The organism is Dendronalium sp. ChiSLP03b, assembly GCF_034531165.2.
Lineage (GTDB): Bacteria > Cyanobacteriota > Cyanobacteriia > Cyanobacteriales > Nostocaceae > Dendronalium > Dendronalium minutum.
Genome location: NZ_JAVRBR020000066.1, coordinates 115,343 through 173,013, shown reverse-complemented (window position 1 = coordinate 173,013; position 57,671 = coordinate 115,343). Strand labels below are relative to the sequence as shown.

The 57,671-nt window shown below is 40.5% G+C and carries 45 protein-coding genes (1 of these 45 cut by a window edge); 24 read left to right on the top strand and 21 right to left on the bottom strand.

Annotated features, from left to right (window positions below; all coding sequences use genetic code 11):
* On the bottom strand, window positions 1-1,279 hold the 5' portion of the coding sequence (locus RMY31_RS17400) for an NAD(P)/FAD-dependent oxidoreductase (protein ID WP_322656682.1). It extends 47 nt beyond the left edge of the window; only the first 1,279 of its 1,326 coding nucleotides appear in the window; its start codon is at window positions 1,277-1,279; its stop codon lies off the left edge, out of view.
* A gap of 456 nt (window positions 1,280-1,735) precedes the next feature.
* Here RMY31_RS17400 and RMY31_RS17395 point away from each other — a divergent pair, with 456 nt between their 5' ends.
* The gene (locus tag RMY31_RS17395) at window positions 1,736-6,205 is read left to right on the top strand and encodes a DUF4347 domain-containing protein (protein ID WP_409878036.1); all 4,470 of its coding nucleotides are present in this window, start codon (window positions 1,736-1,738) and stop codon (window positions 6,203-6,205) included.
* 104 nt (window positions 6,206-6,309) lie between these two features.
* Here the strand turns inward: RMY31_RS17395 and priA are convergent, their stop codons facing one another.
* Window positions 6,310-8,934 (bottom strand): primosomal protein N', encoded by a 2,625-nt coding sequence (gene priA / locus RMY31_RS17390; protein WP_322656680.1) that lies wholly within the window; start codon window positions 8,932-8,934, stop codon window positions 6,310-6,312.
* A 776-nt stretch (window positions 8,935-9,710) separates the two neighbouring features.
* Here priA and RMY31_RS17385 point away from each other — a divergent pair.
* The 7 genes from RMY31_RS17385 to RMY31_RS17355 all read left to right on the top strand — a co-directional run bounded on the left by RMY31_RS17385 (window position 9,711) and on the right by RMY31_RS17355 (window position 18,695).
* On the top strand, window positions 9,711-10,880 hold the full coding sequence (locus tag RMY31_RS17385) for an RpoD/SigA family RNA polymerase sigma factor (protein ID WP_322656679.1): 1,170 nt from the start codon (window positions 9,711-9,713) through the stop codon (window positions 10,878-10,880).
* A gap of 292 nt (window positions 10,881-11,172) precedes the next feature.
* A complete protein-coding gene (locus RMY31_RS17380; protein WP_322656678.1) occupies window positions 11,173-11,667 on the top strand; it encodes a GNAT family N-acetyltransferase in 495 nt (164 codons plus the stop codon).
* A 413-nt stretch (window positions 11,668-12,080) separates the two neighbouring features.
* Window positions 12,081-12,413 carry a cytochrome c6 PetJ gene (gene petJ / locus RMY31_RS17375; RefSeq protein ID WP_322656677.1) on the top strand — a complete coding sequence of 111 codons (333 nt, stop codon included), beginning with the start codon at window positions 12,081-12,083 and terminating at the stop codon, window positions 12,411-12,413.
* A 282-nt stretch (window positions 12,414-12,695) separates the two neighbouring features.
* Entirely contained in the window at window positions 12,696-13,616 is a 921-nt protein-coding gene (locus RMY31_RS17370; RefSeq protein WP_322656676.1) for a tetratricopeptide repeat protein, read from the top strand.
* A 243-nt stretch (window positions 13,617-13,859) separates the two neighbouring features.
* The gene (locus RMY31_RS17365) at window positions 13,860-15,788 is read left to right on the top strand and encodes an ATP-binding protein (RefSeq protein WP_322656675.1); all 1,929 of its coding nucleotides are present in this window, start codon (window positions 13,860-13,862) and stop codon (window positions 15,786-15,788) included.
* 241 nt (window positions 15,789-16,029) lie between these two features.
* Window positions 16,030-18,138 carry a TonB-dependent receptor gene (locus tag RMY31_RS17360; protein WP_322656674.1) on the top strand — a complete coding sequence of 703 codons (2,109 nt, stop codon included), beginning with the start codon at window positions 16,030-16,032 and terminating at the stop codon, window positions 18,136-18,138.
* Window positions 18,139-18,398: 260 nt separating this feature from the next.
* A complete protein-coding gene (locus RMY31_RS17355) occupies window positions 18,399-18,695 on the top strand; it encodes a hypothetical protein (protein WP_322656759.1) in 297 nt (98 codons plus the stop codon).
* Window positions 18,696-18,822: 127 nt separating this feature from the next.
* On the opposite strand, the gene truB is transcribed toward RMY31_RS17355, so the two are convergent.
* Window positions 18,823-19,701, bottom strand: a complete 879-nt coding sequence (gene truB, locus RMY31_RS17350; protein WP_409878035.1) for a tRNA pseudouridine(55) synthase TruB — start codon at window positions 19,699-19,701, stop codon at window positions 18,823-18,825.
* A 680-nt stretch (window positions 19,702-20,381) separates the two neighbouring features.
* Between truB and RMY31_RS17345 the strand changes: the two genes are divergently transcribed.
* The 3 genes from RMY31_RS17345 (at window position 20,382) to RMY31_RS17335 (ending at window position 29,707) form a co-directional block, all read left to right on the top strand.
* Complete coding sequence (locus RMY31_RS17345) at window positions 20,382-21,638, top strand: hypothetical protein (RefSeq protein ID WP_322656673.1); 1,257 nt, start codon at window positions 20,382-20,384, stop codon at window positions 21,636-21,638.
* A 176-nt stretch (window positions 21,639-21,814) separates the two neighbouring features.
* Window positions 21,815-24,124 carry an NAD(P)-binding protein gene (locus tag RMY31_RS17340; RefSeq protein WP_322656672.1) on the top strand — a complete coding sequence of 770 codons (2,310 nt, stop codon included), beginning with the start codon at window positions 21,815-21,817 and terminating at the stop codon, window positions 24,122-24,124.
* A gap of 219 nt (window positions 24,125-24,343) precedes the next feature.
* Window positions 24,344-29,707: an AAA family ATPase gene (locus RMY31_RS17335; protein ID WP_322656670.1), complete on the top strand. Its 5,364-nt coding sequence runs from the start codon at window positions 24,344-24,346 to the stop codon at window positions 29,705-29,707.
* A 168-nt stretch (window positions 29,708-29,875) separates the two neighbouring features.
* Here the strand turns inward: RMY31_RS17335 and cysK are convergent, their stop codons facing one another.
* On the bottom strand, window positions 29,876-30,835 hold the full coding sequence (cysK, locus tag RMY31_RS17330) for a cysteine synthase A (RefSeq protein WP_322656668.1): 960 nt from the start codon (window positions 30,833-30,835) through the stop codon (window positions 29,876-29,878).
* 972 nt (window positions 30,836-31,807) lie between these two features.
* Here cysK and RMY31_RS17325 point away from each other — a divergent pair.
* The 10 genes from RMY31_RS17325 to RMY31_RS17280 all read left to right on the top strand — a co-directional run bounded on the left by RMY31_RS17325 (window position 31,808) and on the right by RMY31_RS17280 (window position 39,776).
* The gene (locus tag RMY31_RS17325) at window positions 31,808-32,236 is read left to right on the top strand and encodes a hypothetical protein (RefSeq protein WP_322656667.1); all 429 of its coding nucleotides are present in this window, start codon (window positions 31,808-31,810) and stop codon (window positions 32,234-32,236) included.
* Between the two features lie 40 nt (window positions 32,237-32,276).
* Window positions 32,277-32,558 (top strand): hypothetical protein, encoded by a 282-nt coding sequence (locus tag RMY31_RS17320; protein WP_214432232.1) that lies wholly within the window; start codon window positions 32,277-32,279, stop codon window positions 32,556-32,558.
* 2 nt (window positions 32,559-32,560) lie between these two features.
* Entirely contained in the window at window positions 32,561-32,872 is a 312-nt protein-coding gene (locus RMY31_RS17315) for a hypothetical protein (protein WP_322656666.1), read from the top strand.
* A 438-nt stretch (window positions 32,873-33,310) separates the two neighbouring features.
* Entirely contained in the window at window positions 33,311-33,673 is a 363-nt protein-coding gene (locus tag RMY31_RS17310; protein ID WP_322656665.1) for a hypothetical protein, read from the top strand.
* Window positions 33,674-33,793: 120 nt separating this feature from the next.
* The gene (locus RMY31_RS17305) at window positions 33,794-34,822 is read left to right on the top strand and encodes an LLM class flavin-dependent oxidoreductase (protein ID WP_322656664.1); all 1,029 of its coding nucleotides are present in this window, start codon (window positions 33,794-33,796) and stop codon (window positions 34,820-34,822) included.
* Window positions 34,791-35,162: a hypothetical protein gene (locus RMY31_RS17300; RefSeq protein WP_322656663.1), complete on the top strand. Its 372-nt coding sequence runs from the start codon at window positions 34,791-34,793 to the stop codon at window positions 35,160-35,162. Before RMY31_RS17305 ends, RMY31_RS17300 begins: the two co-directional genes overlap by 32 nt.
* A 325-nt stretch (window positions 35,163-35,487) precedes the next feature.
* A complete protein-coding gene (locus tag RMY31_RS17295) occupies window positions 35,488-37,938 on the top strand; it encodes a hypothetical protein (RefSeq protein ID WP_322656661.1) in 2,451 nt (816 codons plus the stop codon).
* Window positions 37,939-37,942: 4 nt separating this feature from the next.
* A complete protein-coding gene (locus tag RMY31_RS17290) occupies window positions 37,943-38,188 on the top strand; it encodes a hypothetical protein (protein ID WP_409878034.1) in 246 nt (81 codons plus the stop codon).
* Window positions 38,189-38,352: 164 nt separating this feature from the next.
* The gene (locus RMY31_RS17285) at window positions 38,353-38,925 is read left to right on the top strand and encodes a hypothetical protein (RefSeq protein ID WP_409878032.1); all 573 of its coding nucleotides are present in this window, start codon (window positions 38,353-38,355) and stop codon (window positions 38,923-38,925) included.
* 116 nt (window positions 38,926-39,041) lie between these two features.
* Window positions 39,042-39,776 (top strand): TIR domain-containing protein, encoded by a 735-nt coding sequence (locus RMY31_RS17280; protein ID WP_322656659.1) that lies wholly within the window; start codon window positions 39,042-39,044, stop codon window positions 39,774-39,776.
* A gap of 265 nt (window positions 39,777-40,041) precedes the next feature.
* Here the strand turns inward: RMY31_RS17280 and RMY31_RS17275 are convergent, their stop codons facing one another.
* Entirely contained in the window at window positions 40,042-40,719 is a 678-nt protein-coding gene (locus RMY31_RS17275) for a Coq4 family protein (protein ID WP_322656658.1), read from the bottom strand.
* A 498-nt stretch (window positions 40,720-41,217) separates the two neighbouring features.
* On the opposite strand from RMY31_RS17275, the gene lepB reads away from it, so the two are divergent.
* Window positions 41,218-41,790 carry a signal peptidase I gene (gene lepB, locus RMY31_RS17270; protein ID WP_322656657.1) on the top strand — a complete coding sequence of 191 codons (573 nt, stop codon included), beginning with the start codon at window positions 41,218-41,220 and terminating at the stop codon, window positions 41,788-41,790.
* A 30-nt stretch (window positions 41,791-41,820) separates the two neighbouring features.
* Here the strand turns inward: lepB and RMY31_RS17265 are convergent, their stop codons facing one another.
* Window positions 41,821-42,528 (bottom strand): M15 family metallopeptidase, encoded by a 708-nt coding sequence (locus RMY31_RS17265; RefSeq protein ID WP_322656757.1) that lies wholly within the window; start codon window positions 42,526-42,528, stop codon window positions 41,821-41,823.
* A gap of 134 nt (window positions 42,529-42,662) precedes the next feature.
* Window positions 42,663-43,994 (bottom strand): hypothetical protein, encoded by a 1,332-nt coding sequence (locus RMY31_RS17260; protein WP_322656656.1) that lies wholly within the window; start codon window positions 43,992-43,994, stop codon window positions 42,663-42,665.
* Window positions 43,995-44,542: 548 nt separating this feature from the next.
* On the opposite strand from RMY31_RS17260, the gene RMY31_RS17255 reads away from it, so the two are divergent.
* Complete coding sequence (locus tag RMY31_RS17255; RefSeq protein WP_322656655.1) at window positions 44,543-45,163, top strand: CP12 domain-containing protein; 621 nt, start codon at window positions 44,543-44,545, stop codon at window positions 45,161-45,163.
* Between the two features lie 98 nt (window positions 45,164-45,261).
* Here the strand turns inward: RMY31_RS17255 and RMY31_RS17250 are convergent, their stop codons facing one another.
* From RMY31_RS17250 to typA, 13 genes are all read right to left on the bottom strand, one after another.
* Window positions 45,262-46,377 carry an LptF/LptG family permease gene (locus RMY31_RS17250; RefSeq protein ID WP_322656756.1) on the bottom strand — a complete coding sequence of 372 codons (1,116 nt, stop codon included), beginning with the start codon at window positions 46,375-46,377 and terminating at the stop codon, window positions 45,262-45,264.
* 210 nt (window positions 46,378-46,587) lie between these two features.
* Window positions 46,588-47,316, bottom strand: coding sequence for an LPS export ABC transporter ATP-binding protein (gene lptB, locus RMY31_RS17245; RefSeq protein ID WP_322656654.1), 729 nt, complete (start codon window positions 47,314-47,316; stop codon window positions 46,588-46,590).
* A 28-nt stretch (window positions 47,317-47,344) separates the two neighbouring features.
* On the bottom strand, window positions 47,345-47,842 hold the full coding sequence (locus RMY31_RS17240; protein ID WP_322656653.1) for an LptA/OstA family protein: 498 nt from the start codon (window positions 47,840-47,842) through the stop codon (window positions 47,345-47,347).
* A gap of 300 nt (window positions 47,843-48,142) precedes the next feature.
* The gene (locus RMY31_RS17235) at window positions 48,143-48,538 is read right to left on the bottom strand and encodes a DUF309 domain-containing protein (protein WP_322656652.1); all 396 of its coding nucleotides are present in this window, start codon (window positions 48,536-48,538) and stop codon (window positions 48,143-48,145) included.
* Window positions 48,535-48,900: a ferredoxin thioredoxin reductase catalytic beta subunit gene (locus RMY31_RS17230; protein WP_322656651.1), complete on the bottom strand. Its 366-nt coding sequence runs from the start codon at window positions 48,898-48,900 to the stop codon at window positions 48,535-48,537. The genes RMY31_RS17235 and RMY31_RS17230 overlap by 4 nt, the downstream gene beginning before the upstream one ends.
* Before the next feature lie 218 nt (window positions 48,901-49,118).
* The gene (locus RMY31_RS17225; RefSeq protein WP_322656650.1) at window positions 49,119-50,306 is read right to left on the bottom strand and encodes a DUF58 domain-containing protein; all 1,188 of its coding nucleotides are present in this window, start codon (window positions 50,304-50,306) and stop codon (window positions 49,119-49,121) included.
* 320 nt (window positions 50,307-50,626) lie between these two features.
* Window positions 50,627-50,872: a hypothetical protein gene (locus tag RMY31_RS17220; RefSeq protein ID WP_322656649.1), complete on the bottom strand. Its 246-nt coding sequence runs from the start codon at window positions 50,870-50,872 to the stop codon at window positions 50,627-50,629.
* Window positions 50,856-51,131, bottom strand: a complete 276-nt coding sequence (locus tag RMY31_RS17215; protein ID WP_322656648.1) for a BrnT family toxin — start codon at window positions 51,129-51,131, stop codon at window positions 50,856-50,858. The genes RMY31_RS17220 and RMY31_RS17215 overlap by 17 nt, the downstream gene beginning before the upstream one ends.
* A gap of 43 nt (window positions 51,132-51,174) precedes the next feature.
* On the bottom strand, window positions 51,175-51,417 hold the full coding sequence (locus RMY31_RS17210) for a YgiT-type zinc finger protein (protein WP_322656647.1): 243 nt from the start codon (window positions 51,415-51,417) through the stop codon (window positions 51,175-51,177).
* Between the two features lie 4 nt (window positions 51,418-51,421).
* Window positions 51,422-51,754, bottom strand: a complete 333-nt coding sequence (locus RMY31_RS17205) for a DUF4258 domain-containing protein (protein WP_322656646.1) — start codon at window positions 51,752-51,754, stop codon at window positions 51,422-51,424.
* Between the two features lie 117 nt (window positions 51,755-51,871).
* Window positions 51,872-53,041, bottom strand: coding sequence for a GUN4 domain-containing protein (locus RMY31_RS17200; RefSeq protein WP_322656645.1), 1,170 nt, complete (start codon window positions 53,039-53,041; stop codon window positions 51,872-51,874).
* A 48-nt stretch (window positions 53,042-53,089) separates the two neighbouring features.
* Entirely contained in the window at window positions 53,090-53,473 is a 384-nt protein-coding gene (locus RMY31_RS17195) for a hypothetical protein (RefSeq protein ID WP_322656644.1), read from the bottom strand.
* A 195-nt stretch (window positions 53,474-53,668) separates the two neighbouring features.
* Complete coding sequence (gene typA / locus RMY31_RS17190; protein ID WP_322656643.1) at window positions 53,669-55,459, bottom strand: translational GTPase TypA; 1,791 nt, start codon at window positions 55,457-55,459, stop codon at window positions 53,669-53,671.
* Between the two features lie 230 nt (window positions 55,460-55,689).
* Here typA and RMY31_RS17185 point away from each other — a divergent pair, with 230 nt between their 5' ends.
* Window positions 55,690-56,259, top strand: a complete 570-nt coding sequence (locus RMY31_RS17185; RefSeq protein WP_322656755.1) for an HD domain-containing protein — start codon at window positions 55,690-55,692, stop codon at window positions 56,257-56,259.
* A gap of 96 nt (window positions 56,260-56,355) precedes the next feature.
* On the opposite strand, the gene RMY31_RS17180 is transcribed toward RMY31_RS17185, so the two are convergent.
* The gene (locus RMY31_RS17180) at window positions 56,356-57,372 is read right to left on the bottom strand and encodes a ribose-phosphate pyrophosphokinase (RefSeq protein ID WP_322656642.1); all 1,017 of its coding nucleotides are present in this window, start codon (window positions 57,370-57,372) and stop codon (window positions 56,356-56,358) included.
* Between the last annotated feature and the right edge of the window lie 299 nt (window positions 57,373-57,671).

The window sequence follows — 57,671 nt, the reverse complement described above, 5'->3', positions numbered from 1 at the left end:
CCCAACCTTTGTATGAGTTCAAAATTTCTGAATAGGGAACTGTAGTTTCAAATATCAAATCGATTAGTGAAGGTGGGAAAAATTTGGGAAATAGTCGGTGCAAAGTTTTGGCAAGGAACTCTCTTAAAATAAACTCAACAAATAATTTGGTAGATGAGGGAAAAGCATAGTCTCCTAGTTCTACTAAGGCGTAACCATCTGGCTGACGGCGAACAGTAAATTGTTCGAGAGCATCAGCTAAATCGTCGTTATACTCGTTTAAAAGATTGTCAAAAACAACAACATCTTCAAGTGCGGCATTGCAACCTTGACCAATCGAGGACGATACAGCATGAGCAGCATCTCCCATAAGCAGCACGCTGTCACTTTGATGATAACGGTTACAGCGAATTGTTAAAATTCTAGATATTGGTCTATTTAAAAAAGCTTCTGCTTCCTCTTCAGTCATCACCTGACCAATTACAGGGAAATGATCTTGAAAGAATTTAAGTACTTCTTTTGCACTAGAAAGACCAGCCACCTGATTTTTTTCACGGGGAAAGTTGATTGCTCCACTCATTGTTCCATCTACTTGATTTAGTGCCACCATGAGTGTGCCGTCATCTAGTCTCCAAGTGTGAATATTGTCTGATTTCAGATGAATATTTGAGTTATTGGCATTATCCAGAAAAATTGATTTGTAATCAGTAGGGTAGTATTTAGCTTCACACTCAAAAAGTTTTGTGGAAAAAAAACCTTCTCTGACTACAGAACGAGAACCGTCCGCACCAACTAACAGATCATAATCAATAGTGAATTCTTTTTTAGTGGGAATTTCTATAGATGACTCTGCCAAAACACTTTGAAATGTAACATTCTTAGCTACAAAATCTACAGCAGTGCATGGGCAGTCGAAATGGATTTGTAATCGGTTATTGTCGTACTTTTGGCTCAATTGTTTTAATAGCACAATTACTAAGTTAGTGCGGTCAAGAGTAACTAAAGGTTTTTTTCTAGGCGTAAATCTTGTCTTGCCATTTGTTTGGTGAAAAACCGTTCCAGTCATCTCCACACTTACTGCCTTGATTGGTTCCTCTAAACCTTCAATTTGTCTCAAGGCGCTCATTCCCCTTTCGTTAAGAGAGATAGGATAGGTTCTGGATTTGGAGAATGAGATAGTCTGGGGATCGCTGCGACGTTCATAAATGTCGATTTGATATCGATCGCCACGACGCAACAAATAATGAGCAAGCAGAAGTCCGCTAGGCCCAGCACCAACAATAACTACTTTTTTAATCATTTCTTCTACCTAAAGACTCTGACAGTCTGTGATTCCGCAACTCATGATTACACAATCTTTCAAACATTTACATCAATCGTCAGGTTGACAGATATAAGAAAGGAGCGATCGCTGACAACTTCAAACAAGTTTATTTTATTTCTTCGAGTTCCTGAAATCTTTTAGTAAATCTCGGATTTTTTTACGAGAAAACACTGATTTTTATAGTTGTTTTAAGTACTAATTAAAATTTTCAGTATATTTAAGTTATTCCAGTAATACTACAGTAGAAATTCTTGTGTTTTTTGCATAAATTTGTACCGAGTAATCATAGTATTTTTTCTGCTTTACCTCAATAAAAAGAGGTTATAAATTACCAATTCAATTTAGGTACGAAAGCGTATGTCTAAGCATTCGCTTTCCATTTAGTGCTGTGAGATTGAAATCATTAGTTTCGAGTTGCCAACAATAATCATCGTGCAACAACGAAAACACAAAACTTCTAAAATCCAAACAAATTTTGAACAGGAATTACAAATGCCAAATCTCAATATTATTTTTATCGATCGAGCAGTTGTAGGCTACGAAAGTTTGATTGCTGGCATACAACCTGGCACTAGTGTAGTAATACTTGACTCCACCAGAGATGGAGTAGAACAAATCACTCAAGCTTTGCAGGGTGGTGAATACCAATCAGTTCAAATTATCTCCCACGGCAGCGAAGGTAGTTTGCAAATAGGAGCAACCCAACTCAATGCCAACAATTTAAACTCCTACACTAATCAGTTGCAACAGTGGAGAAATTATTTAACAGATAATGCCGATATTCTGCTTTACGCTTGCAATGTGGCAGCTTTTGATCGAGCTTTTGTACAGCGTCTAAGCCAAATTACTGGCGCAGATGTGGCAGCTTCTGATGACATCACAGGTAATGCCGAGTTGGGGGGTGACTGGGATTTAGAAGTGAAGATTGGCGAGATTGAGTCAGATTTAGCCTTAACACCAGAGGTAACGAAGACTTACCGCTCAATTTTACCCTCTTTATTTGCACCTGCTACTAACGTTAGCGTAGTAGGCAATCTCCGTTCCGTGGCAGTGGGTGACTTCAACAATGACGGGTACTCTGACTTTGCCGTAACTAACTATGACATCGGCAAAGTTTCAGTATTTTTGGCCAAAAGCACTGGTGGTTTTGGGACTGCTACCAACTTTGACGTAAAAAACAGTCCCTTTTTCGTGACAGTGGGAGACTTGAACAATGACGGCAAATCTGACTTAGTGGTGGCTAACTATGACTCCAACAACGTTTCAGTGCTTTTGGGCAATGGCAGTGGTAGTTTTGGATCTGCCACTCAGTTTAACGTGGGAACCAATCCCACCTCTGTGGCAATAGCAGACTTCAACAATGACGGTAAATCTGACTTAGTAGTGGCTAACTATGGCTCCAACAATATTTCAGTACTGTTGGGCAATGGCATTGGTGGTTTTGGAACTGCCACTCCGTTTAACGTGGGAAGCGCTCCCATTTATGTAACAGTGGCAGACTTCAACAATGACGGCAAATCTGACTTAGTGTTGGTGAATCCAGACTCCAGCAACGTTTCAGTGCTGTTGGGCAATGGCAATGGTGGTTTTGGGGCTGCCACCAATTTTAGCGTCGGAAGCGCTCCCAATTCTGCGGTGGTGGGGGACTTCAACAAAGACGGCAAATCTGATTTAGCCGTAGTGAATACAGAATCTAAAAACGTTTCAATACTGTTAGGCAATGGCAGTGGTGGTTTTGGAACTGCCACTAACTTTGAGGTGGGAAGCAGTCCCATTTCTGCGACACTGGGGGACTTCAACAGAGACGGCAACTCCGACTTAGCGGTGGCTAATTTTGAATCCAACAACGTTTCAGTGCTTTTGGGCAATGGCAGCGGTGGTTTTGGAACTGCTACTAACTTTAACGTGGGAACCAATCCTACTTCCGTGGCAATGGGAGACTTCGACAAAGACAGCAACTTTGACTTAGCGGTGGCTAACTATGAATCCAAAGACGTTTCAGTGCTACTCAATGCTAGTAATTTAGACCCTGTGTTACCAAAAGTCAGCTTTGGTAAAGCTGCCTATTATACCGCAGAAGGTAGTACTGGTAATAAGATATCTATTTCTGTTACCTTAGATAGCACTCCCGATACTGACGTCACAATCCCCATTGTCATCAATGGCAGTAGCACTGCTACTAATGGCAGCGATTACACTATTTCCTCTACAAGCCTTACTTTTCTTGCTGGGGCAACAGGCTCAAATTTAACCCAACAAATCACTTTCACCATTAAATCAGATACTAATGAATTTGAGAATAACGAAACAGTTGTACTCAACTTCGGCACATTAACGGGGGTTACTGAAGGAGCAAATACTAAAACTACTCTGAATATTGCTGATTACGTCAGTGGTAAACCGATATTCATCAATGAAATTCTGTTCGATCCCCCAAGTACAGATACTTCAAAAGAATACATCGAACTGCGTGGCACTCCCGATACAGCTATAGCACCTGGAACTTATTTAGTTGGGATTGAGGGTGACTATAGTACTAACCCTGGTGCTGTTCAAGATATTTTTGATTTATCTGGTAAGCAGTTTGGTAGTAATGGATTGCTGGTTCTTCTGCAAAAAGGTAGTACTTATACAGCCAACCCTGGTGCCAATGTAATAACTAATACTGGAACTGGAGCGGGATGGGGAAGCGGAACCTTAAGTTCACTCAATCATACAGGTGCAGCCGACATCGAAAATGGGTCTGTTAGCTTTTTCTTGATTCAAACTGCCACTGCACCCACCCTGAGCAGTGATATTGACTTAAATAACGATGGCACTGCTGATGGTGCTGTCTACTCAAGTTGGAATTTGCTGGATTCAGTTGCGGTTTTAGATGGGGGAGCTACAGACAAAGCTTATAGCAATATTGTATTCAGAAAAGATTCTGCCGGTTTAGTTCCAATGAATGCCACAGTTGTTGACACTTCATTTATTGCTGGATATGTAGGACGCTCGGGTAACACTACAGGTTCAGCAGCCTCAGATTGGGTAGCGAGTTTACCTAGTGGAACAGCACCGAATTTGATATTAGGTACTGATACGGACACATCACTGGCAGACTTGGCTGGTCAACCTTTAAATCACATTGGGAATACTAACTTTGCTCCTGTTAATGTCAATTACGCTATTTCAACTAATACCCCAACTGTGACTGAAGGTAATAGTGGTACGCAACCTGTCAGTTTCACCGTTACTCGCAGTGGCGATACTAGCGTTGCGACCAGCGTAAATTATGTTTTGGATGGCACGGCGATTTTTAACAGTGATTACAATACTCTTAAAATTGAAGGCGTAACAAGTGGTGTATCTGGATCTATAGTTTTTGCCCCTGGGGAAATAACAAAGAATATTACATTAAATGTTGTAGGCGATAAGGTCACCGAACTTGATGAAACCATTAATCTGAATCTGAGTTACCCTAAGCAAACAGTTGCGATCGCTCCTGGTACAATCACCATAAATAATGATGATAACCCACCTACTATCTCCTTTGTACCAATAAGTATCAATGGCAAGGAAGACAGCGGGAATCTTGTTTTTGCCGTCAAACTCTCTAACGCCAGTAGCCAAACAATCACAGTCGATTACACCACAAGTAATGATACTGCGATCGCAGGCGATGATTACACCCCAGTCACAGGTACCCTCACTTTCAACCCTGGAGATCTCACTCAAACAATCACCGTACCGATTCTTGACGATTTAGCAGCTGAATCTAGCGAGCGCTTTTTTGTCAATCTTAGTAATTCCAATGTCATCATTACTAATAACCAAGCTATTGGTACGATTACTGACGACGATCCCACTATTTCCATTGCAGCAATAAGTGGCAGCGAAAATAGCGGCAATATGGTTTTTAGCGTCAAACTCTCTAAAGCCAGTACCCAAACAATCAAAGTCAATTACAACACAACTGATGATACTGCGATCGCAGGCGTTGATTACACTCCAGTCTCAGGTACTCTCACTTTCGACCCTGGAGTTACCACTCAAACAATTACCGTGCCGATTCTCGATGATATATTTGTTGAATCCGGCGAGCAGTTTTTTGTCAATCTTAGCAATCCCAATGTTACCTTTACTGATAACCAAGCTATTGGTACGATTACTGACAACGATACAACGCGTATCATTATATCCCCCGCAACTGGATTAGTAACTACCGAAAATGGTGGCACCGCTAACTTCAGCATCCAACTCACTAACCAACCCACTGCTGATGTCACCATAAATTTGAGTAGTTCCAAGTCGAGTGAAGGTACTATTTCAGCTTCTAGTGTTACCTTTACCCCAGCTAACTGGAATACAGCGCAAATCATCACAGTTACAGGCGTTAATGATGGCATTGCAGATGACAATATTGCCTACAAAATCATTACTAGCAATGCAGTGAGTAGTGATACCAAATATAGTAATTTCAACGTTAACGATGTTGAGGTCGTTAACATTAAAAGTGGCAACCAAATTAATAGCATTATCACAGGTTCAGCCAATAATGATAACCCATTGTCGGGAACTAATTCAGACGATTTGATTTTTGGCTTTGCTGGTAATGACACGATTGTTGGCGGACTTGGAAACGATCAGCTTTACGGTGGTGTAGGTAGTGATAATCTCACAGGGGGTGCAGGTAATGATATATTTGTGCTTGCCAAAAGTGAAGGTAAAGATACTATCAATGACTTCAACATCAGTGAAGATTTGATTGCTCTATCAGGTGGTTTGACTTATTCAGGTTTGTCTATTACTCAAAGTATGAATGATACCTTGATTAGTATTACTGCTAACAGCGAAAGTCTTGCTCTGTTAACCGGAATTCAGGCATCAACTTTAAATGCTAGCCATTTCGTAACTTACTAGTAAAGTACGGCATCAATAGCGTAAACACACCCGGTTGATTAGCTCAACCGGGTTTCTCATTCTTCTACTCCAAGAAAACTATCAAACTTATCAAAACAATAAAATTACATAATATTTAATGGGTCTACGTCTATTGTCAAACTAACAGATGGGGGACAAAGCGATGTCTCACGACAAGCCGCTATGCGTCTACGCACTTCTTCCCAATCAGGTAATTGTGGCAGTGCATCAGGGGCAAACTTCAGTAAAATTTGCCAGCGATAACGGTTAGCCACCCGCACAATACTAGCTGGCGCAGGGCCTAATATCTCAAATCCTTCGTTTGTACTCAAAGCTGTGGCAATTGTTTGCGCTGTATTCTGCACTTGAATGGGATCGAGACTACTCAAGCGCAACAAAATTAACCGTCCGTATGGCGGGTAATTGAGTGCTTGCCGTTGTTCTAATTCAGTTTGAGAGAAAGATTGATAATCGTGACCTTGCACCGCTTCAATTACCGAATGCTCTGGGGTGTAAGTTTGTACAATAACTCTACCCGGATCGTCGCCTCTGCCAGCACGTCCAGCTACTTGAGTCAAAGTTTGAAATGCTCGTTCGCTGGCACGATAATCTGATAGATGCAATAGTCCATCAGCAGCGACAACGCCGACAAGTGTAACTTGGGGTAAATCCAAACCTTTAGTGAGCATTTGCGTACCTACTAATAATTCAGCTTCGCCGTTGGCAAACTGAGTGAGTAAAGTGCGGTGTGCGCCTTTGTTGCGGGTGGTATCGCTATCAAAGCGGATGAAACGCAACTGCGGGAACTGCCGTGCTAATTCCTGTGCGACTCGCTGAGTGCCGCTACCAAAGAATTTCAGGTAAGGAGAACTGCATTCAGGACAGTATTGCGGATGCGATCGCCCATAGTTACAGTAATGACAGCGCAATAATTGCGGCGCTCCTTCTTCAGTATGGTGATACGATAGCGACACATCACAGTGAGGACATTCCAATACATATCCACAACTGCGGCAAGAGACAAAGGTACTGTGTCCCCGCCGATGGATAAATAAAATCCCCTGTTGTCGTCTTTCTTGCAGCTGTTGTAAAGCTGCTTGTAGCGACTTACTAAATATAGAACGATTTCCCTCCTGCAACTCCTGCCGCATATCCACCACTTCCACCGGTGGTAAAGGGCGCGAGTTGATGCGTTCGGGAAGGGAGAGATAGTGAGCAGGGGAGGCAGGGGGAGATAAAACTTCTGACTTCCGACTTCCGACTTCCGACTTCCGACTTCTGCCTCCTGCCTCCTGCATCTTCACGCTCACCCAACTCTCCAATGAAGGCGTAGCGGAACCTAACACCAGGGGACAACTTTCTAATTCTGCTCGCCATTGGGCGACGGTGCGGGCATGATAGGTGGGAATCGGCGAATCTTGCTTAAAGCTGCTGTCATGTTCTTCATCTAATATTATTAAGCCCAAGTTGGGTAATGGGGCGAAAATGGCGCTGCGAGTCCCAATGACAACTTGAGGTTCTCCTGTAAGCATTTGTCGCCAAGTGTCGTAACGTTCGCCTTCGGAAAGGGCGCTGTGATAAACGCTGACTTTATTACCAAATCGGGCGCGGAAACGGTCTGTTAATTGGGGTGTAAGTCCAATTTCTGGCACTAAGACTAAGGCAGATTTGCCTTCCTTGAGTAAAGGCGCGATCGCTTGCAGATATACTTCTGTCTTCCCGGAACCTGTGATCCCATGCAACAAAACTTGAGCAAATCCATCTAATGCTTGTATACTTGCTAAGGCGTTAGCTTGCGCTGCATTTAGAGACTTTGGATAGTCTTGAGCTAATGCTGGACTCTGTTCGGTTCGTAATACTTCTCTCTCCTCGATAACAATGTAGCCCTTTTCGGCCATCGTCTTCAGGATAGAGGAACTGGCGTTACAAATTTGCAATAATTCTTTTTGCCACACCTCACCACCACGTCGTCGCAAGACTTCCAAAATTTCTCTTTGGCGAATAGTTAAATCTGGGTCAATCGTGCCGATTAAGGTCACTGCTTTTTGTAGTTTTGGCTGAGTTGCTCGCGGCGGTTCTAAGTAGCTTTCTACTAAACCCAATCGCAACAACTCCCTGACTCCTCGATAGGCAGATTTGACTTTTTGTTGCAGGTAGGCAAAACTGTAGTCTCCTGCCGATTGGGCTTGCAAAAGTCCCAATATTTGCTGTGCAGTTGGACTGACAAAAGGTAAGGAAGATAGAAGTTGAGGAGGAGAGAATTTATCTTTTTGTGTTTTTGTTTCTTGGTCTTGTACTCTGCGCGACAAACGAATGCGACGCTGCGATCGCCCTAGCAATCCTGGTGGTAATGCTACCCGGATTACTTGAATTAAAGGTGTATAGTAATATGCGGCAACTCGATTTAATAATTCCCAATAAGCGCTCTTGAAAAAACCTTTGCTGACGATATCTTCCACTTCCCGAATTTTTTCTGGCGGTAGATCGACATTTAGTTCTGACAACAAACGAATGGCGATCGCTCCTAACTGCTGCGCGCCAAATGGCACACTTAAAATATCTCCAGGTTTTATTTCTAGGTGTATCGGTAATCTGTATGTAAATAATCCTGAGTTGCCTGGGCAGTCCACCAGCACTTCTACCCAGCGATTTACATTTTCATTAGACTGATAAGATTCCCCTGGCTCAGCAACCATAAAATTTGGTAAATTTATGCCATTAATATACATAGTTTCTAAATTTTATGATGGATGTTTCTCGTCTCTTGATTTTGCTTGCACAAATCTAACTTTTTTCTTTATGAGATGTAAACTGTATTTAACAATACTTTTATTCTTCATAATACTTGATAATTTTCCTGTTATGTAATCTACTAGACAAATTTCAATTACCTAGACGTGCAATAAATATTTGAAGTCCGCGATAAAACATAAAACTTTCTCCTCGGCTATTTCTGAAATAGTGTGTCTATCTACTAACTATGGCATAGCCTTTTTCCGCCTATCGATAGATATTCAATGCTTTGTGTATATGAGATGCTTTTATACAAACAAAATATTTCAGAAATTAAATTGCTCAATTAGTATCATTTAGGAAAAGTTAGGAGAAACATAGAACCCCAAAAATAAAATCGCGATCGCTGCAACAACTCCCAACATATAAAGCTTAGAAAATTTATAAAAGTACATGATTTTTTAAGATTTAGGGGAGATTTACCTGAGTTCTTTATATTTGTTAAAGTTGAGCAAGATTGAAGGGGTTTGACAGATTTAGGTATTAATAAAAAAATAAGGAAAATATCTGTTGGAACCTGAGAAGATAGTTTTTGGGTGCAAAGACCAGTATTTGTTAGAGGTTCTATCTAGCAGAACCAAAAAATGACAGCTAGAAACTGATTTTTACTTCTGCGAAGCAATTAGCAGAAATCTATAGTTTGCAGCGGAAAGGGTGCATTTGTTTCTTAGGGAAAACTACCAAGCTTAAGCAAGTAGCTGTCACTAAAATTATGTACCAAACAAAGCAACAATCCCTAAAGGAAACTATGAACATTGCTGAATTGGGAACAATGGAAATACTGGAGAATACTGCCGAAAATGAAGAACAATTACTCGATATTCTAGAACCAGTAATAGAGGAAGAACCCCCAATTGTAGAAAATCTGGAATCAGAGGAACGCGATGGGGATGAAATGGCAGCAGCCAGACCTTCTGGATACAATAAAACTGAGCATGATGATGCTGTAGGCGCGTTTTTTAAAGAAATGGCGCGTTATCCGTTGCTAAAACCCGATGAGGAAGTGGAATTAGCGCGGCGAGTGCGGTTTTTAGAAGAAGTCAGAGACACACAAGCTGCTTTGCAGTCACAACTGGGACAGCAACCCACCAAGCTACAAGTAGCTTCCCAGCTAGACATGACAGAGAAACAACTAGAAAGTCGCTTATATCAAGGTCGAGTAGCGAAACGCAAAATGATTCGCTCGAACTTGAGATTGGTAGTATCAATTGCCAAGCGATATCTCAATCGCGGAGTACCTTTTCTGGATTTAATTCAGGAAGGAGCAATGGGTTTAAACCGTGCCACAGAAAAATTCGATCCCGATAAAGGATACAAGTTTTCTACCTACGCCTACTGGTGGATTAGACAAGCAATTACCAGAGCGATCGCTAATGATGCACGGACAATTCGCTTACCAATTCACATTGTAGAAAAACTTAACAAACTCAAAAAAGCACAGCGAGAACTCAAACAAAAACTCTGTCGTAATCCCTCCGAAGCGGAAATGGCAGAAGCTTTGGAAATTAATGTCCAACAACTGCGCCAACTGCAACAACTACGGCGGCAAGCACTGTCCCTCAATCACCGTGTCGGTAAAGAAGAAGACACAGAACTGATGGATTTGCTAGAAGATGAAGATAACCTATCTCCAGAAGCAAAAATGAACGAAAACATGATGCGTCAGGAGATTTGGGAAGTCTTAGGCGACGTACTAACTCCAAGAGAGAAAGACGTGATTTCTCTACGTTATGGCTTGACTACTAGCGAACCTTGTACTTTGGAAGAAGTCGGCAACATGTTCAATTTGTCACGCGAACGAGTGAGACAAATTCAAAGCAAAGCTATGCGGAAATTGCGCCGTCCTCATATAGCCAAACGTTTAAAGGGTTGGTTGATTTAAAAGTCACAACTGCTGAATTATTTGGCTTGAGATAAGAGCAACCCACGAGTTGGTTGGCTCCCTTAATAAATTAGGGGGCTAGTATTTGTATAATCTTTAATCCTAACCACCAGCAAGCCACCATCTGGGTATTAAGTAGAAAGCAGTCCTAATGATAATAAAAAAATTTCACTATCAGGCATGAAAATTGGGCTTTTCTCTACACTCATACACCCATTCAAGTCAGTCATTAGTCAAAAACTTTACACAATTGGCTATAGACTATGGACTATAGACTTTCGACGATGTACTAATGACTTCAAGTAGCGATTTGATTTTACGTTTTGCTGAACCAGCTGATAGCAATGTACTGTTTGAATTAATTAAGGGGCTTGCAGAGTACGAAAAATTATCTCATGCCGTAACCGGAAATGTTCTAGCACTCAAGGAACATTTATTTGGCTCCTCTAAGTACATCGAAGCAATATTAGCAGAATATGCAGGGCAAGCTGTTGGTTTTGCCCTCTTCTTCCACAACTATTCCACATTTCTGACCAAGCCAGGAATTTATCTAGAAGATGTGTTTGTTTTACCAGAATATCGACGAAAAGGTATTGGAAAAGCTCTGCTCAAAAAAGTAGCCCAGATAGCTGTAGAGAGGAATTGTGGGCGGTTAGAATGGACTGTGTTGGATTGGAATGAACCAGCCCAAGCATTCTACCGCAGCATGGGAGCATCCATATTAGATGATTGGCGAATCTGTCGCGTTATGGAAGAGGCGCTCACCCAATTAGTGGCTAAAAAATGAAGAATGTAGATGCGTAGCGGTAATGAAGTCGCAGTCTTGGCGGTTCCCGTCGATTGCGTTAGCGACGTTAGGAGCGTCACTCCCGAACCCGTTTGACGAAGTCGTTCTCATTCGCGCAGCGTCTCCCCTTGGGAGAAGAGTAGGGCTTGCCGCAGGCTAGGATGAAGTCTGGAATTAAACAGAAAATATTTTGCAGTTAGTTAGTATTTTAGTGCTAAAGCGCTCACTAATAACTTTAATTTATTTGATGTCTACTACTTATAAAGTGGTAAAACATTCATCCTCAATTTTTTATTCTTTATTCATCTTTAGGGTGAAGTTTGACAGATTGTCTTTTGACTATGGCTGTGGCTCAACGCAAAATTATAGTGGCTATTCTACCGAATATGCCTTTATTGCAGAGGGAACACTAAATGAAAAAGATTCTTTCGGTATTACTGATGGGCATCGCAATTTTTACATTTGCCTTCAGTAGTCCGGCTTTAGCAGATACCGCCAACGGAGCCAAACTCTTTAGTGCTAATTGTGCTTCTTGTCATGCAGGTGGTAAAAATTTGGTTCAAGCTCAGAAGACTTTGAAGAAGGATGCTTTGGAAAAGTACGGCATAAACACAGCAGAGGCAATTATTGCCCAAGTGACAAATGGTAAAAATGCCATGCCTGCCTTCAAAGGTCGTCTAAAACCGAACCAGATTGAAGATATCGCTGCCTACGTGCTTGAACAAGCAGACAAAAATTGGAAGTAAGGCAACTCTAAGTCATAAATTATCCTGCTTGAAATTGTTGATAGTTAACAGTCAAATATCAACTATCAGCAATCATAATTAATAATTAGCGGGGCTTTTTGTCCCGCTAATTTTATATCTGTCGAAATTGTCAAATACGGTGCATATACCAAGATTTTGGATTTTAGGTCGCACCTTTGGTGCGCTGGAAACGCAACTTAGATTTTGGATTTTTGATTAAGAGTCTTTACTTCGAGGCGATTTTGGGAATCCTAAACAACATTACCTATCCCCTTTGGTATTATGGCTGATTTGTGGCAATTTTTTCTAAGTGTATTTATTGCTTTGCTGTTTATTTTAACTCCAAGCGCACAGGCATCATCTCTAGTCATTACCCAAACTACATCAAGAGATTTCTTATATTTGGGTGTAGAGCAGATGCAGCGCGGTAATTATCAACAAGCAATAGAGAATTTTAACCAAGCGATTGAAATCCAAAGAGATTTCACTGGAGCTTATAGCGATCGCTGTCTTGCTTACCTGCAATTACAAGATTACCCTCAAGCGATCGCAGATTGTACTCAAGCGATAAATCTTACACCAAATAACGTTGAAGCATATCTGAGCCGGGGAATCGCACACTATAGACAAAGGAATTATCTAGCAGCTATTGCCGATAATAATCAAGCGATCGCACTTAAACCCTTTGATTTTCGAGCATACTATAACCTAGGGGTAGCCCATGCAGGGCTGGGTAATTATTTAGAGGCGATCGTTGACTATAATCGAGCATTAACTCAAATTTCCCAAACACCCAATTTAGTTCTGACAGATATTTACAACGACCGAGGCTTAGCTCATTTAAAGTTGCACAACTTAGAAACAGCAATGCTCGATTTTAATCGGGCAATTCGTTTCAATTCTCAAGATTACAGAGCTTATTTTAACCGAGCTTGTGCTTACGGTAGAAACGGTGATGATTTTGGTGCAGTGCGCGATTTTTCAGAAGTCATCAAGCTGAACTCCAAGAATGCCCTAGCTTATCTCAACCGGGGATTAGCTCAATACCGCTTAGGCTATTATCAAAGTGCGATCGCTGATTTACACAAAGCATCTGAATACTTTGGAAACCAAGGTCAGCAGCTTGCCTACGAAAAAACTTTAGATTTACTTAAAAGTGTGCAACAACAACTACAGTTTGTCACTGAAATCGCTCTTCTCTAATACCTTGTATCCTCTACAATACTCAGTTAAAAGTAAACTGTTATCATCATATAACGTTTGCCATATCGAGTTGTTACTCCTTATGGCTTTTACTACTATAGACAGATTCAAATCACTGAAAATATTTGCTAAAAATTCTCCCGGTATCAGATAGGTGTTGAGCGAGCATATTGTTTAGTCAGTTTGGAGAATCATTCTTGAGCTAGCTAAAGCTAGCCTAACTGCATTCAAGGAGAAGCGAAATTGAAAAGAACACGCCAACGCCTCGCACCCTATACCCTGGCATTTTTGACTGTTACTATCTCATTACTACTATCGGTGCTGCTACGACCACTGCTGACACCAACCATGTTTATGCTATTTTTTACCGCTGTAGCGGTTAGTGCCTGGTATGGTGGCATGGAAGCAGGGTTATTAGCTACAGCTTTATCTACTGTCGCGCTCGACTACTTTTTTATAGAACCACTGTTCACGTTTTATGTTTATCGCATAGACAGTATCGTGCATTTATGCGTGTTTCTGCTGGTGGTAATTCTCATGAGTTGGTTTAATAGGCAATTACGCAGTATTAAACAGCGCTTGGATACAAAAGAGCAACAGCTACAGGTAAGCGAAGCCAAGTTTAAACGGTTGGTAGATTCCAACATCATTGGGGTAATTGTAGCTAATGTCAACGGTGAGATTGTTAAAGCGAATGATGCCTTTCTCAAATTAGTGGGTTATACACAAGAAGAACTGCTGAAAAGGCAAGTGCGATGGCAAAACATAACATCACCAGAATATCTTGAGGTAAATGAGCAATCTATTGCAGAACTGAGAAACACAGGGGTATTTCAGCCTTTGGAAACAGAATACATCCACAAAAATGGTAGCTGTGTCTCCGTTCTGATGGGTGGTGCTTTGTTGCAGGAATCTGAAGATAGTCAAGAAGAAATAATTTCATTTTGTCTAGACTTAACCGAACGCAAGCAGGCAAAAAAAGAACGGGAAAAATTACTAACTTGCGAACAAGCTGCACGCGCTGAGGCAGAAGCTGCAAACCGGATGAAGGACGAATTTTTAGCCACACTCTCCCACGAACTCCGCACTCCCTTAAACGCAATGCTAGGTTGGACGCAGTTACTCAAGCGTCGCAAGTTTGATGAGACTACCAATACTCAGGCGCTAGAAATCATCGATCGCAATACTCAGTCCCTGGCACAACTGATCGAAGATGTCCTAGATGTCTCACAGATTATTAGGGGTAAACTCTGCTTAAATACTTATCCGGTAAACTTTGCCCAAGTTGTATCAGCAGCAATTGATACTGTGCGTCTAGCCGCTGAGGCTAGGGAAATTCGCATCGAATGCAGATTTTCTCCTTTAGTAGGAGTAGTTATGGGTGATGCCAACCGCTTACAACAGGTTGTCTGGAATTTACTCACTAATGCTATCAAGTTCACACCTAACGGAGGTAGAGTAACTGTGCAATTGGAGCAGATTAATTCCAACATCCAATTGCAGGTGAGTGATACAGGAAGGGGAATTGCGCCTGAATTTCTACCCTACGTGTTTGAGCGCTTTCGTCAAGGCGATAATTCAATTACGCGATCGCATAAAGGACTCGGATTAGGATTAGCACTTGTCCGCCACTTAGTAGAATTACACGGCGGTACAGTCTGTGCCGCAAGTCCAGGAATCGAACAAGGGGCAACTTTCATTGTGAATCTGCCGCTCAAAGTTACTGCTGTAGATACCAATCAGCTTTCACCTTTGATTGGTGATGAAGATTGCGATCGATGCCTGCCAACACTTAATGGCTTGCGAGTACTTGTCGTTGATGATGAGCCGGATGCCCTCCAGTTGCTAACTACAATTCTGGGACAGTATGGCGCACAAGTCATGGCGGTTGCATCTGCACTTGAAGCACTTGTTGCTTTGCAACAATTCCATCCTGATGTACTCGTGAGCGATATTGGTATGCCACAAGAAGATGGCTACATGCTGATTCGTAAACTCAGAGCGCTTTCCCAAGAGGAAGGAGGGCGGATTCCAGCAATCGCACTGACAGCTTATGCTAAAGCAGAAGACCGCACGCAAGCTCTAATGGCAGGCTTTCAGCTTCATGTCCCCAAGCCAGTCAATCCCACCGAGTTAGTAACTGTAGTTGCTAACCTAACTGGATGTACCTAATACATACACCAGTTTGCAACTGAGTGAACTACAGAATATGGCACTTCCAGCTAGATATTGAGCGTGTTTTACTTCTGAATTCTGAATTCTGCTGTAATTTTGGGAATTTGAGAGATACTCTCGTTACTTCATTTATCGGTTAGCACTTGGTAGAAATATGACAGCATGTCTTTTGACATTATTTTGTTGTTACAGCAACAATATCGCTTAGTGACTGTTTTTACTAAGTGTGAGAGAATCCGTGAAAAGGTATTTTTTGTTGCTGTCAGTTGCTTTACCAAGTTTACTAATATTGTTGCCTGCCTTTGCTGCCGATACTGAGATTGAGCAGAAAAATCCTGACAAATTACCCAAAGCAAGTTCAGATATTCCTACTTTGAGTGAAAGCCTGCAACCTATCACTAGTGCTGAATTATTAACTCAAGAATCTGTACCGATTGAAGTTGACCCAGCAGGAACTCAACCAGATGCACAGCCGGAAACAGAGCCAACTTCCACTGATGATGCTGATATTAATATAGAAGCGATCGGAGACAAAGATCCCGTACCAGATTCTACTCCGATTTATGTAATTGAAAAAGAAGAAATTCAAAAACAGGGTGCTAGCAGCATAGCTGATGTTTTAAAAAAAATGCCTGGTTTTGCTATCAATGACGTAGGTCATGGTGCAGATATTCACACAGGTACATACTATCGAGGAGCCTCAATTAATCAGTCTGTATTTCTGATTAATGGTAGACAAATTAACACCAATATCAACACTTATCATGGTGGAACCGACTTAAATAGTATTCCCGTAGAGTCCATTGAACGAGTGGAATTATATAGTGGTGTCTCCTCTGCTTTATATGGTTCCTCAGCTTTTGGGGGGGTAGTCAATATCATCACTAAAGAAGGTTATGGGCAACCTAAATTAACTGGGAGCTTGGAATTCGGCTCATTGAGCTTAAATAATCAACAAGTTAGCTATGGTGGTTCATCTGGTTCTGTCAAATACAATTTCAGCTTTGAAAGGTACTTTACAGATAACCGTTACCGTGTTCCAGTAGGTGCAGCCAATCGTGATTCCCAAGGATTTTTATCGAATGCAGATACAGCAACAAGTACTTACTTTGGTAGCATTGGCTTAGATTTAGATGATAAAAACTCTTTGAATTTAGATATTAGTAAACTTAGCAGTCGTAGAGGCTTAATTTATTTCGGTTTCCCTCTCCAGCAAGACAGACTAGACCACGATGGCCTCAACGTTGGCTTGTCTTGGAAAACTCGATTGGGTAATGGCGAAAACTCGAATCTGACAACCTCAATTGGTTATAACCAAGATTACTTTAGTACCTATGGCCCTTCAGGCGGGTTTTCCCGTACAGGTGTTTTAGATACACAACAATTTACAGCTAGGATAGACCATGACTGGCAATTGAGCCAGAATAATAAATTGCGCTGGGGAATAGATTTAAAAAACACTGACTTAAATGGTGACGTTTTAAGTACTAATCCAAGTAGAATCGCTAATAACGAAACTGAAAACAGAAGTGTTTTTAATACAGCATTATTTGCCGTTAATACATGGAATATTAGTAACAATTTTCAGTTAGATTTAGGGTTAAGACAGAGCTTTGATGGGCAGTTTGGTAATTATCTCAACCCTAGTGTTGGTTTACGTTATGCCGTGACTCCAAAAGTTGCTGTGCGGGGAAGTTGGGCAGGAGGACAGCGCAATCCTGGGTTGGATCAGTTATACGTTTATGATACGGTTCATGGTTGGGAACCAAACCCCGATTTAGACCCAGAAACTGGCTCCTCTTGGACTGCGGGAGTGGATGTCAAGTTTTCAGATAATTTGACTGGGCAGTTTACATATTTTGGCAGCAGTATAGACAATCGTCTGGGAGTCATAGCAGGAAAGTGGGCAAACATTGGATTAGTAGATACTAATGGTTTAGAGGCGGCATTACAACTAAAAGTTGCTTCTGGCTGGTCAACTTTTCTCAACTACACATATACAGATGCCCAAATCCAAACAGGTTCAGAGAAAGGTTTGCAGTTGGGTTTAATTCCCTACTCTTTACTCCAAGCAGGTGTAGGCTATCAAAATTCAGGTTGGCAGGCTAATTTGTATGTTACTTATAACAGTGGCGCTCGCAGATCGATTTTTAACAGAACTGGTGATAAGCCTACAGATTTTGCACCGTCTTTCTTTAATTTAGATTTCAGCGGTCGCATACCTATCACTAGCACTTTAGGACTGACAGTTTACTTAGAAAATTTACTAGATGAACAGTACGAGCGAGTTAATCGTATCTATAGTCCTGGGTTTACTTTCCGTCTGGGTTTAACTTCAAGTTTGTAGGTAGAAGTCAGGAGGCAGAGAGAGGGACAGAGGAGAGAATTCTTAAATAATTTCTCTGTGTCCTCCGAAGTTTGCTCAACTGGACGACAGTCGCTACAACAGGGAGGCAGTCCGTTGGGGAGGCAGCGCGGTGGACGGGTTCCCCGGCATAAAGCGACTGCCGTCGGCTTTGCCGACTTGAAGGAACTGCCGTGGGAACCCTTACGGTTGAAGCTCGTGACGCTCGATGACTAATACGACAATCAATTACAATGGCTGATATGAGAGCCAAAATTGAAAATCAAGTGCTTTTTTTGCACCACGAGGACTTGCCAGAGTTTAAGAAAGGTGGTTCTGTGGTCAGGAATTCTTATTTTTGGGCGCTGCGCTCAATTGCTGGTCGAGCTTCGCGTTATCGTGATTGGGAATATGAACCAGAGGTTTGGCTAGCGCTTTCGCGGATGTTGTTGGCGTTTGCTGAGTCTGGATATTTGGGTTATCGAGAAACCATGCTGGAGTTTCCCCAATCTCAAGGGGAAATTCCCAATGTGCTGCGAGATGTGTCTACTTGGGAATAACAGGCTGATAGCGAATTGAAATGCAATCAATACCCCTTGCTAATTGATGCAAAACTGTACCGATTAAACCCACAGTTCCCTGAGTTTTTTGAAAAGTTGGGGATCTGATTTTTGGGTACGAATAAAATTAGGAAATTGGTTCAAATACCATTTGGGGAATTAATATTTCGTCTTGTAATTTTCCAATACCCAAAAAGTGAGTATCTTCATAAACTCGCACTATACCATAAACATCAAAATTGAGAGGAATTCGCTGACCTTGACACCATTTTTGAGCAGATGTTGTTGGTAATTGAATAGATGGTAAATGTTGCAAAGCTACATCTGGGGTGGTGGGTTGAAATGTCTCAACTTGCAGTTGTGTTTCTAATTCGTTCAAGGTGAGACTATTTGCTAAGTAGAAGCCGCTGCTTTGTGTACGTGTTAACGCAGCCAGAGTACCGCCAGTTTGTAATACCGCACCTAAATCACGAGCGATCGCTCTAATATATGTACCACCACCACAGGCGATCGCAACATCCAATTCCGGAAAATCCCCTTCTCTCCAGTCCAAAATTTCTATGTGAAAAACTTCTACAGTCCGTACTGGAACTTCCACTGTTTGGCCTTGGCGTGCTAAGTCATACAGGCGTTTTCCCTCGACTTGAATTGCACTGTAAATTGGTGGAATTTGCTCAATCTTGCCTTCAAATTGTGAAAGTGCAGTTTTCACCTCTGCCAAATTCAATCCAGTACAAGGTTGAGAAGTGATAATTTCACCTTGTAAGTCATCTGTTGTAGTACGCACACCCAACCGAACAGTAGCTTTGTAAGCTTTTTCCCCTGGTAGATATTGTAATAACCTTGTGGCTTTACCAAGTGCGATCGGTAACACTCCAGTAGCAGCAGGATCTAAGGTTCCCGCATGTCCTACACGTTTGAGGTGTAACAGTTTTCGCACTCGTGCTACACAGTCGTGAGAAGTCCAGCCAAATGGTTTGTTTAAGTTTAAAAAACCTTGAAACAAAATAAAACTTATCCTTACAGACTTTAATTTTTCTGAAATACTTGTTTGACGCTCAAAAAAGGTATTTTCAGCTTTAAGTATGAATCTTCAGCATATTTTGATTTTTAGTAATATGCTTACTCTTATTATCTCCCTTTCAGCCATTCTAAATTAGGGAACTCCAACAAATAAATTATCCTGCTTCAAGTTGCTGACAGTTCACAGTCATCCATCATCAATCAATAGCTGATTTCAGGAAAACTTTGGGATCTACTGATTTTCCACTTTGCCAACCGCTACATAGGCTGTTGGAAAACTACAAATGATTGTTGGTGAAGACAAATCGAAACTCCTTTGGCAGAATAGTACAACAACTGCAATGTATCAAATATTCTCGTTAACCTGACTGTAGGAGCAACCAAAACATTCATTTGGATTGTTGAACGCCAAAGTTTGACTCAGAATTCTCACAAGCTATATGAGTAGATTCTTTATCAACCTTGTTCTGACTGAGTTTACGCTATTCAGGTGAGGTACTAAAAAATCATAGACTCTATACTACAGATTATAACGAGTATAATCGCATCAAAGCTTACAGGTTTTGATATGTAGCATTGTCAGAAATCTAAGTATAAACTCGCATAATCGACTGCCTATATCCTGAGAAATATAGAAGCAGCTGACAAATTACCCAAAAGCATATGAACATTAATAGCCCCTTTCAAGCAATACAGACTAGTTTTCATACAGCTCTAGGTGCTGCTAGCGCATTTACCGCTGTATTGCAAAATCCGCAAAAAAATTTAACAGACTACCTCACTCAAATTCAGCAAAAACCAGATCGACTGCTGCAAGATTTGGCGGTGACAGGTAAAAACATGGAGCAAGACATCGCTAGCTTTGTAAATACCTACTTTTGTGGAGGCGGTACTCCCCAATCATCGTACCCTCAATATGTTGAACGGGCAGATGGACAAGCTTTTAATCAACCCTATTTAATCAAAGGGACAAAAATGTATGGCTTTATCGTTGAAGGTTCAATGGCTAAGCTGCAAGAGATATGTGATAAATATCTCAACAATCCTACCAAGGGGGAAATTGAATATCGCCCAGCTACAAACTATGTCGTCTTGACTTTCAACACTATAGATTCGCTAAGTTCCATTGAACCACCCGATCGCGACAAAGGGAAAGTTGATGAGGAGGAAGCAGTTTTTTGGATGTTGACAGTGGTCGGGAAAAAAGTCGGCCCCTTCTTTGTAGCAGAACGTCTCGCCTGGTTCTTGCCCTACCTGTATGTTAATAATTCTCCTGTGTTAGTTTCAGGACGCGAAGTGTTCGGTTTCATGAAAGAACTTGGCACGCTTCGGATTCCCAAAATAAATCAAGAACCAGATTTATTTACCGCAGACACGTTGGTATTTAAAGAATTTAATCCTGAAGTCAAAGCTAAAGACGATCGCCTACTAGAAGTCCGTCGCATCGAACAAGGAGAGCAACATCCAGCCATTAAAACTTGGGACAGTTTTAATGAAGCGATTGAAGCGATCGCTGGCTTACTTTTTGACAACCCTGGTGAAATTGTGATTCCTGGTTTGGAATTGCCCTTAAATTTACTGGATTACCTGATTCACAAAGACTTGCCTTTTGTTAGCCTGAAGCAACTGCGCGATGTGGAAGATAGCAGACGAGCATGTTACCAAGCGCTGCTCGAATCTACAATGCAGCTACAAACCTTTTATAGCGGAAAGCTCTTAGGCTTCAATGATTTCGGCGATCGCTATGAGTTAACAATCAATAATTACGCTAGCCAACCCCTTGTTCAAGATATGGGCTTGCATAAAGGATATTTACCAGGAAGCGAATCAACACGCATTCCTGTGAAGTTGGCTTTCTTGCTTCATTTCGACTTCGTTCTCAACAATGGCACTACTGTTTGGCAAGCACCACAGAAATGAGAGATGAGGGAGCAGGGGAGACAAGGAGGACGGGGAGACAAGAGAGACAAGGGAGAGCAGGTGAGGCTGGGGGAGATATAACTACTAACTTCTGCCCTCTGCCTCCTGACAATTGACCATTGTACAGACGCGATTAATCGCGTCTCTAATGACCCACTGACAAAGGACAAATCACCGTGTCTGAACCATTTAAGCCACAAAAGATCGCGATTTTGGGTGGAGGAATAGCATCCTTAACCACAGCCTATGAATTAACCAGCCAGCCAGGGTGGGAAAATCTCTACGAGATTACTATTTATCAAACAGGTTGGCGGTTGGGAGGCAAGTGTGCAACTGGACGTAACGTTAAGCCTTACGATCGCGATCGCGAGCCTGATTACCGCATTGAAGAACATGGGCTGCACATTTTTTTTGGATTTTACGAAAATGCCTTTCGTCTGCTCAAGCAATGCTATGACGAATCGGGAGGCAACGGCCCTTTCAGCACTATAGAAGATGCATTTAAACCCCACAGTCTGATTGTCCTAGAAGAATATATCAATCAGCAGTGGGTCAATTTAGCCTTCGACTTTCCGACAAATCCCCTAGTTCCGTGGCAAGGCGGTGGAATTTCTTCTCTGTGGGATCACATCTATACAACTATTAAATTTGTTCTTCAGATATATACACAAGTCTGTTACGACCAGTACAGTAAAACTTCAAGTTGGCAAGAAACAGCCTCTCAACAGATAGCACTCGGCAAAGAGATGCTCGAATTTCTCTTAGATGGATGCATCGTGCAGTTTCCCGAACAATTGTTTCAGTTGTTACTTAAAGAGCCTAGCCGTTGGGCAACATGGATAGGAAACACCAACCAGCAGATTGCCAAAGCCCTAGAAGGTCTCGATCTGACTGATGAAGGAGTCTTCTTGAATTTTGCCTGTAACCTAATTCAATTACTTCCTCAGAATACTAAAACTCACAGGCGCGAACACCATCAAATCATTCTCAAGCTGATAGATAGATTTACAGAACGCTTGAACTATCAACGAGAAACGAAAATTGAGAAAAACAATTACACTCTTTGGCGCTTGACACTGATTGACCTGGCACTAGCAAACATTCGGGGTCTATTTGTAGATGGGGTAGTTGATTATAACTCCTTGGATATTTTAGATGAGCATGAATATAAAGACTGGCTACGGAAACATGGTGCGAGAGAATCAAGCGTTAATTCAGCGTTTATTCGAGTTTTGTACGATCTCGTTTATGGATTTCCAGAAGGCAACACTAATAAACCGCAACTAGCAGCCGGAACCGCCATCCGTATTCTCACGACCATTCTTTTCCACTACAACGGTGCGATTATGTGGAAAATGCAAGCAGGAATGGGCGAAACCGTTATCACTCCCCTCTATGAAGTCTTGAAGCGTCGAGGTGTGAAATTTGAATTTTTCCATGTCGTCAAGCAGTTGCATCTAGACGAAGAGCAGAAGTCCATAGCCAGCATCACAGTAGGTCGCCAAGTTACTTTAAAAAATCCCCAGCAGGAATACGAACCGCTGATCGATGTCAAAAACCTGCTTTGTTGGCCCAATCAGCCTCTCTACGAGCAGATTGTGGACGAAGAAGCTCAAAAGCTCCAAGATAAGGAAATTGATTTAGAGTCACATTGGACACCTTGGCAGAATGTCGAAGAAATTACTCTCAGTGCCAAAAATGGCGATTTTGATATTGTAGTTCTCGGCATTCCTGTAGCTGCTTTACCTTCTATCTGTGATGAACTGATTCATGCTAAGAAAAATCCGGTTCACCAAAAATGGCAGAACATGGTGACTAAAGTCAAGACAGTTACCACTCAAGGCGGACAGATATGGCTCAAACCAACTTTGCCACAATTAGGATGGAAACTGTCCGCTCCGGTGCTAGGTGCTTATGTTGAACCTCTTGATGTCTATGCAGACATGAGCGAGTTACTTCAACGAGAAAACTGGCCTTCTGAGCAACATCCCTATAATGTTGCCTATTTCACTGGAGTAATTGCAGATCCAGGGATTCCTCCTAGCAGTGAGTATAATTTTCCAACACAACAACAGAAAAAAATAGAGGAACAAGCAATTACTTTCCTCAAAAATCACATAGGACATATTTGGCCTGATGCTACTCTCCCAAACAATCCTCAAGGCTTGAACTGGGATTTACTTGTAGATTTCAAAAACCGTCAAGGGGTCGAAAGGTTTGATGCTCAATACTGGCGAGTTAACATCGATCCTTCAGAACGCTATGTGCTTTCTGTGCCTGGAAGTACTAAGTATCGTCTCAAAACAGATGAATCTGGGTTTTATAATCTTTATCTAATAGGTGACTGGATTAATAATGGTTACAATTCTGGATGTGTCGAAGCAACGGTGATGTCAGCGATGCAAGCCACGCGAGCAATTTTACAGCAAAGGTTTGACATTAAATATACAAAGGAAATTATTGGTGAATGGGATTGTTGGCTTTAATTGTACTTAAATCATAAGGGTGTAATTTTGACATTCCGAACAGAATTAAGCAGTAATCGGGTTGCCAAAATCTAGACTAGCTGTAAACAATAGCTATAAAATCAATACATTTTCTAAGTTAGTCTTAAGACTGACTTAGAAAATATATTTATAATGCTAAGGCTTACAGGGTAAGCCTTTCAAAAACTGCAAAAACTGTTCGGAATATTCCTATAAGCCATGCTTGACTTATCTAACTACCAAATACTAGAGTTAATTTATGATGATACAAAGACTGCTGTTTATCGGGCAAGTAGAAATCATGACGGTCAGTTAGTAGTCATTAAATTATTAACAATAGAATATCCCGAACTAAAAGATATTGCAGCGTTAAAACATGAATATGAATTAATCAAAAACTTAGATATTTCAGGAGTTATTAAAGCTTACTCCATAGAAAAATATAACAATAGTTTTGCTTTAATTTTAGAAAACTTTAACGGTATACCTCTCTGCAATATTATCAAAAATCAGAAGATTGAATTAAATGATTTTCTCAAAATAAGTATTCAGATTACCCAAGCCTTGAGCGAACTACATCAACATCAAATTATTCATAAAGATATTAAACCACAAAATATTCTTGTTAACTGGGTAACACATCAAGTTAAAATTATTGATTTTTCTATTTCATCTCTGCTTTCTAAAGAAAAACCCAAACTTAGTAATCCCGATCTACTTGAGGGAACTTTAGCTTACATATCCCCAGAGCAAACAGGCAGGATGAATCGGTCAATTGATTATCGTACGGATTTCTATTCTTTGGGTATCACCTTTTATGAAATGCTCACAGGTAGGCTACCTTTTAATGTTACAGACCCAATGGAATTAGTGCATTGTCATATTGCCAGACAGCCAGTAGCAGTAGAGCGATTAATGCCAGAAATTCCCCAAATGATTTCTACAATCATCATCAGGTTACTCAGCAAGACTGCTGAAGAAAGATATCAAAGTGCTTTTGGACTCAAAGCCGATTTAGAAAATTGTCTTAATCAGCTAGAGAAAACTGCTCAAATATCTAACTTTCAAATTGGTCAATACGATGAATCAAGTCAACTGCAAATTCCAGAGAAACTCTATGGACGAGAAGTAGAAATAGAGACATTAATGACTGCTTTTGAACAAGTCAATCAAGGTAAAAAAGAGTTAATACTAGTTGCTGGTTATTCGGGAATTGGTAAGTCTGCCTTAGTGAGTGAAATTCATAAGCCTGTTATCGAGAAGAGAGGCTATTTTATTACAGGTAAATTTGAGCAGTTCAAACGTAATATTCCTTATGCTTCTCTAATTCAAGCTTTTCAAGAATTGATACAGCAATTGCTGACAGAAAGTGAGGTACAGCTAGCTGCTTGGAGAGAAAAGATATTACTAGCTTTGGTTCCTAATGCTCAAATTATTATTGATGTAATTCCGGAAGTAGAACTGATTATTGGTGAACAACCAGAAGTACCACAATTAGGAACAACAGAATCTCAAAATCGCTTCAATTTAGTTTTTCAAAAATTCATAGGTGTATTTGCCCAACAAGAACATCCCTTAGTTCTTTTCTTAGATGATTTACAATGGGCAGATTTGGCTTCTCTCAAATTGATTCAGCTATTAACTACAGATCCCGATAGCCAATATCTATTCATGATTGGAGCCTATCGAGACAATGAGGTAGATACTACTCATCCATTAATGCTGATTTTGCACGAGATTGAACAGACTAATTTCATTGTCACAAAAATCATTTGCCAAGCTTTAAAAATTACTGATGTATATCAATTAATTACTGATACTCTTAAATGCGATCTAGAAACAGCTAAACCCCTAGCAGAATTAATATTCAATAAAACTGGTGGTAATCCTTTCTTCTTAACTCAGCTACTCAAGTATATTTATCAGGAAAGTCTACTTAGCTTTGACTTTAATATTGGTCGTTGGCAGTGGGAAATTGAGCAAATTCAGGAGGTAGGAATTACCGATAATGTTGTCGAACTAATGATTGGGAAGATCCAAAAATTACAGGAGAGTACTCAGAATATTTTAAAGTTAGCTGCCTGTATTGGTAATCGGTTTAATTTAGAGATACTTTCTGTTATTAACGAAAAATCTCGAAAAGATACAGCAGATGAACTATGGCAAGCACTAGTAGCTGGTTTAATTCTACCTCTAGATAATACTTACAAACTGCCACAGCTTTTAGAACAAGTTGATGATTTGATCGTTGATTACAAATTTTTACACGATCGCGTCCAACAAGCTGCCTACGCGTTGATTCCTGAAGAGCAAAAAAAAGAAGTTCACCTAACAATTGGTCGATTGCTTTTAAAAAGTATCGAACAAGATTCTCTAGACGAAAATATATTTGATATTGTCAATCAACTTAATATTGGTGCTGAGTTAATTGTTTCTCAGAAAGAAAAATATAACCTAGCTCAATTAAATCTAATGGCTGGATGCAAAGCTAAGGATTCGGCTGCTTATGAATCTGCTGTCAAGTTTTTTAAGCTAGGTTTAGAAATGCTGGCGGATGGTAGCTGGGAAGAAGATTATCAGTTGACTCTTGCTCTCCATGTAGAAACGGTAGAAGCAGAATATTTAAACACGAATTTTGAACAAGCAGAAGCACTTTTTGAGAGTGTTATACAAAATAGTAGAACTATTCTCGACACAGTCAAAGTATATGAAAAGAAGATTCAGTTTTATGTTTCTCAAAATAAAATGCGAGAAGCATTAGATATGGATTTGCAGGTTCTGGAAATGCTGGGAGTATCTTTATCTCAAACCCCACCAGCAGAGTTAAGGATTGAAGAGTTAGCGAATCTGCCAGAAATGACTGATGCTAATAAACTTGCTGCTATGAGAATACTGATGACAGCAATGCCTCCTGCTTACATAACAGAGCCTGCTATTTTACCATTGATTGCTTTTACTATGGTCAATCTTTGTGTCCAACATGGTAATTCATCTTTTGCAGCTTATGCTTATAGTTTTTATGGGTTAATTTTATGCGGGCCTCTTCAGGATATTGAATCGGGATATCGATTTGGTAAATTATCTTTAAAACTTTTAGAAAAATTCGATGCTAGAGAGTTAAAGGCTAAGGTATATGGACTATTCAACATTTTTGTTAGACATTGGAAAGAACATATTCAAGAAACTATAGATCCGCTGCAAGAAGGAGTTCAAAGTGGTCTAGAAACAGGGGATATTGAGTATGTTGGTTATAATGGTACGGTAGTTTGTACGCATCTTTTTTTTGCTGGAGAAAATCTGGCAAATATTGAGCAAAAACAGGCTCAATATCTAAGCTTAGCAAATCAAATAAAACAAGATTATTTTACTTTTTCTCTGCAAATATGGAGAGAATTAATATTGCAGCTTATTGAAGGAGTAAATAATAAATTTTACCTCCAAGGTGAAAGTTTTGATGAATTAGTAATGATGCCAAAGTTAACAGGCAACATTACAGTTATTTTTTATGTATATTGGGCTAAAACCATTCTTTATTATTTCTTGAGAAATTATGTTCAAGCTGTTGAGAATGCTAGGTTAGCTAAACCATATGAACCAGCAGTGACTGGATCTGCACATATAGCCCAATATAATTTTTATTATTCGCTGGGGCTTCTTGCTCTTTATCTATCTCGCACTTCTGAACCACAATTAGATCGAGAGCGTGAATTAAGAGAAGCTTTAGAACTAGTAGAAGTAAATCAGCAGCAATTGCAAGAATGGGTTTTTCATGCTCCAGTCAATAATCAGCATAAGTATGACCTTGTAGAGGCAGAAAAAGCGCGATCGCTAGGACAATACTTAGTGGCAATGGATTATTACGATCGAGCTATTCGGGGTGCAGGTAGTGCTGGATATATTCAAGAAGAGGCGCTAGCTTACGAACGAGCAGCAGAATTTTATTTGACTTTGGGACGTAACGAGTTCGCTTTATTATACATGACAAAGGCGCACTATGGTTATGTTCGCTGGGGTGCGATCGCTAAAGTAAAAGATTTGGAATCTACATATCCAGAGTTAATTGCCAAGGCATCAACACAAGAGCAAGTTACAAATCCTAACATAACTTCTTCCACTGCTAGCACTAAAGCTAGCGGACTAGATTTAATCACAGGCATTAAAGCATCACAAGCCCTATCTGAAGAAATTTTACTGAGCAATTTGCTCGAAAAATTAATGAAAATTGTGATTGAGAATGCTGGTGCTGAAACTGGTTTTCTGATTTTGAAAAAATTAGGCAAATTGCTCATCGAAGCTCAAGCAGTTGTTGATAGAGATGAGTTGATAGTAGGTCAATCAATACCAATTGAAACTAGTAAGCAGTTGCCGATATCTGTAATCAATTATGTAGAAAGAACTAAAAAAGATGTGGTTCTAGCAGATGCAATTTCTGAGGACATGTTTGCAACCGACCCTTATATTGTCAACAATAAAATTAAGTCCATATTGTGTACGCCTATTATTCGTCAGGGCAAGTTAATTGGTCTACTATACTTAGAGAATAATTTAACAGTGGGAGTGTTTACTTCTGATAGATTACAAATACTAAAACTCTTATCTTCACAAGCAGCTATTTCCTTAGAGAATGCTCGACTATATACGAATTTAGAAGAAAAAATCTTAGAAAGAACTAAAGAATTAAATGAAAAAAATCTGCGATTAGAACAAACGCTGCACGAACTCAAACTTACACAAACACAACTCATTCAAACAGAAAAAATGTCCAGTCTAGGCCAGATGGTTGCTGGAGTTGCTCACGAAATCAATAATCCTGTGAGTTTCATTCACGGCAACCTAGGTCACCTTGATGATTATACTCATGACCTACTTAATTTAATTAACCTTTACCAGGATACTTATCCTAATCCTGTACTAGAAATCGAGGACTTCATAGCAGACATGAATCTCGATTTTGTTATAGAAGATATACCTAAAGTTTTATCTTCTATGAAAATTGGTACGCAGCGTATTCGGGAAATTGTTTTGACTTTACGTAATTTCTCTCGGCTCGACGAAGCTGATATGAAACCTGTGAATATTCATGAAGGAATAGATAGCACTCTGTTAATTTTGCAGAATCGTCTGAAGTCAAAGCCAGAACATCTCGCTATTAAAATTATCAAAGAGTATGGAGAGTTGCCCAATGTAGAATGTTACGCTGGACAATTAAATCAAGTATTTATGAACATCCTGAATAATGCGATTGATGCTTTAGATAAGTACAACGAAGAAAGAACGGCAGCAAACATCAAAGATAATCCTAGTAAGATTAGTATTTGTACTAAAGTAATTAATCCCGATTGGATAGCCATCTCTATTCAAGATAATGGTTCGGGAATGACTACAAGCGTTAAACAAAAGATATTTGACCCTTTCTTTACTACAAAACCTGTGGGACAAGGCACAGGTTTAGGATTATCAATTAGCTATCAGATAATTGTCAATAAACACGGTGGCAAGATAGAGTGTATTTCTGAACCTGGAAAGGGTGCTGAGTTTGTGATTGAGATTCCCATTAGGCAGAAGGCAAGAGGTAGGGGTTAGAGTGGAGACGCGATTATACTCTTACGAGAAGCCGCTCTTACGAGCGTCTACGCGTCTGTACAAGAGTTAGGAGGTAGGAGTTAGGAATTATTCTCTCTGTCCCCGTGTCCCCGTGTCTCCGCGTCCCTGCCTCACCGCGTCTCCCTCATCCCCCTCATCTCCCCACTATCAACGGACACTAGCAGTTTCTAAGGTCAAGTCTTGAAACATGGGTGTGCTGAGGTAGCGTTCGCCAAAGGAAGGCTGAATCATTACTATTAAACGTCCGGCATTTTCTGGACGTTTACCTACTTGAATGGCAGCACACAAAGCCGCACCAGAAGATATTCCAGACAATAATCCTTCTTCTTTTGCCAAACGCCGTCCATAGGACATCGCCTGTTCGTCGCTGACTCTAATTACTTCATCAACCAATTCTAGGCGCAGAACATCGGGGACAAACCCAGCCCCAATACCTTGAATCTTATGAGGCCCGGCTTCACCGCCGGAGAGTACTGGACTGTTGCTGGGTTCAACTGCGATCGCCTGCAAACTACGCTTACGTTGTTTTAAGACTTCTGCAATACCAGTAATTGTACCACCAGTACCTACCCCAGCAATTACAATATCTACTTCTCCATCCGTGTCTGCCCAAATTTCCTCGGCAGTAGTTTCCCGATGAATTTTGGGATTAGCTGGGTTAAGGAACTGTTGCAGCATATATGCATTGGGTGTATTCGCCAAAATTTCCTCAGCTTTACGAATTGCCCCCCGCATTCCTTCAGCGCCTGGTGTCAATTCTAAAGTAGCACCATAGGCTCTGAGCATAGCTCGTCTTTCCTGGCTCATTGTCTCCGGCATTGTCAAAATCAAACGGTAGCCACGCGCTGCTGCTACCATCGCTAGAGCAATACCCGTATTACCTGAAGTTGGCTCGACTAAAATTGTTTTTCCAGGCTCAATTAAACCCTCTGCTTCTGCTGAGAGTACCATACTGATTCCGATGCGGTCTTTCACTGAAGCGGCTGGGTTCATACCTTCTAGCTTGACAACTATCCTCGCTCCGACTCCCTCAGCTTGGGGAATTTTATTTAGCTGAACTAAAGGAGTTCGTCCAATAAGTTCTGTTACATCTTGAGCAATCCGCATTAAGTAACTCCTAAAATCCTAAATCTAGAGCAGTTTATTTATCTATAACAATCAACTTGTAAGTATTCAATTTGCTGTTGAGTGTGAGTAACTGCGTAGACTGTATACTCTCACTAAAGCACAAAATTACTAGACACAAGAAGCAATTTTGTCAAATTTTCTCATTAATTTTCGTCGCCGACTGTGTTTGATTTACCATAACGATGGTTAAGAATTTTGAATTGCTTAATTTACCTTTTTTGTGAAACTCAGTTTTTGAAGCTATTGGCTACTCATTAAGAAGGTTAGAAATTAAACTCCTACATGTGAAAATTTTTAACCTTATTTTGAAAATTTTTTAGTAAGTATAGAATACTTGATTTACTAGAAAATTCTTAATGGTTTTTTCTAGATTCTGAGTGTATACTCTTCGCCATATAGTATGCTTGCTTGAGTACAAGTTTTAACCGCAAATAATCTCAAGTAAAAATAGTCCTTTACTAGCAGCCCAGATAGCTTTGATATTGAGTGCAGAAATACTAGAACCCCTCTTCATAAATACTAGTACCCTAGCTCAAAAATACTAGCACCCATACCCCAAATGATTTTTGAAATTATTTTCAGATAAGGGTTATAGGCTTTGAGTACAACTTTAATAAATTTAATAATTATGATCCAGCTAAGTTAAACTCAGATCGAGAGGGGCAGCTGATATAAAACTTATAGGATTTACGCAGAGATTCCCCTCTACCCCCCGAAATTCCTTGGCTTTTGGCCAGTGAACAAGGGGGGACTTCTTAACCCTCCTCACTTCTTTCTATTGCTAACAGAATGAAAAAAGTTTTCAGGGTCTGAGTGCGTTAGTTCTAAGTTGATAATTATAGCATTTGTGGAAAATTTGGTAATTGGTCAGTAGTCAGTGGTAATTAGAAAGAAAACTAACAACTAACAACTCTTTTATAGATGCATACTACCTAGCAAGGGAGAGCAAAGATGAAAGTCAAACTTCTACATGTTCTCACAGTTTGTCTAGTTACTTTAACGGTGCTTTCTCCAGGGCTGGTAGTATTTAGTGTGGTTTGGGGAAGACATACAGAGTTGGTTAAAACACAGAATTTAGACTGTGAATATAAAAAGAGTAGTGCAGACAATGCTACCTTATCTCCCCAAGCAGCCAGTACAAACTCATCTTCATATCAGGCTAGCATCCCAGATTCCGATCGCAATTGTGTGCATCAAATGCTGACGGCTGCTGAACAATATAAACTTGCTGCCATCCTCCAATGGTTTATCTTATTAACCCCTATTTTCGTTGGGTTAGGGATAATTGTTTACGATAGGTATCTTGTTTATCGTGCTGCCGTTTTACAAGAAAAAATTGAAATGTTAGAAAGATTGTGGCAGCAAAGTATCGAGCAATAGGCAACTAAAACTTCGTTCATTCAAAATCAACAAATTAACCATGACAGAAGAACGCCAAGTCCTGTATTTTGATTTAATTGACCAATTACTTAAATGTCCTAACGGTCAAGAACCAGAAGTTTTAGAAGCTCAACCAGAATTGATTGATGCTGGTTTTGTAGAGACAATGCTACAAGTAGCAACAGCATTTGCACATCAAGGTAATCAAGACGGTGCCCAGTTTTTATTTTTTGTTGCTCGTGAATTAGCGAAGCAATTGGGATTGTATCCTGAAGTTCCAAATTCGGAAGATGTAAATCCTGAAGTTGCAAATAAGGAGTAAAAATGCTATTGACTGCAACCGACGCTGGACAAATAGCGTTAGAATTTCTCATGGCAGACTGGAATATCTCTGACAATCATAGAGAGTGGTTCACAATCTTTAACTCTCGTCTCATAGGTGAGAGTTGGTACATTGTAGAACTAGGTGTAGAAGGTTTTCCAGATAGGTGGTTTATTCAAGTTTACGACACAGCAATGTGCGACCCAAACTATACATTTTTCTCACCTATAAGTAGTTTGGAAGGATATATAGACTTTGTAGAAGTGCCAGAGATGATAGCTGAAGTCTTGGTTGCAGAGCGCAAGTCCCGATAATCATGATTGAAATTAAAAATTCAAAATGTAAGATTGAAATGTGCAACCTAAATGCATATTAATTAAAACTTGAAATTTTGAATTTACTAAGAACAATACAGGAATCATGAGGGGCATAACGCTTTGCGACCGTAGAATAGCCAGAATGAATGCTGGATGACTGGCTACTAGCTATAGGTTACAAGTTATACTTTTTGCCTACAAAAAGTATTAAGTCTCTCTCGATTAAAATTAATCTTACACCAATATTGCTTGTGATTTTTTTGATTTCTGTGTTCTAAATTTGGACTTTTTCATTTTTTAATACCTTCAGCTTATATGAGGTGATGTTCAACAAAAACACACCTCATTTTTTTGCAAATTTTAATATTTTGTTTGTAAATATTTCAGTTTTTTGTCATGTTTAACTGACAAAGATATGCTATATTACATATAGTGATGAACGCTACAGAAATATCAGTTAAAATGATTGCTGAAGATATCCTAGCTAAAGAATTCACAAGAGTCGTCAGTCACTATTACCCAAAACTTGGGGAATTGCTGGACGGGTGTTATGTGAAAGTCATCACCTGTTTTTGGGGACGGCCTGCTAGACGCTTGCAATATATAGGCATTTATTGCTCTGAGGAAATGCTTCCCTATGTGCAAGCCCAGAAAGAAATACTCAGAGAACTAGCAGACAATATGGGGCTAGTTCAAGTAGTTTGCATGAATGCGAAGCGATTGCTACGCGATCCCATGTCAAAGCTCAAGCACAATGACCCACGCTTATGGTTGGAGTTGCAGTGGGTAGCAATCTAGTACAAGAAGGTAGGTAGATGAGGGGGAAAGGAATTAAACAAAGTTCTTCCCCTTTTCCTTTGTCTTCTGACTCTTGACTCCTGCCTCAGCATTCAGCGCTCACCATTCAGAACTCTTTCAATGAAAACCGGACTTTTCTGCAATTACGACAATCACCACCAAGATGCGCGTCGCGCTATCTTTGAACAAGTCGCGCTGGTAAAACAAGCCGAAAGCCTAGGTTTTGAAGAAGCTTGGCTCAGTGAGCATCATTTTAATGAATTCAATCTCAGCCCATCGATGTTGGTGTTGATGGCGCATCTAGCGGGTCTTACCTCAACTATTCGGTTAGGCACAGCGGCGGTATTACTGCCATTCCATAACCCCATTAGGGTAGCGGAGGACATTGCCACCCTGGATAACCTGTGCAATGGAAGATTATTATTTGGGGTTGCTAAAGGGGGGCCCTTTCCCCAACAGAACAAGCATTTTGCCACACCAATGGGTGAATCTCGTGCCCAGATGCTAGAGGCAATGGCATTGATTCAGAAGCTTTTATATGAAACTGATGTGTCATTTAATGGGCAATATTATCAATGCGATCGCCTCACAGTTTACCCGAAACCATTGCAAAGACAAATTCCAGTATACATAGCTAGTGGTGAGGATGACGGTATAGAGTTTTCCGCCCGACATTCCTTTGCTTTGATGGGAGGGCCACCGTTTTCCCTGGAGAGATTGAAGAATACAGTGGCAAAATATCGAGCCTTAAATTCCAGTGGTTCGGAGAAATTGATGCTAGCACGCTTTTTTTATGTTGGCAAAACAGACGATGAGGCAGTGAGTGAGGCGTTACCTTTCATCCGTCAATTTAGCCAGAAAATGAAAGCCAACTCAGCGCAAGTAATGCAGAATAGTACGAATCCCAACCAAAAACCATTCGACCGGACAAACATTTGTTTCGATGAAGACTATTTGATTGAAAACTCAATCATTGGTGATGTAGTCACTTGTCGCGACAAAATCAAGAAATTTCAAGATGAATTAAATCTAGGTACATTGGCGCTCAAACCTTCATCTTTCGATCTACAAAAAAACCTAGAGAGTTTGCAGCGCTACAACCAAGAGGTACGAAGTTATGTCCAAATTCTCCCTGCTTCCACCCGATGATTTACCTCCAGCTGAGGTAACTAAACAGGATGGAATGCTGCATCTGGAACTAGAACAATCTACTGGCAGATGCTTTTATCAGGCCTGCGATCGCATTACGCAAGTACTATTATCTAATTGTCAGTGGTATCTCACCACGAATGGTACTATCCTAATGTTAGTAATTGATTGCCCTGACATAGTTTCTTACTGGCATATAGTCAGCAACATTCCCCAACTAGGAAATAGACTAGAGCGGTTTACCAGTAATGCCAAAATTCGCGTTTATCCTCCATTTGGCAAAGGCGGGCCGTTTGAAATCAGTGTGAATGAAATCTCTGCATATCGAGATTGGCTTTAACCGTATTATGTTCGCTTAATTACCGACTATTCACGTAAACCTTCATCTCCTCCCGCAAGTGGAAAGGGGGTGAGGTTTTTCTTCTAGCTATAACCTCTCTATGCTCCTCGGTTAGTAGGGAAAACTACCTAAAATGCTTGACAAAGTTTTGCTGCATAAATTTACTATTAATAGCTTGGTACTAAACAAAGCGTATCCTTGGTTTTTGTGGTATTTTTGTACTACAAACACTCACCGTAATGCAATCACAGAATAATATGTCAAAAATGTGAATAATGCGAAGTACCTTAGCTTTCAAGATTAGCAAAAATATACGAATACTTGAGTGAAAAAAATTCTGGTAGATCAATCTCATGATGAGCTTTTGTGCTGGGAGCTTTCCAAAGAAGAGCGGGAAGCAGACTCTTGGCAGATTCTACATGGTATATTGGCAGAGCAACAGGAGAAATTAGGTTGGGAAGTTATTACTCATCCGCCGGAAGGAAAATCCTTAAATCAGAACTTGCAAGAGAATGAGTATGATTTGTTAGTTTTATTTGCTCCTAAGAAATCTCTGAATATAGAAGAAGTAGAAACAATTATTGACTTTGTTCAAAAGGGTAAATCTCTTCTTTTTGTATATGATTATAATTGCCTATGGCATCAAACAAATCAACCAAATCAAAACACTATCAATCAGTTATTAGAATTTTTTGGGTTACGTGTTGAGCAGTTGTTAAGCCGCCGACCTGATGAAGTTTTCTACTTGCATCCCCATTATCTTGGTTCAGAAGTGCATCGGCTATCTACTTACAAGCCAGTTTATTTCAAAACGCTCAATAACTTGCCATATTCGCCATATGTAGTCGCCACTTTGCCAGAGACTAACAAACCCTTTTTAGTGACTGTTGATGTTAATCCTGGTCGGGTTTTGGTAATTGGAGACTATGTTTTATTCGGCGATAAAAAAATCAAGGAAAAGGATAATCAAAAGTTCGTATTAAATGCCTTTCGTTGGCTAACATATCAAAATGCCATAGATTGTAGCAATGCTAGTATCAAAGCCGAAGTACCATATGGTAGAAGAACCAAATTTTCAATTACTTTAAGTAATCCGCATCAAGAACGGTTAGAGCATATACATTGCCTACTAGAATCGGACAGCAACGCTTTCATCAGTAACCCACACATAGAAATACGTTCTCTCCCGCCTGGTAGCAAAACTCAGTTAATGTGGGTCGTCGAACCCCAAAAGCTTGGCGAACAAAACTTAAGGCTGACTATAGATTTTCCCAACCAAACTGATGCTTGCTCTATATTTTTGGATACTGTTGCCCAGTTTCAATGTGTACCAGATGCAGAAATTGACTTAGTTTTCCAAAATCGCAAAGGAGAAGCGCAAGAACTGATCGAGACTGGAGTACCATTTGAAGTTCAGGCTGTAACTCGCTGGGCAAACGATGCTAAACAAATTCCGCTACATTTAGAGTTAAAGTGTCCATTATCACATATGCTTGTTGAGCAAATGGATGTAAATCGCTGGCGTTTAACTGTGTTAGACGAGGGAGATTGGAAAATTACACTGCAAGCAAAAGAGATAGACCAGCAAGTTACTCGCTTAGTTCATGGCTATCCCTCAACTAAGTCAAAAATTACCACTATAGAACGTGATGTTGTAGCTCGACTGGTAGCTGAAGTACACCACAAAGTATCACAGATTCGCCTCGATTTCGATACAGATGTAATGCATAAAATTGCCTTTCGCCTATTGACACCAGACGAGCAGGTACGTTTGCTGTATCAAGCTAATGTCAGAGAACATTTATTAGAAGCTTTAAATGTTGCTAGAAGTACTACACAGCGATTTGCACCACTGGTTGACGAACTACTACACTACATTGCACCCAGTTACTCACCAGTGCATGGATGCTGTATCCCTTACGATCCGAAGTTGGCAGATCGTTTAGCCAAAGCCAACCCGACTCGGAAAGAAAACCTAGCTTACAATCTTCTGTGTATGGATGAAGATGACCACTATGGTCAAGCTTGGTTAGAGGGTAATATTGCAGCATTATTATTACATGAAAAGTATGGACATGGCTTTTTCTACACCCAAACAACTATAGGAAAGCAATTAGCAATTCTTTATCAGCACGGTTTTCTTCGTGATGTAGATTACGAGTATCTACAATTTCCTTATCCACAGTCATTGCAAGCGAAATACAAAAAAGCTATCCAAGCATTGAGTGATAGCACTTTAATTGTTAATGAAGGGTTTGCAACTTGGATGGAGTTGAGCTTGCTCCAGCGCCTTTCAGGACACCTCGGACTGACAGTATATAGGCGTAAGGAATTTTTATTTAAAGATACAATGCTAGAAACTTTAAAAGGCTCTAGCGATTACTTTAAACGTTCAACAGAATATCAATTATCGTCAAAGTCAAAATATGAAGAAGGATGGCAATATTTAAACTCAATTCAAAGCTTTTTTGGTTCTGATTATGGCCCTAAATGTGCGATACAAGCTGTAATAAAAGCTACTGATATTAATTTTGGTATTACTGAATGTGCCGGACAAGTACAGTTTGGGCTAGAGCCTGAAACAATAGAAAATGCTCTGCTTAAGGCTGTAAATGATGATGCTAGGGCAGATATGCGCTTGAAGCATATCGCAATTGTCTTATACGAATTTCAACAGCCCATCAGAGAAAAACAAGAATTGTTAAAATGCTACCGTGAGTGCTTGCATTCCGCATGTCCACTGAATAAGATTGTAGCTGAGCGTTTAGGTTGGTAAATTCATGGACTCAAATGAGTATAGGGAGCTAATTATAAAAAAAAGACTACGTCCTCAAGACCACCAAGCATTTGATGCTTGTATAGATATTCTCACAAATCAAGGAGGTGCTTTAAGTCCATACCTAAACTGGGGTCAACCCTTTAGCAATTGTTCTCCTAATCTTACATCAGAAGCTGAAAATTGTTATATAAAGCTTAGAAACTTTGGATTAAATGATGGTCAAATCAAAAAATGTATAGGAAGTTAATAATAGATAAAGTAACTTTTATAAATAAGTTTTTAGATATAATACATTTTAATTATGAAACCAAAGATTTAATTACTTTGAATACTGCAAAATGTGCTTTTTTACACTTAAGTAAATAGTAAGTGAAATTGTAATAGTTGCACCAAAAGTAGGAGAGTGAGTCTTTGGTAAACTCGAATCAAAAATTTAATAGTAGGGCATGGCTTCAAGTTCTATGTCACAATCCAGATTTGCATATTGAGAGCTCCGAAAACGGGACTGTAGTTGTTAAATATGGTCAAGAGATTCTATTAGAAACAAACTTACAATTACAGCAGTCAAATCAATCTGTAGCACCACAAAATCAAAACTCTCAAGCAATTACTACAATTGAATCACCTAATAGCCAAACCATAGCTCAATCTAATCCAGAAACTAAGCCTCCAACACCCTCTAAAAATAAGTCTGCACCAGATATATTTATTCCCTTATCAAAAGAAACACCAAACGCAAGAGATTCAGTGAATGATTTGCCAGCTATATTGCGAGATTTGCTAGCAAGTAATCGTTTTAACGAAGAGGATCTGAAAGACATTTGTCACGATCTTATTGGTCAAGAACCCGTCTATCAAGAAATTATTAATTATAAGAATAACCGCGCTATGGCACGAAGGCTAATTGAGTATCTTCAAAGTCGCGTTCGACTCAATGATTTAGTCAATTATATCAAGAAAACGCGTCATGATATCATAATTTAAGAATGAAAGACAGGGGTTAGTTAAAGGCTAGGGATTGCTGATACGATATAAACCATTTTTCTAAGTATGTTTTTTAGTTAACTTTAATTACTATAGTAATCATTAAAGGATAAAAAATGGAGTATGAATACCAAGTTGCTCTTTCTTTTGCTGGAGAAGACCGCAACAATGCTGAAAAACTAGCTGAAATTCTAATAAATAAAAGAATAAAGGTATTTTATGATTTGTATGAGCAAGCAGACCTTTGGGGAAAAGACCTTTATCAACATTTGCAAACTGTTTACAGAGATAAAGCCCTGTTCACAGTAGTATTTATATCTGAAGCTTATGCTAAAAAATTATGGACTCGCCATGAACTTGAGCAAATGCAAGCAAGAGCATTTGAAGAAAACAGAGAATATATTCTTCCCCTCAAAATAGACGATACAATTATTCCTGGAATAAATAAAACAACAGGCTACATAGACTTACGTTCAACTACTTTAGAAGAAGTAGGAGAATTGCTAGAGAAAAAGCTGACAAAACTAACAAATATAAGTGAGAATAAAACCGCTTCTTTAACGACAACTACTAGTGATAACACCAGTACTGAGGATACACTTCACAAAGATGTATCGGAATACTCGGCAAGTGTTTTACGAGATTTGCTGGCAAGCAATCGTTTTGACGAAGAGGAACTGAAAGATATTTGTCTCGATCTTGTTGGTCAAGAACCAGTTTATGAAGGAATTATTAATCAGAGGGACAAGCGCGCGATCGCACGAAGGCTAATTGAATATCTTCAAAGTCGCGTTCGCCTCAATGATTTAGTCAATTATATCAAGAAAACGCGTCCTGACATTTTATTTTAAAGAGTGTAGACAGTAATGTTTTACCAACTTCTATAAATTATAAATTGGTGAAACCTACTGGATGTTATGAGTGGCTATAGTAATTGAACAATATTAAGCTACAGTTGGAGCTATTCTCTTGGTATAACAAACAAAGCAAGTCCTATGTTATCTCAGAATAACAGGTACAACAAAAACGAATCAGGACAGAGCAGTTAACACGATTTTTAGAATCGCTATAGCTCCATAAAATTTGTCTAGCGAACAAGCTTAATGTATCAAAGTATTAGTTGTTCGGAATAATGTTTACTCCTAAATGCGCCCGAATTTCACTCAGTTGTACATCCCAAAATCGATCCCATTTTTGTGCGATAAACTTGCCTGGAGTATGAGAACCCAAACTGTAGCCACGAGATATTTCTGTCATTAAAGCTTTGAAATTGGCAGGTTGGTAAAGACTATACTTGACTAGAGCAAAACTCAAAAGCATAACGCTGATAGGAATTGGGGTTTGAGCTAAAAAGAAAGCTTGTAGACCAATTTCACCAATCACATCAGTATTAAAACCACCAACTACATGGTAAATGTCATGGGTGGATCTCCAAAGCATCTTCAGATAAGAGATGTCATCAACAACAGGAACTTTTTTGTAAAAATAGGGATCGAAACCTTGAGATTTCATTTCTCTGGCATAAATATTACCTAAAGTTCCCTCTGGAAGCTTACTTAACTCATCTAAATTGATTGCAGCCGGAAGCCAGCGTTCTGTAAACAGAGTGTTAACTTCAGGAATTTTTTTCAACTCGTCAACAGCTAATTGCGCCGCTTCTGTTTGGTCGAGTGCATCCTCGAAATCAAAGACTCTATCAGTATTACCCTCACCAAGTTTCAGAGCGCTAGATGCTAAAAATTCAATGTATGCAAGAAGTGCTTTGTCATTATTGTAAGTTATTACATTGGCCATAGTGATTCTCTACTTTGAGACATAGCTTTGCCAGTTCAAATTACAAGTGTATTAGTTAAGACTGATGCATTGACAAACAAACGAAAATATGAGTCTTTAATTTTGGAAGATATGAATACAATGTTTCATGAATCCTCAGAGGGATTTAATTTCACCAAATATTGACTCACATAAAAACCGACTAACAGAGCGATATGGTTAGTCGGTAACTAGCTTTTTAGGAAAAGCAGGCAAATTTGGAAATTTCCTAGAACCTTGCTTTATAATTGCAAAAATTAAGATATTTAACTGGATCTCCTGTTTTCGCTCTAAAATTTGTGCTTTATTAGACAAAATAGAGTTATTTCTCAGTACTTTTGCATAAAAATGGTAGATGCAATAACCCTAAGATTAATGTTTATATGGATCACTGCAAAACCCAAATTGCTTAAAAGTATACCTTTAGCGTCAAAATAATCAAGGTATCTATCCCACTTTTGAAATCGGCTGAAAACTTCTATGACTTCTCAGGAAACTGATGTAAAACATGCTACTGCGTCATCAAAAACATGGCGTAGTTGGCAGGAAAATCTGATTTTAGTTGCGATCGCCTTATTCTTAGCACTCTTTATCCGGACTTTTATTGCCGAACCCCGCTATATCCCTTCTGACTCAATGCTACCAACTTTACATACAGGCGATCGCTTAGTGGTGGAAAAAGTTTCTTACCATTTTCACCCTCCTACAACTGGGGATATTATCGTTTTTCAGCCTCCCGCCGAACTGCAACGTCGAGGTTATCCGCGAGATCAAGCCTTTATCAAACGGGTTATTGGTGTGCCTGGAGAGATAATTAGTGTTGCTCAAGGCAAAGTTTACCTCAACAGTCAACCTTTGTCAGAAAATTATATTGCCGAACCAGCTAATCAGCCATTTCCACCAGTGCAAGTTCCAGCAGACAAGTTTTTTGTGATGGGCGACAACCGTAACGATAGTAATGATTCGCGCTACTGGGGCTTTTTACCCAGACAAAATATCATCGGTCGGGCAACATTTCGCTTTTGGCCTCTCAATCGCATTGGATTTATTTAGAATGTTGAGTCACCGAAGCGTCTACAGCAATCATATAATACGGCCGTAGCGGGCTGTAAATAAATTGGCTGGATGAATTTGATTATTCAGCCAAGCCCACATCTGATCGCCGAAGGAAAAATGCCACCATTCTTTAGGATTGCGTTGAAATCCCGCTTTTAGCATTACATCTCGCAATAACTGACGGTGGGCATGATACTCTTGAGTTTGTGGGTGGGAATTGTTTGCATAGTAATCGGGATGCGATCGCTCAGATAATTCATCAATCAGCGAACCCATATTCACTACTTGTCCTGCATCATTTACTAGCGTCACATCCACGGCAGCACCTGTACTATGGGGTGGCGGAGTTTGTTTATCCAAACTGGGTACAGCCCAAATTTCATAAACCAACTCCCAAATCTTTTGGCGTTGGTTTGGTAATAAGTCTACCTGAGTCAGTCCTCGTTGTTGTACCACTTCCGCAAAGCTGTAATCTACCATAAACTGCTGTACGGCTACTGGACGATAGGCATCAAAGATTTGGATACGCCAGTTGGGAAGCAACAGATGAAGATAATTTTGAGCTTGAATTAAATTTTCAATTACACTTTGGCGGAGATAATAGGGGGAATGTTCTCCATAAGGCGCACCTAATTTCTCATAGGGATGTGGAGATTCCACTGCAAACAGTTCTAAAGGAATTTTTACTAGTGGTTCACCGCATTCTACAATAGGGATTTGGTGGTAGGGTTTCATCCTGTCAGTATTAACTAAACGCCGTATTTGCAACCCAAACAGAGTAGCCATTGTTGCAGATAAACACAGATATAGCAAGAGGCGCACAGCTAACTGACTGTGCGCCCTCACTTTTTAATAAAAACTATTTCCTTTTAAGGATATGAGTAACCATTGCTCTGAACCCCACCTGTGTACTGTCCTGGAATCTGCCGAGGTACTGAGAAATTAGACCGTTGCCAGATGTAATTACCGTAATTATTAGGTACTACGGGGGTTGTAGATGTAACAATATTTGGGTTGAGAGTCTGGATTGAAAAAGGTGAAATATTGCTCGGTGCTACAGAGTTGGCGGGCTGTGTCACTGGTGTTGTTTGTACTTGACCGGGCAACACCTGGCCGTTATTCAAGTTATTGTAGGTATTTAGGGTTTGGTTGGTTACAGTTGGTTGAATGTAACCCGTCCCAGTGTCTAGCCTTGTGTTAGGCGAAAAAGTATGACTGGGCAATGCCTGACTTTTATTCAAGTTATTGTAGGTATTTAGGGTTTGGTTGGTTACAGTTGGCTGAATGTAACCCGTCCCAGTGTTTAGACTTGTGTTAGGTGAAAAAGTATGACTGGGCAATGCCTGACCGTTATTCAAGTTATTGTAGGTATTTAGGGTTTGGTTTGGTACAGTCGGCTGAATGTAACCTGTCCCAGTGTTTAGCCCTGTAGTAGGTGAATAAGTCTGGCTAGGTGAACCGTTAGTGTATGGAGTCTGTATTCCTCTATAAGAGTCGTACCCAAAGGTATTGGGTTGACTTAAACTTGCTCTATTGAAGCTTGAAAGTGGCTGATTTACCGATTGATTCAGTGGTGTTTGTAAAGAACTGATAGAGTTTCTATTTTGACTTTTATCGGTTTGATTAACTAATCCAATTCCCGACCTAGAAGAAGTTTGTGTTATCCCTGTTGGTTCAGAAGATGCATTTAAAGATTTAACACTTGACAATTGATTACCACTATCAAGCGTGCCAAACTGCAATAAATTTTCTGCTTGTAATACAAAGGGATTTTTTTCCTTGGGTACAGGTGTATCATTAGATGTCCCTAGACCAGAATTTGATTTCAGCCCTTTAGAAGACTGTTGTTTATTAATTACATCTAATACGCTTTTGCTTTTGTTTGCTTGATTCTCTTTGGAGTTACTTACCGTTACTGGTAAAGTTACTTGCTGCAAGTCACTATACAGAGCTGGTAAATTATCAATGTCAGCTGCGATCGCTTTATCTTCAGCTGAAAGGGAGGAGTTATTTCGCTGTAGAGACGTTACCTCTTTGTTTTGCTTATGAGTGAAAAAATCAGGGTTAGACCAGTATTCTCGAATTACCAGCCCTACCACAGATAAAAATATTGCTGTGCCCCAAAAACTAGGTTTAGCTAAATTCCATAACCTGGCCTTGAGATAGCGTAAGTAAGCGGGGGGATAATGGCGATGTGGCATAGCTGATAACGCATAAATACTTATAGTGGTCGTTAACTAGTGACTGGTAATTGTCAGCGGTCAACAGTGTACTCGAGTTAATGTGCAATTTTCTTACTTAACAGCTTATCTCAATCGAAGTTAAGTGGTAGTTTTATCCTAGCCTTTAAGTATCTATTTAGTCATTAGAATTAAGTATGTATTATTCCAAAATTATTGTTTGTTTACCTGTTCTAGTTCTTTAACTGCTAACTCCTAAATGAGATTTTGAGCTTTGGTTACTTTGGATATCATCAGGAATCGAAAGCTGCACTAACTTATTGTTGTGGCTGGCCAAAATTTCAACTCATTCACTCTCTAGTACACTGCGGCGGAAATAAGAATACCATTCAAAATGCTTCACAAACTTAGAAATAAGGCATTTTTAATTTTTAATTCCGCGTAGCGGTACTAATTACTAAATTGTGCGCTGTCATGCTTCGATATACCCATGATACCCATTCGCTTGTAGCAACATTTGAAAAACGGTACAAGTACCGCACCGTAATATTTACCAGGAGACTACAGCAATGATGAAAGCTGAAGATATCATGACCAAGGATGTAGTTACCATTCGCGGTTCGGCGACAGTCGCTGAAGCAGTGGGGCTGATGAAGGAAAAAAGATTGCGCGCTCTGGTTGTGGATCGTCGCTATGATGATGATGCCTATGGTATCGTCACTGAAACGGATATTGTTTATAAGGTAATAGCTTACGGTAAAGACCCCAAGCAAATACGGGTTTACGAAATTATGAGCAAGCCCTGCATTGTCGTAAATCCTGAGTTGGGTGTGGAATATGTAGCAAGGTTGTTTGCCAAACTTGGTATTCATAGAGCGCCTGTGATTCAAGGCAAGTTGTTGGGCATTATCTCGATTACCGACATTTTGACCAAAAGCAACTTTGTGGAAACACCAAAAGCACTATTTCTGGAGGCGAGAATTCAAAAAGCGATTGAGGAGGCTCGTGCCATTTGTACTGAGCATGGTGCTTATTCTAAAGCTTGTGCTACTGCCTGGGATGAAGTAGAAGAACTCCAAGCAGAAGCAGCTCACCAAAAAGCTGAAAGCATGGTTTCAGCCAAAATATCCTTTGAAGAATACTGTAAAGACAATCCAGACGCACCTGAATGTCGAAATTACCATCCTTGATTGTAATTGAGGAATGACGAGACTGGGGATTGGGGACTGGGGATTGGTGATTAGGAAAACTACTTCTTCATCTCCCCCTGCTCCTCGTCTCCCTCAATTTACCGTTTGGCTACCCGTATTAATAAGAATGCACCTACTATAAAAAAGATAAAGTTGGGTAACCAAGCTCCCATAAAAGGAGAAAGGATACCTACTTGTGCGATCGCACCACTCATAAAGAAAATTAAGTAGTAAGAAAAAATCACTACCACACAAATAGCAAAACTTGTTCCTCGCCCAGTACGTTGGGGTATGGTTCCCATAGCTGCACCTACTAAACCAAAAACTACACATACAAAGGGCAAAGAAATTTTTTGTTGAATCCTTACTTGAAGCTTACGAATTTTTTGAGGATCGCCACCGAGACGTTCCACTGCTAGTTGTTCTACCGCTTCACTAATATTCATCTCACCATAGCTCCGGTTTTTTTCTGTCAGAGTTAATGGTGTACGGGGTAGTTGCAGTTGTTGGTGTTCAAACCGCAAAATGTTGCGATAAGAGCTATCCGCAGCTACTAAATAAATGGTGCCGTTGTAAAAATCCCAAACGCTTTGAGAGCCATTCCACTCAGCAGATTCTGCTACTACAATTTGATTCACACCTTTTGTGGAACGATCTATAATTGTTAATCCTTTCATCCGCTTACCATCAAACTGGTCAGCATAAAATAAGCGTGATAGTATTTTGTTCTTAGTACCATCTGGTTCGGTTTCGTCCCGGTATTCGGGATAAAAGATATTCTGCTGCTTTAAAATTGGCTTATCAGACTGAAGGGCACTCTCCAAGGTAACATTTGCTTGGTATTTTGCTGCTGGTGCGATTTGCTCGTTAAACAAAAATGTCATTCCTGTGGCTATAAAACTCAACACTACAGCAGTCAGCACCATCCGATACACACTTACACCACAGCCACGTAGAGCAATTAGTTCGCTCTCGCTAGAAAGACGACTGTAAGTCATCAAAGTAGCTAGCAGCGTGGACATAGGGAAGGCTAAAACGATGAATTCTGGCAACTGTAACAAAAAAACCTGAATGGCGATGTCTACAGGTAGCCCAGACTCTACTATTTTTCTGACTAGATCGAATACAGCATCAATGGTCACACCAATTGATGAGAAAGCACCCACGCCAAATAAAAATGTTGGTATCAATTCGCTGGTCAAGTAGCGATCCATGATTGTGAAAGGCAGCAGCGACTTGAGGCTATAGAATGATTTGAGCTTTGTTGACTTCATAAACGACTTGAAAAATTCAACATGGGTGACCCAGGTGATGCAAGCATATCCAATCCCAGTAGCTTAATCAAAAGCGCAAAATTAATTGTGAATAAATGGTCAAGTATAAAAAATTTCCTTTTAATTATTAACTAAATATTTGTTGATAATTTAGGCTAAGAAGTTATCGCCCAAGTAGTATTGCCGCACGAGAGGGTTGTTGTAGAGTTCTTCCGCTGTGCCAAAAGCGAGAATTTGCCCTTCACGCATAATGTAGGCGCGGTCAGTAATAGCCAAAGTTTCGCGGACATTGTGATCTGTAATTAAAATACCCATACCGCGATCGCGCAGTTGTGCCACAATTTGTTGAATTTCTGAAACGGCAATGGGATCGACTCCAGCAAATGGTTCATCCAAAAGTAAAAATTTTGGCCCTTCCCGTCCTGCTGCCAAGGATCTTGCTAATTCCGTCCGTCGTCTTTCACCACCAGAAAGTTGAATTCCCTTGCTATTAGCCACTTTTTCCAAGCGAAACTCCCGCAGTAAAGTTTGTAGTCGCTTTGGCCATTCCCATCGTGGCACATTGGTTTGCTCTAGCACTAGAAGAATATTGTCCTGTACCGAGAGTTGACGAAAAACACTGGCTTCTTGAGCTAGATAACCAATGCCCAATCGTGCCCGTTTGTGCATTGGCAGACTGGTAATTTCTAGATTATCTAGCCAGACTCTTCCCTGATTGGGTTTTTCTAAACCACTAGCAATGTAAAAGGTCGTCGTTTTACCCGCGCCATTAGGGCCTAATAAACCGACGACTTCGCCTTGCGCTATGGAAAGGTTGACGCGATTAACAATAAGTCGTTTGCCGTAAGATTTATGAATATTCTCTAGGACAATTTTCACAATTCGCGCCTTTTGTTGGTAGTAGATGCTAATTAGAACGCCTTAAACCTGGTGTACTTGGAGCGGGTGTGTTAGATTGTCCGCCATTCTCGGATTCGTTCACCATGTAGATAGACTCTACCTGACGGTTGGATTGGGGTAAGGCGACAAATCGACCTTCGTCAATTAGATAAGCCACTTTTTCCGCCCGAATACTGTTACCACCTTTTTGTAAGATATAAACGTTGCCACTAAGATCGATCCGGCGTTCTTTGGTAAAGTATTGTGCTTGGGCAGCTGTTGCTTGAATTCCCCGAGTAGGATACAACATTTGCACATTGCCGCGAGCAGTTGCTACTTGGGTTTTGGCGTTATATTCTTGAAAATCAGAGTGGATGGTGAGCGGGCTATTTCCTCCAGATGTTTGTGCCGTAGCAGTTTGCACTTGGGTGGGGAAAGCGATAGTTCCTAACAGACTAACTGGTAGCAGTAAGGCTAATCCAAAGCGACGCATCTGTGAAATGGGCGATTGATAGCAGGACATCATAGCAATTTGGGATTAGGGATTTCAGCTTGTATACTAATTATCTCAAGTACTTTCTCCAGAGACAAAATCTACTATCTGGAATAACTGACGATAACTACTGGCTGAAATAGTGACGCTTTGCCAAACCTTGAGGTTTCGCCAGCCTTGACATTTGTGATGATGCACAGGGCGGAGGATTAGGGGAAGCAGAAGAACTAATTGAATTCCTGCCCAGTTTCCAGTCCCCTTCAAGAAAATTGGGGAATAGGAAAGAGTTTCCCATTCCCCAATTCCCGATCCGAAGCACCTGAGTAAACTTTACTAATTATTAGTTAGCAAAATCTTAGGCAAAGTCAATGCTTCTTGTTCATCCAGATCGCTGGCGGCGGTAATTTTGTCTGCTCCGATTTGTTGCAGTGTCTTCAACAATGCGACGCTTTCACTAAGTAATTCGTCGACATCAATACCCCCATAATTAGATGGGTAACGCCGCAGGCGATTGCTGCCTTCTCCTAGTAAAATCACAGATCCTCGCCAGTTACGATTACCCAGATGATACAGGGCTACAGCAATTTGCAAAATGCCTTGATAAAAGGATTTTTCTGGTTCGCTAGCTTCGATCCACAGAGCCTCTAAAGTATCATGACAGGCATAGAACTGTCGTGAGTTGAACTGTTCTACGCCTTGCCAGAACTCTTGGGGCATGGTTTCGCTCATGCCATACTATCTCGTACTTCTTTGATTGTTTCGAGAGAAATTTCTTGTTTGTCTCCAGCAAACTCGTTGTCTGGGGTGAGAAACAACATGCAGTGGCACTCTTTGCGTTCTCTCATTGGTACGCAAGGGCAGTTCCAATATGTGGCGTGAACTTCAGCTTCTTTGTCTTCGTAGTGGCGACAGGGACACAAAGGCGCACCTAGTTCGTCTTTATGTTTGGCTAGTCCTTCAATTACGACTGCTGTCACAGAAGGTTCAGAACAGAAGTACGTTCCAGTACGCTTGGCGTATTGTTCGGAAAAATGCCGCATTGCTTCTAGGCTTTTCTCGCTGGATTTTGTGTTAGCTTCTGATGAGATCATGTGGATCGGCGGCTCATAATTTAAATATTTCTTTGCATTGTACATCAGCCTCACTAAGCTATTACTGGGTGTATTTCCCCAACCTTAGTTTTTCAATTTGACTGACTGTTGCTCAAAACCCTGTATGTCCAGCATGTTGGGATCAAAAACCTCTGGGGCATTACAGAAGTTTAACTTGCGAGCATTCATTAGGATTTTGAATATATAAAAGTATGAGTTCATGATGAACGTAACGGTTTTTGCATCTGGGGTTGTAATGCTTGTTCGCTTTGGATAATAATCCCAGGATAATCCCAATTGACTACGACTTGTTCTGTTCCGGAAGACGTATTCTGCCACAACATCCAACGACTACCTTGAGGTAGAGAAGAAAGGGTCTGGGGGTTTTGAGTCAGCCAAATCAAGGGGTAGCTTTCAACCTCTCTGGCGCTAGCATCTTCTTGGGATGTGGTTGCTGCTAAAGTTTCTAAAACAGAGCGTAGACCTTCGGGCTTGCCGCAGGCATCGCCTTTGATTAAACCTGTCAATGCTGTCCATAGCTGCACTTGTATTTGTTGATGCTGTGCATAAAAATACAGTGAGGCTGCGGCAATTACTGCTTGCTCAAAGTTTTCTGCTTGCCAATTGCCCGCACTGTCAAGAGCAATAATTATCTCTTGTCCGCCTGTGATTATTTCTAACTCTCGTACTCGTAATTCGCCGTAGCGGGCACTAGTACGCCAGTGAATCAGACGGGTGGGATCTCCGATGCGGTAAGGACGTAGCGATCGCACTAGCCCTGTGGTTGCTGTCTGCAAAGGTCTGCCACGAGCATCGCTTCTCCTATTTTCTTCTTGTCCAATTTCATCGATTAAGGGGCAAGTAGTCAGAGGTAATACAGTCGGATAGACAATTGCTATCGCAGCAGACTCACGCTGACGGCGACACCAAAACAATCCCAAAGGGGCACCAGTACCTAATTCGACTGTGTGCCAGCGATAGATACCCCGGCACTGGGTAGGTTGGTAGTATACCCAACGGTAACTATCTTTACTAGGAATTGTTTCGATTGCCTTTTGTACTGGTTTCCCCAAAACGAAGGGCAATATATCTTCGACTTGCAGCAAGCTTACAGGTTGCTGTGTCTGATTGTGGATTTCTAATTCCACCGTCAGGTCGTCACCTGCTGATACTGGCTGGATGGGAAGGCGTGTGATGGATAGACCTGTAAGCGATCGCGGTGGTAAAACTGCTGCTACAGCCAAAAGGGCAAAACTAACGCCGCTAATCGCATACAGCCAGCCAGCCATTGTATTGATGCCAGCCCCAAAAAAACAAATAGCAATTCCTGCTAGTACCCAACCGCTGTGTGCAGGGGCACTAGCGTGGGTTTCTAACCAGTTGGTGATGGGTTTAATGATTTTCATAGTATCCTTTTTAACCCAATACCAACTGAAATTCACAGTATTGCAAGCTTATTAAAAGGGGGTGATGCGATCGCTTCTTACCGATAATCTCTTAACTATAGAACTTACGCACAAGTTACGGAAGAATCGAACCACAGAGGCACAGAGAACACGGAGGAATGAGAGTTAGAGAAGTATTTTGCGTAAGTCCTAAACTATAGTCTTTAGTGATAACTTGAAAATCTAAAATTACGCGGCGTTGGGTTCAGGGATAGATTCGCCTTCTGCTTGCCAAGCTTTTTTAGCGATCGCTTCTTGACTTTGACTCTTGCCAATCACTTTTATTCTGTTTGTTGCACAGTAGTATTGGACTGCTGGCGTTGGGCAATCTGGATTAACAATCTCAATGCCTTATTCACCGCTTCATCGTTGGGAAAAGCTTGGGCAACATCGGGGTCTAGCAGCACTAGGTTCGTTTTTGTACGATATCGCTCAACATATTTACCTCTAACCCCCCCTTCCATTTGAGCGAAGTCGTACTCGGGACGTAATTCATCTTCGATTTCGTTTTCAACTTCTTTCTTCATAAAACCTCTTCTCTTGGCGGGTAGCTTTTCGGGCGCTGATGATTCGTATCTTTTCCTCTCTATCAATATGTGCAACAATTAAGAGTTGTTCAAACCTAGATAAGCCAATAATAACGTAGCGATTTTCTGCAATGGAGTGGTCAAAATCAGGGAAAGTTACAGATAAAGGGTCATTAAATACGGTTGCGGCTTCCTGAAAAGAAACACCATGCTTTTCAAGATTTAGTGTCGCTTTATCTGGATTCCATTCAAATTCCATTTACAAGTTTATAACCTGACAATCTAACCTTACGCGGCGTTGATTATGCTGATTCTAGATGAGTGACCGGAATTTGTTCGGTTCTTTCAGGGGGTTTTGCTCCAGTTGCAACAGCATGAACAGCATGAAGAATATCGGCTGAGTAGTACCGATTGCCGCAGGTATCACAAACGCCAATGGTTACATCTTCAAGAATGACAAATCCATCTCTATGTTTAAATGCCTCACGCTTTACAGTTCGAGGTTGAACGGTTCCTTCGCAATACTCGCATCTATATCCATACATACGGCTAGCCCTCAAGCTTAGTGACTTCATAAACAGTAATCATCAGATAACGTCCGTTGCTTGCGAAACGCCCAACGATCCCAACAGGCGTTTGTTGATCTAATCCAGTTCCTACTACTATATATTTTGTTCCTCTTGGATCATCTTTTTCAACCCGGATGACCTGACCACTCAGAACAGCTTCTTCCACATCTAAAATCGTCAGCATATCCTCAGCCATTTCTTCTATTGCATGGGCTGACATATCATATTGGCGGAGTCTAATCTGTTCTCTGATCCGTTCAATATCACTGCGAGGCACTTGTTTTTTTAAGTAACATTCTGCTAATGATACCAAGTCTTACGCATAAAAAAATTGTAAGTTGGGCTTCTTTGCCTTAACTCAATACCTTGATTATTGTTGGGTTTCGCATTGCTCAACCCAACCTACACCTTGGGGTTTAACTGGAAACAATTACATACGCCCAACAATGACTTCTAGTATTGCAAAATCAATATTACATCGGTTGGATTTACCTGATTTTAGCATTAAAAGTATTGGAAGATGCCCAGATGGTGCTGTTCGCCAGTAGTAAATATCAGAGTAGTATACCCAATCTCCTTCTTTCCGCCAGCCAACTTCATCACCAAATTTTTTTTGTATTTCCTCACTATTATAAGTAGTATCAGAACCACCACCAAGATGTTTCCAAATACGTTTTTGAACGCTAAATCCAAACCGTCCATCGCTATACTTTAACCAGAGTTTATTTATATTATTTAAGTGTTTTTTGGGAAGAACTCGAATATGTTCAACGCTAAAATAATTTTCATAGTATTTTCTTCTATATATTGAATTTTCTGGTAACTCTTTATGAGATATCACATAAATAATATTAGCCGTTTCTAAATCAGCTTCTTGCCATTTTCTAGCTTGAAGTAATTCATCTAGTTTATGATAATGCCCCGATACTACTTCAGTAAAATCTTTAGAAGAAGTATGACTATAAGCTGTAGCGCTAGTAACAACTTCTCTTGCTACTTCAGTTTCATCATTAGTTTTCGTAGTGTTAGTACTAAAACATTTTTTCCACATAAAAAGCTTTTTTCTAACCTTGGGCTTTTTACGGGCTTCTTCTGCTAATTCAGTTGAAATTTCTGTTTTAGCGTCTTCTTCACTATAACCTTGATTTTTCAGATCAGTTATTAAATTGTGAATTTCTTTAGCAATTCCTGAAAAATCCTGATTTATGTTAATAACATCTCCATAGATTTCAATTTGATCGCCATTAATATTAATATTTTCGTTATAATTACCTTCTGTATAGATATTACAAGTTTCGTTTGTATCATCATCTATTGAGCTTTCATCTAAACTGTTTTGCTTATGTCTAGCTCTTGAAATATATAAATATAAACCTAATCCAAATATGAGTATAGCTAATCCGCCGAAAAAAATAGCAAAAATCATCTGATAGTTTTCTAAAACATAATTGATGATTTTTTTTGAGAAATTAAGAATGGTTAGATATACAGCCCTAATTAAAGCTATGCTAAAAAAACCGTATATTACCTTCTCTACCAAAGAAAGCCGATTGCTCAGAAAATAGAACTCTCTGAATATTTGCTTTATTGGAATTTTCATAATTTCAACTTCTGATAAATGCTTTATGGCATAGGAGTAATTGACACTTTAAAATGGCAGAGGAATTCCTAATGAAGCAAAAACTAATTTAATAACATTTAGTGTAGCTTCTCCTATGACAGCACTCGCAGCAGCATCGCGTAGAGATTGCCCTAATTTAACAAGTTTACCTTTAGCTCTAGGGTTGTTTTGAACTTCATTTGCCCAGTCTTTAGCTACCTTCTGTTGAGCATCTTGGCGATTATAACCTCGATTTTCTAACTGCCATAATAACTCTTGTATCTGTGTAGCAGCTTCAGATAAATCCTGACTAATATTTATGTAATTACCGTGTACTTGTAAATAATTACCTTCAATAGAAATAGATTTGTTAAAGTTACCACCAGCCCCTAAATATATGTTGTAAGTATTATTGTGGTTTCCATCGCTCATATAAAAAATTCTCTAGTTAGTATGTTGCGAATCAAATTTACTGACTCGCTTTAAATGGATTGATTAATTTATACTAGCGTATAGTACTACATTTAACTACTACAATAGTACTTGACATAAAAAGCCTGCTGACGCAGGCTTTGTTTTGTAATGTTATTAACTGAGTGGATGGGGAAGAAAAATCACCGCTATAAATTACCGTTTCGCTAACTTCTTCGCCATCTTGCGCAGACGAATTGATTGCGGTGTAACTTCCACCAATTCATCAGGGCCTATGTATTCCAAAGCACGCTCAAGGCTCATATCTATTGGTGCTTGTAACTGCACCAGTTCATCACCACCAGCAGCCCGGTGGTTGGTTAACTGCTTGGTTTTGCAGACATTCAGTTCCAAGTCTTGGGGACGATTGTGTTCTCCTACAATCATGCCTCTGTAAACTTTAGTACCTGGAGTAATGAAGAATGACCCTCTGTCTTCGGCATTCCTCATAGCATAGAAAGTAGCAACACCCTCTTCAAAGGAAATTAAAACACCTTTGTTACGGGCTTCAATGTCGCCACTGAGTTGACGGTAGTCCAAGAAGCTGTGGTTCATGATACCTTCGCCACGGGTCATCCGCATAAATTCGCCCCGGAAACCAATCAATCCACGGGCGGGAATGACAAACTCTAGTTGGGTGCGATCGCCACTACCTGGTTGCATATCTTGCATTTCGCCTTTGCGTTGTCCCAGGCGTTCGATACAGCTACCCACAGCATCAGCAGGAATGTCTAATACCAAGAGTTCGTAAGGTTCGCAAGGTTGGCCGTTGACTTCGCGGTAAATTACCTGTGGCTGAGATACCTGAAACTCGAAGCCTTCCCGGCGCATGGTTTCAATTAAGATACCCAAGTGCAATTCGCCACGACCGGAAACCAGGAATTTATCAGGAGAATCCGTTTCTTCAACCCGCAAAGCAACGTTGGTTTCAAGTTCGCGGAAAAGGCGATCGCGTACTTGTCTTGATGTCACCAACTTGCCTTCTTGACCCGCAAAAGGTGAATCGTTCACCCAGAAGGTCATTTGCAAAGTTGGTTCATCCACTTTAATTAATGGCAAAGCTTGCGGTTCATTGGGGTCAGTAATTGTTTCGCCAATATTGGCATCGGCGAAACCAGCAACTGCAACAATATAACCTGCGGATGCTTCTTCCAGTTCTACCCGCTTCAGCCCTTCAAAACCTAACAATTTGGTGATTTTAGACTTGACAATACTGCCGCTTTCTGTGACCAACGCTGCTTGTTGTCCGGCACGGATCACACCATTGTGAATTCTACCAATGACAATTCGTCCCAGATATTCAGAATAATCCAGGGTTGTGACTTGCAATTGCAGAGGCTTATTGATATCGCCTACAGGTGGTGGAACGTGGTGCAGAATCGCATTAAACAGCGGTTGCATATCTACCGATTCTGCTTCCATACTTTCTTTGGCATAACCTCCCATACCGGAGGCAAACAGATAGGTAAAATCACACTGGTCTTCATCTGCCCCTAATTCTAAGAACAGATCCAAAACTTTATCAACAGCAACGTGTGGGTCAGCTTTGGCACGGTCGATTTTGTTGATCACAACGATGGGGCGGAGTCCTTTTTCCAAAGCTTTTTTCAGTACAAAACGCGTTTGGGGCATGGGGCCTTCATTGGCATCGACAATCAGAAGACATCCATCAACCATACCGAGTACGCGTTCAACTTCACCACCGAAGTCAGCGTGTCCAGGAGTATCAACAATATTGATCAGCGTCTCTTTGTAACGAACCGCTGTATTTTTGGAAAGAATAGTGATTCCCCGTTCCCGTTCTAGGGCGTTAGAGTCCATGACGCAATCCGGAACGTCTTCACCTTCTCGGAAAATGCCGGACTGTTTAAGGAGTGCATCAACCAGGGTGGTTTTGCCGTGATCGACGTGGGCAATAATAGCGACGTTACGAATTGGGAGCGTCATAGAGGATTTAGGTGAACTTTTAGAGGGGATTTTAGATTACATTTAAGTGCTAGGCTGTTCTAACAGAATTGGGAACAATCAGCAAATTCTGTAAAGAACCTTTAACAATTCTAGCGTAATCGTCACAATTGCGGAGAGTTTTGTAAACGCTGCCGAGCTATAAGCTGAACTAAAATTGACACCATCCCTTTATGGGTGAAGTCTTCCTAACTCCTGACTCCTTCTATACAATGCTTGCAGAACGCTTTACCGCAGCTCTCACCTACGCTACACAACTCCACGCTAACCAAGTACGTAAAGGTTCAGGTGTCCCTTACATTGCTCATTTGCTAGGTGTCGCCAGTATTGCTTTAGAATATGGGGCAAATGAAAATGAAGCTATAGCAGCCCTCTTACACGATGCTGTAGAAGACCAAGGCGGTGCTGCAACACGGGAAGAAATTCGCCTTCACTTTGGCAACGAAGTGACAGCAACTGTAGATGGTTGTACTGATACCGATACTACACCTAAACCTCCTTGGCGACAGCGCAAGGAAGCATACATTGCTCACATTCCTACAGCTTCCCAATCAGTAGTGCTTGTATCAGCAGCAGACAAACTCTACAATGCCCGCTCTATTCTTAAAGATTATCGGCTGTTGGGTGAATCGCTTTGGGAACGCTTTCAAGGAGGCAAAGAGGGAACTCTATGGTATTACCGTGCGCTTGTGGATGCGTTCAATCAGACTGAAATGACAGCGATCGCTGAAGAATTAGAACGGGTAGTTATAGAAATAGAGGTATTGGCATCTAAAAAATAAGGCTGAAGTATTAAGAAAGGATGAAGAATAAATAACTTTTAAAACTTCATACTTTGTATTTAACTCTTCAACCTTCTGTTAACAGTCTTTCCTTTGCTAGCGAAACATACTACTCACAGAGCTGTCTTCATGAATCCGCCAGATAGTTTCTCCTAGCAGATTCGCCACTGATAGCAAGACTAGTTGGGGAAAGCGATCGCTTTCTGGCAGAGGAATCGTATTGGTAACAATGACTTCCTCAAATAAGCCACTTGATAATCGCTCAATTGCTGGCGGGGAGAAAACTGCATGGGTTGCACAGGCATATACCCGACTTGCTCCTTCTTCACGCAGTAACCGCGCACCTTCGGCAATTGTGCCGCCTGTGTCGATCATGTCATCCACCAAAACTGCCGTTTTACCTTTGACATCGCCGATGACATTTAAGACTTCAGCAATATTGTGAGCCTGACGGCGTTTATCTATAATGGCTAGCGGAGCATCATTCAGCTTTTTCGCAAATGCCCTAGCCCGTGCTACACCTCCGACATCAGGGGAAACAACCACAAGGTCAGGTAAGTTTTTGCTTGCCAAGTAATCCAGCAATACTGGCGAACCGTAAACATGGTCAAAGGGTATATCGAAATAGCCTTGAATCTGAGCCGAGTGTAAATCCATTGCCAGAACGCGGTTAGCACCAGCTTCTGTAATCAGATTCGCAACTAGTTTGGCAGTTATGGACTCTCGTCCTGCCGTTTTGCGATCGGCACGGGCATAGCCATAATATGGAATTACTGCTGTGATTTGTCGTGCAGAAGCTCGACGACAGGCATCAATCATGATCAGCAATTCCATCAAGTTATCGTTCACGGGTTGACAACATGGCTGGATTAAATAAACATCACAACCCCGAATCGATTCCTGGATTTGAACGTATAGTTCTCCATCCGCAAATCTTTTGCGAATCATTGGCCCCAAGTCCATCCCCAAATAACGAGCGACTTCTTGAGACAGTTGTACATTGGCAGAGCCAGAAAATAGCCGCAGGCGATGATTTTCAGTCAGTCCTGTTGCAGCTGGTTGCACTTTTAAAGTTGCAGAACTGAGCACAGCAGATCCTCGATGTGCATTCATGGCAATACTATCATTAGATAATTAGCAGATTTAACTGAAATAAGCTAAAAAAACATCTGTGATTTTTGTTAAAGCTTTCATACAAACTTTAAACATTTCTCCATACAATTATCGTTGGCTCCTTTTGAGTGCTTGTGGTAAAAACCTTTGATTGCCTAGATGAACATCGAATCTGGGAACTATTCTCATCGTTAATATATTTTGTGTTGGTCTGAAAATACTCCAATTTATCCAACAGGGAGTAGATAGAGTATTGCTTCTCTCCATTTTATTTATAACTGCGAGCTAATCCTTCATAA

Bases quoted from the DNA above. Each gene is read 5' to 3' on its own strand.
- RMY31_RS17315 (WP_322656666.1), top strand. From the start codon at position 32,561: ATGCTATTGACTGCAACCGACGCTGGACAAATAGCGTTAGAATTTCTC.
- RMY31_RS17325 (WP_322656667.1), top strand. From the start codon at position 31,808: ATGAAAGTCAAACTTCTACATGTTCTCACAGTTTGTCTAGTTACTTTA.
- RMY31_RS17280 (WP_322656659.1), top strand. From the start codon at position 39,042: ATGGAGTATGAATACCAAGTTGCTCTTTCTTTTGCTGGAGAAGACCGC.
- RMY31_RS17355 (WP_322656759.1), top strand. From the start codon at position 18,399: ATGAGAGCCAAAATTGAAAATCAAGTGCTTTTTTTGCACCACGAGGAC.
- RMY31_RS17265 (WP_322656757.1), bottom strand. From the start codon at position 42,528: ATGAAACCCTACCACCAAATCCCTATTGTAGAATGCGGTGAACCACTA.
- RMY31_RS17335 (WP_322656670.1), top strand. From the start codon at position 24,344: ATGCTTGACTTATCTAACTACCAAATACTAGAGTTAATTTATGATGAT.
- RMY31_RS17240 (WP_322656653.1), bottom strand. From the start codon at position 47,842: ATGATGTCCTGCTATCAATCGCCCATTTCACAGATGCGTCGCTTTGGA.
- RMY31_RS17305 (WP_322656664.1), top strand. From the start codon at position 33,794: ATGAAAACCGGACTTTTCTGCAATTACGACAATCACCACCAAGATGCG.
- RMY31_RS17200 (WP_322656645.1), bottom strand. From the start codon at position 53,041: ATGAAAATTCCAATAAAGCAAATATTCAGAGAGTTCTATTTTCTGAGC.
- RMY31_RS17185 (WP_322656755.1), top strand. From the start codon at position 55,690: ATGCTTGCAGAACGCTTTACCGCAGCTCTCACCTACGCTACACAACTC.
- RMY31_RS17255 (WP_322656655.1), top strand. From the start codon at position 44,543: ATGATGAAAGCTGAAGATATCATGACCAAGGATGTAGTTACCATTCGC.
- RMY31_RS17250 (WP_322656756.1), bottom strand. From the start codon at position 46,377: ATGGATCGCTACTTGACCAGCGAATTGATACCAACATTTTTATTTGGC.
- RMY31_RS17180 (WP_322656642.1), bottom strand. From the start codon at position 57,372: ATGAATGCACATCGAGGATCTGCTGTGCTCAGTTCTGCAACTTTAAAA.
- RMY31_RS17215 (WP_322656648.1), bottom strand. From the start codon at position 51,131: ATGGAATTTGAATGGAATCCAGATAAAGCGACACTAAATCTTGAAAAG.
- cysK (WP_322656668.1), bottom strand. From the start codon at position 30,835: ATGCGGATTGCTCAAGATGTAACAGAACTTATTGGACGAACTCCTTTA.
- RMY31_RS17370 (WP_322656676.1), top strand. From the start codon at position 12,696: ATGGCTGATTTGTGGCAATTTTTTCTAAGTGTATTTATTGCTTTGCTG.
- RMY31_RS17310 (WP_322656665.1), top strand. From the start codon at position 33,311: ATGAACGCTACAGAAATATCAGTTAAAATGATTGCTGAAGATATCCTA.
- RMY31_RS17385 (WP_322656679.1), top strand. From the start codon at position 9,711: ATGTACCAAACAAAGCAACAATCCCTAAAGGAAACTATGAACATTGCT.
- RMY31_RS17230 (WP_322656651.1), bottom strand. From the start codon at position 48,900: ATGATCTCATCAGAAGCTAACACAAAATCCAGCGAGAAAAGCCTAGAA.
- RMY31_RS17300 (WP_322656663.1), top strand. From the start codon at position 34,791: ATGTCCAAATTCTCCCTGCTTCCACCCGATGATTTACCTCCAGCTGAG.
- RMY31_RS17260 (WP_322656656.1), bottom strand. From the start codon at position 43,994: ATGCCACATCGCCATTATCCCCCCGCTTACTTACGCTATCTCAAGGCC.
- RMY31_RS17220 (WP_322656649.1), bottom strand. From the start codon at position 50,872: ATGAAGAAAGAAGTTGAAAACGAAATCGAAGATGAATTACGTCCCGAG.
- RMY31_RS17320 (WP_214432232.1), top strand. From the start codon at position 32,277: ATGACAGAAGAACGCCAAGTCCTGTATTTTGATTTAATTGACCAATTA.
- priA (WP_322656680.1), bottom strand. From the start codon at position 8,934: ATGTATATTAATGGCATAAATTTACCAAATTTTATGGTTGCTGAGCCA.
- RMY31_RS17345 (WP_322656673.1), top strand. From the start codon at position 20,382: ATGAACATTAATAGCCCCTTTCAAGCAATACAGACTAGTTTTCATACA.
- lepB (WP_322656657.1), top strand. From the start codon at position 41,218: ATGACTTCTCAGGAAACTGATGTAAAACATGCTACTGCGTCATCAAAA.
- RMY31_RS17225 (WP_322656650.1), bottom strand. From the start codon at position 50,306: ATGAAAATCATTAAACCCATCACCAACTGGTTAGAAACCCACGCTAGT.
- RMY31_RS17290 (WP_409878034.1), top strand. From the start codon at position 37,943: ATGGACTCAAATGAGTATAGGGAGCTAATTATAAAAAAAAGACTACGT.
- typA (WP_322656643.1), bottom strand. From the start codon at position 55,459: ATGACGCTCCCAATTCGTAACGTCGCTATTATTGCCCACGTCGATCAC.
- RMY31_RS17275 (WP_322656658.1), bottom strand. From the start codon at position 40,719: ATGGCCAATGTAATAACTTACAATAATGACAAAGCACTTCTTGCATAC.
- petJ (WP_322656677.1), top strand. From the start codon at position 12,081: ATGAAAAAGATTCTTTCGGTATTACTGATGGGCATCGCAATTTTTACA.
- RMY31_RS17380 (WP_322656678.1), top strand. From the start codon at position 11,173: ATGACTTCAAGTAGCGATTTGATTTTACGTTTTGCTGAACCAGCTGAT.
- RMY31_RS17235 (WP_322656652.1), bottom strand. From the start codon at position 48,538: ATGAGCGAAACCATGCCCCAAGAGTTCTGGCAAGGCGTAGAACAGTTC.
- RMY31_RS17195 (WP_322656644.1), bottom strand. From the start codon at position 53,473: ATGAGCGATGGAAACCACAATAATACTTACAACATATATTTAGGGGCT.
- RMY31_RS17210 (WP_322656647.1), bottom strand. From the start codon at position 51,417: ATGTATGGATATAGATGCGAGTATTGCGAAGGAACCGTTCAACCTCGA.